64 protein-coding genes, 3 tRNA genes and 2 pseudogenes are annotated in these 57,671 nt (G+C 38.6%); 55 read left to right on the forward strand and 14 right to left on the reverse strand.

Annotated elements, in window-relative coordinates; translation table 11 throughout:
- Positions 1–17: 17 nt before the first annotated feature.
- A complete protein-coding gene (locus DW182_RS02830) occupies positions 18–560 on the reverse strand; it encodes an HU family DNA-binding protein (protein WP_118294601.1) in 543 nt (180 codons plus the stop codon).
- 235 nt (positions 561–795) lie between these two features.
- On the opposite strand from DW182_RS02830, the gene DW182_RS02835 reads away from it, so the two are divergent.
- Positions 796–1,059 carry a DUF4248 domain-containing protein gene (locus tag DW182_RS02835; protein WP_118294602.1) on the forward strand — a complete coding sequence of 88 codons (264 nt, stop codon included), beginning with the start codon at positions 796–798 and terminating at the stop codon, positions 1,057–1,059.
- Positions 1,060–1,201: 142 nt separating this feature from the next.
- Here DW182_RS02835 and DW182_RS02840 read toward each other — a convergent pair whose 3' ends face one another.
- A complete protein-coding gene (locus DW182_RS02840; RefSeq protein WP_370449794.1) occupies positions 1,202–2,818 on the reverse strand; it encodes a VapE domain-containing protein in 1,617 nt (538 codons plus the stop codon).
- Positions 2,819–3,307, reverse strand: a pseudogene (locus DW182_RS22755) (BT4734/BF3469 family protein); the annotation flags it as partial.
- Positions 3,308–3,478: 171 nt separating this feature from the next.
- Here DW182_RS22755 and DW182_RS22230 point away from each other — a divergent pair.
- The 14 genes from DW182_RS22230 to proS all read left to right on the forward strand — a co-directional run bounded on the left by DW182_RS22230 (position 3,479) and on the right by proS (position 19,289).
- Complete coding sequence (locus tag DW182_RS22230; protein ID WP_199678538.1) at positions 3,479–3,646, forward strand: hypothetical protein; 168 nt, start codon at positions 3,479–3,481, stop codon at positions 3,644–3,646.
- Positions 3,647–3,964: 318 nt separating this feature from the next.
- Positions 3,965–5,509, forward strand: a complete 1,545-nt coding sequence (locus DW182_RS02845) for an oligosaccharide flippase family protein (RefSeq protein WP_233564067.1) — start codon at positions 3,965–3,967, stop codon at positions 5,507–5,509.
- A gap of 9 nt (positions 5,510–5,518) precedes the next feature.
- Positions 5,519–6,589, forward strand: a complete 1,071-nt coding sequence (locus DW182_RS02850) for an NAD-dependent epimerase/dehydratase family protein (RefSeq protein ID WP_118294604.1) — start codon at positions 5,519–5,521, stop codon at positions 6,587–6,589.
- A gap of 1 nt (position 6,590) precedes the next feature.
- Positions 6,591–8,354, forward strand: coding sequence for a thiamine pyrophosphate-binding protein (locus tag DW182_RS02855; protein ID WP_118294605.1), 1,764 nt, complete (start codon positions 6,591–6,593; stop codon positions 8,352–8,354).
- A gap of 87 nt (positions 8,355–8,441) precedes the next feature.
- A complete protein-coding gene (locus tag DW182_RS02860; protein WP_118294606.1) occupies positions 8,442–9,560 on the forward strand; it encodes a polysaccharide pyruvyl transferase family protein in 1,119 nt (372 codons plus the stop codon).
- Positions 9,553–10,437 carry a glycosyltransferase family 2 protein gene (locus tag DW182_RS02865; protein ID WP_118294607.1) on the forward strand — a complete coding sequence of 295 codons (885 nt, stop codon included), beginning with the start codon at positions 9,553–9,555 and terminating at the stop codon, positions 10,435–10,437. The genes DW182_RS02860 and DW182_RS02865 overlap by 8 nt, the downstream gene beginning before the upstream one ends.
- Positions 10,434–11,432, forward strand: coding sequence for a glycosyltransferase family 2 protein (locus DW182_RS02870; protein ID WP_118294608.1), 999 nt, complete (start codon positions 10,434–10,436; stop codon positions 11,430–11,432). The genes DW182_RS02865 and DW182_RS02870 overlap by 4 nt, the downstream gene beginning before the upstream one ends.
- 24 nt (positions 11,433–11,456) lie before the next feature.
- Positions 11,457–12,431: a glycosyltransferase family 2 protein gene (locus DW182_RS02875; RefSeq protein WP_118294609.1), complete on the forward strand. Its 975-nt coding sequence runs from the start codon at positions 11,457–11,459 to the stop codon at positions 12,429–12,431.
- Positions 12,418–13,653, forward strand: a complete 1,236-nt coding sequence (locus DW182_RS02880) for an EpsG family protein (RefSeq protein WP_118294610.1) — start codon at positions 12,418–12,420, stop codon at positions 13,651–13,653. Before DW182_RS02875 ends, DW182_RS02880 begins: the two co-directional genes overlap by 14 nt.
- A gap of 1 nt (position 13,654) precedes the next feature.
- Positions 13,655–14,698, forward strand: a complete 1,044-nt coding sequence (locus DW182_RS02885) for a glycosyltransferase family 4 protein (protein ID WP_118294611.1) — start codon at positions 13,655–13,657, stop codon at positions 14,696–14,698.
- Positions 14,699–14,719: 21 nt separating this feature from the next.
- Positions 14,720–15,541 (forward strand): glycosyltransferase, encoded by an 822-nt coding sequence (locus DW182_RS02890; protein WP_118294612.1) that lies wholly within the window; start codon positions 14,720–14,722, stop codon positions 15,539–15,541.
- Positions 15,542–15,657: 116 nt separating this feature from the next.
- On the forward strand, positions 15,658–16,638 hold the full coding sequence (locus DW182_RS02895; protein ID WP_118294613.1) for an NAD-dependent epimerase/dehydratase family protein: 981 nt from the start codon (positions 15,658–15,660) through the stop codon (positions 16,636–16,638).
- 26 nt (positions 16,639–16,664) lie between these two features.
- Positions 16,665–17,630, forward strand: coding sequence for a glycosyltransferase family 4 protein (locus tag DW182_RS02900; RefSeq protein WP_118294614.1), 966 nt, complete (start codon positions 16,665–16,667; stop codon positions 17,628–17,630).
- Positions 17,631–17,795: 165 nt separating this feature from the next.
- A complete protein-coding gene (gene proS, locus DW182_RS02905) occupies positions 17,796–19,289 on the forward strand; it encodes a proline--tRNA ligase (RefSeq protein ID WP_007662924.1) in 1,494 nt (497 codons plus the stop codon).
- 66 nt (positions 19,290–19,355) lie between these two features.
- On the opposite strand, the gene DW182_RS02910 is transcribed toward proS, so the two are convergent.
- Both DW182_RS02910 and DW182_RS02915 read right to left on the reverse strand, forming a co-directional pair.
- A complete protein-coding gene (locus DW182_RS02910) occupies positions 19,356–20,126 on the reverse strand; it encodes a hypothetical protein (RefSeq protein ID WP_118294615.1) in 771 nt (256 codons plus the stop codon).
- On the reverse strand, positions 20,101–20,907 hold the full coding sequence (locus DW182_RS02915; protein ID WP_118294616.1) for a metallophosphoesterase: 807 nt from the start codon (positions 20,905–20,907) through the stop codon (positions 20,101–20,103). Before DW182_RS02915 ends, DW182_RS02910 begins: the two co-directional genes overlap by 26 nt.
- Before the next feature lie 286 nt (positions 20,908–21,193).
- On the opposite strand from DW182_RS02915, the gene DW182_RS02920 reads away from it, so the two are divergent.
- From DW182_RS02920 to DW182_RS02935, 4 genes are read left to right on the forward strand one after another with little or no spacing between them, the layout of a single operon-like run.
- Positions 21,194–23,494 (forward strand): ABC transporter permease, encoded by a 2,301-nt coding sequence (locus DW182_RS02920; protein WP_118294617.1) that lies wholly within the window; start codon positions 21,194–21,196, stop codon positions 23,492–23,494.
- A gap of 37 nt (positions 23,495–23,531) precedes the next feature.
- Complete coding sequence (locus tag DW182_RS02925; protein ID WP_118294618.1) at positions 23,532–24,215, forward strand: ABC transporter ATP-binding protein; 684 nt, start codon at positions 23,532–23,534, stop codon at positions 24,213–24,215.
- 25 nt (positions 24,216–24,240) lie between these two features.
- Complete coding sequence (locus DW182_RS02930; protein ID WP_118294619.1) at positions 24,241–26,550, forward strand: ABC transporter permease; 2,310 nt, start codon at positions 24,241–24,243, stop codon at positions 26,548–26,550.
- 15 nt (positions 26,551–26,565) lie between these two features.
- On the forward strand, positions 26,566–28,896 hold the full coding sequence (locus DW182_RS02935) for an ABC transporter permease (RefSeq protein WP_118294620.1): 2,331 nt from the start codon (positions 26,566–26,568) through the stop codon (positions 28,894–28,896).
- A 176-nt stretch (positions 28,897–29,072) separates the two neighbouring features.
- Here DW182_RS02935 and DW182_RS02940 read toward each other — a convergent pair whose 3' ends face one another.
- On the reverse strand, positions 29,073–30,422 hold the full coding sequence (locus DW182_RS02940) for an MATE family efflux transporter (RefSeq protein WP_118294621.1): 1,350 nt from the start codon (positions 30,420–30,422) through the stop codon (positions 29,073–29,075).
- A gap of 173 nt (positions 30,423–30,595) precedes the next feature.
- Between DW182_RS02940 and DW182_RS02945 the strand changes: the two genes are divergently transcribed.
- From DW182_RS02945 to DW182_RS02955, 3 genes are all read left to right on the forward strand, one after another.
- Positions 30,596–31,243, forward strand: coding sequence for an HAD family phosphatase (locus DW182_RS02945; RefSeq protein WP_117707426.1), 648 nt, complete (start codon positions 30,596–30,598; stop codon positions 31,241–31,243).
- A gap of 129 nt (positions 31,244–31,372) precedes the next feature.
- Entirely contained in the window at positions 31,373–32,194 is an 822-nt protein-coding gene (gene panB / locus DW182_RS02950) for a 3-methyl-2-oxobutanoate hydroxymethyltransferase (RefSeq protein WP_117707425.1), read from the forward strand.
- The gene (locus DW182_RS02955; RefSeq protein ID WP_118294622.1) at positions 32,175–33,218 is read left to right on the forward strand and encodes an MFS transporter; all 1,044 of its coding nucleotides are present in this window, start codon (positions 32,175–32,177) and stop codon (positions 33,216–33,218) included. Before panB ends, DW182_RS02955 begins: the two co-directional genes overlap by 20 nt.
- 7 nt (positions 33,219–33,225) lie before the next feature.
- Here DW182_RS02955 and DW182_RS02960 read toward each other — a convergent pair whose 3' ends face one another.
- Entirely contained in the window at positions 33,226–33,585 is a 360-nt protein-coding gene (locus DW182_RS02960) for a diacylglycerol kinase family protein (RefSeq protein ID WP_022391566.1), read from the reverse strand.
- A 91-nt stretch (positions 33,586–33,676) separates the two neighbouring features.
- The gene (locus DW182_RS02965) at positions 33,677–35,899 is read right to left on the reverse strand and encodes a bifunctional (p)ppGpp synthetase/guanosine-3',5'-bis(diphosphate) 3'-pyrophosphohydrolase (RefSeq protein ID WP_118294623.1); all 2,223 of its coding nucleotides are present in this window, start codon (positions 35,897–35,899) and stop codon (positions 33,677–33,679) included.
- A 237-nt stretch (positions 35,900–36,136) separates the two neighbouring features.
- Between DW182_RS02965 and DW182_RS02970 the strand changes: the two genes are divergently transcribed.
- Entirely contained in the window at positions 36,137–36,373 is a 237-nt protein-coding gene (locus DW182_RS02970) for a hypothetical protein (RefSeq protein ID WP_143851022.1), read from the forward strand.
- On the opposite strand, the gene DW182_RS02975 is transcribed toward DW182_RS02970, so the two are convergent.
- Genes DW182_RS02975 through DW182_RS03000 form a run of 6 tightly spaced genes read right to left on the reverse strand, consistent with a single transcriptional unit; the run spans position 36,365 to position 39,773 of the window.
- Positions 36,365–36,823, reverse strand: a complete 459-nt coding sequence (locus tag DW182_RS02975; RefSeq protein ID WP_118294624.1) for a hypothetical protein — start codon at positions 36,821–36,823, stop codon at positions 36,365–36,367. The genes DW182_RS02970 and DW182_RS02975 overlap by 9 nt on opposite strands.
- A gap of 45 nt (positions 36,824–36,868) precedes the next feature.
- Complete coding sequence (locus DW182_RS02980; RefSeq protein ID WP_118294625.1) at positions 36,869–37,195, reverse strand: hypothetical protein; 327 nt, start codon at positions 37,193–37,195, stop codon at positions 36,869–36,871.
- Positions 37,196–37,240: 45 nt separating this feature from the next.
- A complete protein-coding gene (locus DW182_RS02985) occupies positions 37,241–37,639 on the reverse strand; it encodes a hypothetical protein (RefSeq protein ID WP_118294626.1) in 399 nt (132 codons plus the stop codon).
- Positions 37,640–37,641: 2 nt separating this feature from the next.
- On the reverse strand, positions 37,642–38,589 hold the full coding sequence (locus DW182_RS02990; protein ID WP_118294627.1) for a hypothetical protein: 948 nt from the start codon (positions 38,587–38,589) through the stop codon (positions 37,642–37,644).
- A 42-nt stretch (positions 38,590–38,631) separates the two neighbouring features.
- Positions 38,632–39,387: a hypothetical protein gene (locus DW182_RS02995; protein WP_118294628.1), complete on the reverse strand. Its 756-nt coding sequence runs from the start codon at positions 39,385–39,387 to the stop codon at positions 38,632–38,634.
- A gap of 2 nt (positions 39,388–39,389) precedes the next feature.
- A complete protein-coding gene (locus DW182_RS03000; protein WP_118294804.1) occupies positions 39,390–39,773 on the reverse strand; it encodes an XRE family transcriptional regulator in 384 nt (127 codons plus the stop codon).
- A 166-nt stretch (positions 39,774–39,939) separates the two neighbouring features.
- Here DW182_RS03000 and DW182_RS03005 point away from each other — a divergent pair, with 166 nt between their 5' ends.
- From DW182_RS03005 to DW182_RS03155, 32 genes and pseudogenes are all read left to right on the forward strand, one after another.
- A complete protein-coding gene (locus DW182_RS03005; RefSeq protein WP_118294805.1) occupies positions 39,940–40,263 on the forward strand; it encodes a hypothetical protein in 324 nt (107 codons plus the stop codon).
- Positions 40,264–40,654: 391 nt separating this feature from the next.
- Positions 40,655–40,726: transfer RNA gene (locus DW182_RS03010), tRNA-Phe, on the forward strand.
- A gap of 22 nt (positions 40,727–40,748) precedes the next feature.
- On the forward strand, positions 40,749–40,946 hold the full coding sequence (locus DW182_RS03015; protein ID WP_118294629.1) for a hypothetical protein: 198 nt from the start codon (positions 40,749–40,751) through the stop codon (positions 40,944–40,946).
- A 468-nt stretch (positions 40,947–41,414) separates the two neighbouring features.
- Entirely contained in the window at positions 41,415–41,561 is a 147-nt protein-coding gene (locus tag DW182_RS22390) for a hypothetical protein (RefSeq protein ID WP_233564068.1), read from the forward strand.
- A gap of 152 nt (positions 41,562–41,713) precedes the next feature.
- Complete coding sequence (locus DW182_RS03025; RefSeq protein ID WP_118294631.1) at positions 41,714–41,911, forward strand: hypothetical protein; 198 nt, start codon at positions 41,714–41,716, stop codon at positions 41,909–41,911.
- 4 nt (positions 41,912–41,915) lie between these two features.
- A complete protein-coding gene (locus DW182_RS03030; protein ID WP_118294632.1) occupies positions 41,916–42,182 on the forward strand; it encodes a hypothetical protein in 267 nt (88 codons plus the stop codon).
- A gap of 49 nt (positions 42,183–42,231) precedes the next feature.
- Positions 42,232–42,378, forward strand: a complete 147-nt coding sequence (locus DW182_RS22090; protein ID WP_158580780.1) for a hypothetical protein — start codon at positions 42,232–42,234, stop codon at positions 42,376–42,378.
- 7 nt (positions 42,379–42,385) lie between these two features.
- A tRNA-OTHER gene (locus tag DW182_RS03040) sits at positions 42,386–42,469 on the forward strand.
- Between the two features lie 88 nt (positions 42,470–42,557).
- Positions 42,558–42,673 (forward strand) — tRNA-OTHER (locus DW182_RS22095).
- 657 nt (positions 42,674–43,330) lie between these two features.
- The gene (locus DW182_RS03045) at positions 43,331–44,044 is read left to right on the forward strand and encodes a hypothetical protein (protein ID WP_118294634.1); all 714 of its coding nucleotides are present in this window, start codon (positions 43,331–43,333) and stop codon (positions 44,042–44,044) included.
- A complete protein-coding gene (locus tag DW182_RS03050; RefSeq protein WP_118294635.1) occupies positions 44,041–44,946 on the forward strand; it encodes a hypothetical protein in 906 nt (301 codons plus the stop codon). Before DW182_RS03045 ends, DW182_RS03050 begins: the two co-directional genes overlap by 4 nt.
- Positions 44,939–45,358, forward strand: coding sequence for a single-stranded DNA-binding protein (locus DW182_RS03055; protein ID WP_118294636.1), 420 nt, complete (start codon positions 44,939–44,941; stop codon positions 45,356–45,358). Before DW182_RS03050 ends, DW182_RS03055 begins: the two co-directional genes overlap by 8 nt.
- A gap of 4 nt (positions 45,359–45,362) precedes the next feature.
- Complete coding sequence (locus tag DW182_RS03060) at positions 45,363–45,794, forward strand: DUF1367 family protein (RefSeq protein ID WP_118294637.1); 432 nt, start codon at positions 45,363–45,365, stop codon at positions 45,792–45,794.
- A gap of 152 nt (positions 45,795–45,946) precedes the next feature.
- Positions 45,947–46,612 (forward strand): DUF4494 domain-containing protein, encoded by a 666-nt coding sequence (locus DW182_RS03065; protein WP_118294806.1) that lies wholly within the window; start codon positions 45,947–45,949, stop codon positions 46,610–46,612.
- Positions 46,613–46,614: 2 nt separating this feature from the next.
- A complete protein-coding gene (locus tag DW182_RS03070; RefSeq protein ID WP_118294638.1) occupies positions 46,615–47,031 on the forward strand; it encodes a VRR-NUC domain-containing protein in 417 nt (138 codons plus the stop codon).
- Between the two features lie 3 nt (positions 47,032–47,034).
- Positions 47,035–47,700 carry a DUF6291 domain-containing protein gene (locus DW182_RS03075; protein ID WP_118294639.1) on the forward strand — a complete coding sequence of 222 codons (666 nt, stop codon included), beginning with the start codon at positions 47,035–47,037 and terminating at the stop codon, positions 47,698–47,700.
- Positions 47,687–47,944 (forward strand): hypothetical protein, encoded by a 258-nt coding sequence (locus tag DW182_RS03080; RefSeq protein WP_118294640.1) that lies wholly within the window; start codon positions 47,687–47,689, stop codon positions 47,942–47,944. The genes DW182_RS03075 and DW182_RS03080 overlap by 14 nt, the downstream gene beginning before the upstream one ends.
- Positions 47,945–48,205: 261 nt before the next feature.
- On the forward strand, positions 48,206–49,924 hold the full coding sequence (locus tag DW182_RS03090; RefSeq protein ID WP_118294642.1) for a ParB N-terminal domain-containing protein: 1,719 nt from the start codon (positions 48,206–48,208) through the stop codon (positions 49,922–49,924).
- 27 nt (positions 49,925–49,951) lie between these two features.
- Positions 49,952–50,701: an HNH endonuclease signature motif containing protein gene (locus DW182_RS03095; RefSeq protein WP_118294643.1), complete on the forward strand. Its 750-nt coding sequence runs from the start codon at positions 49,952–49,954 to the stop codon at positions 50,699–50,701.
- Entirely contained in the window at positions 50,691–50,966 is a 276-nt protein-coding gene (locus tag DW182_RS03100; protein WP_118294644.1) for a hypothetical protein, read from the forward strand. The genes DW182_RS03095 and DW182_RS03100 overlap by 11 nt, the downstream gene beginning before the upstream one ends.
- Before the next feature lie 10 nt (positions 50,967–50,976).
- Positions 50,977–51,408: a hypothetical protein gene (locus DW182_RS03105; protein ID WP_118294645.1), complete on the forward strand. Its 432-nt coding sequence runs from the start codon at positions 50,977–50,979 to the stop codon at positions 51,406–51,408.
- Positions 51,409–51,423: 15 nt separating this feature from the next.
- Positions 51,424–51,897 carry a hypothetical protein gene (locus tag DW182_RS03110; protein ID WP_118294646.1) on the forward strand — a complete coding sequence of 158 codons (474 nt, stop codon included), beginning with the start codon at positions 51,424–51,426 and terminating at the stop codon, positions 51,895–51,897.
- A gap of 9 nt (positions 51,898–51,906) precedes the next feature.
- Positions 51,907–52,137, forward strand: a complete 231-nt coding sequence (locus tag DW182_RS03115; RefSeq protein WP_118294647.1) for a hypothetical protein — start codon at positions 51,907–51,909, stop codon at positions 52,135–52,137.
- A gap of 258 nt (positions 52,138–52,395) precedes the next feature.
- The gene (locus DW182_RS22235) at positions 52,396–52,569 is read left to right on the forward strand and encodes a hypothetical protein (protein WP_199678539.1); all 174 of its coding nucleotides are present in this window, start codon (positions 52,396–52,398) and stop codon (positions 52,567–52,569) included.
- Between the two features lie 340 nt (positions 52,570–52,909).
- Positions 52,910–53,701: a hypothetical protein gene (locus tag DW182_RS03125; protein WP_118294649.1), complete on the forward strand. Its 792-nt coding sequence runs from the start codon at positions 52,910–52,912 to the stop codon at positions 53,699–53,701.
- Positions 53,702–53,723: 22 nt separating this feature from the next.
- Complete coding sequence (locus DW182_RS03130; protein WP_118294650.1) at positions 53,724–53,921, forward strand: hypothetical protein; 198 nt, start codon at positions 53,724–53,726, stop codon at positions 53,919–53,921.
- Positions 53,922–54,255: 334 nt separating this feature from the next.
- Positions 54,256–54,678: pseudogene (locus DW182_RS03135) on the forward strand (hypothetical protein); the annotation flags it as partial.
- Between the two features lie 398 nt (positions 54,679–55,076).
- Positions 55,077–55,241 carry a hypothetical protein gene (locus tag DW182_RS22100; protein WP_158580781.1) on the forward strand — a complete coding sequence of 55 codons (165 nt, stop codon included), beginning with the start codon at positions 55,077–55,079 and terminating at the stop codon, positions 55,239–55,241.
- Between the two features lie 16 nt (positions 55,242–55,257).
- Complete coding sequence (locus tag DW182_RS03140) at positions 55,258–55,551, forward strand: hypothetical protein (protein WP_118294651.1); 294 nt, start codon at positions 55,258–55,260, stop codon at positions 55,549–55,551.
- Positions 55,552–55,608: 57 nt separating this feature from the next.
- Positions 55,609–56,265, forward strand: a complete 657-nt coding sequence (locus DW182_RS03145) for a ParB N-terminal domain-containing protein (protein ID WP_118294652.1) — start codon at positions 55,609–55,611, stop codon at positions 56,263–56,265.
- Positions 56,234–56,986: a hypothetical protein gene (locus DW182_RS03150; RefSeq protein WP_118294653.1), complete on the forward strand. Its 753-nt coding sequence runs from the start codon at positions 56,234–56,236 to the stop codon at positions 56,984–56,986. The genes DW182_RS03145 and DW182_RS03150 overlap by 32 nt, the downstream gene beginning before the upstream one ends.
- 111 nt (positions 56,987–57,097) lie before the next feature.
- Entirely contained in the window at positions 57,098–57,637 is a 540-nt protein-coding gene (locus DW182_RS03155) for a hypothetical protein (RefSeq protein ID WP_118294654.1), read from the forward strand.
- The last annotated feature ends 34 nt before the right edge of the window (positions 57,638–57,671 follow it).

A 57,671-nucleotide genomic window follows, 5' to 3' on the forward strand; every position in this document is an offset into this window, starting at 1 on the left:
GACTGTCAATTGTCAATTTATCCCAGCGGGTCGTCCTCTATACCCCCGTCGCCTCCGGCATTTCCACCTCCTCCGGCATTTCCGCCTCCATTTCCTCCGGGAGTGGATGTTCCGGAAATATCCACGGTTGTCTGTCCGGCTTTTTGTGCTTTCAGCACAGCACGGGTGGCAGCGCGTGTAGGTACCGGTGAAAATTCCATACCGGCAAAGATGTCTTTTAAGTCTTCTCCGGGAATGAATTGAATATTGACGCCTGTGATATTGGCGGCGGTGAATTTTTCAGCCGTTTCCGCTCCACGGCTGGTGATTTGAAGACGGAATTTCCCCAGATCTCCGAAATCCACCTGTTCGCCTGCACGCAGGCCTTCGATCATGTTCTCTACGGTGGCGATGATGACGGCCGTCACGTCTGCCCGGCTGGCAGTGGTCTGCGCCGCCACTCTTTTGGAGAGGACTTTTAGCGATAACTCTTGCGAAACCTGCGCTTTCGCATACGCTTTTTTGGGATCGTCCTGATTCATGGGATTACCCATCATTGCAATACTGTAATTCAGTGGCATAAAATAAGAATTAATAATTAATAATTAAAAATGAAACCATGGAGAAGGCGATTCGAAATCATGCGTTCTCTGTGGTGAACAATACAAAGGTACAATAGGGTAGGAGATGTATTGTGAAAGATGTTGCTCCTTAATGAAAGTATATGAAAAAGGGTGGAAACTATTTATTGATAATAAAGAATATGTAAACTAAAATCGTTACCTTTATGCTTTAATAATCAATAAATGAACCCTTATGAAAACAAACTCCGAGAAAGAAAGTGATCAGGAAGACGATCAGGAAGAAAGATGGCCCGTCCGTCCTTATTATAAACGTGAACTGGCCGAAGCATACGCACCGGACATTTCGCCGGTTTCCGCCCTTAACCGTCTGGCACAATGGTTCAAGTATAACAGTCGGTTGAGTGACGCTTTGCAGCAAACGGGATACAAAACTCGTCAGCAAATATTTACTTCCATGCAGGTGGAACTGATATTCAAATATTTGGGAAGACCTTAAACCGACTTATTCATAGCAGGAGTCAGGGGGACGCTCTTATCTGCGTTGCCTGTCGGACTTATCTGCGTTGTCTGTCGGATCTATCTGCATCTGTCGCAGCACTTATCTGCGACGGATGATGCAGATATAACCGTCGGTATCCTTAAGGAATCCCTTCCGTATAGTGTGCTATGGCGCACTGGTTGCGGTAGATTTCATCGGTTTTCAGTTCCACCACCCGGTAGCCCCGTTGCCCGGCGCTTCTTATCAGCTCGAAGCCTGCCTGCTTCATTATGATGCCTATTTTGGTGGGGCTGAGTGGCTGTTTGATGGAACCGCTGATCCGGTTCAGGATATGGGCCGTGGTGACAAAAATACATTCTTCGCCCGGTATGGGACGGCGGTAATGGGTAAGGATCAGTTCCTTTTCCAGATTGGGGACTTCGAAGTGGGTGTTACGTTGGTTGACGGCCTTGACCTCTTTTTCGTTGAACCAATACCGGAACCCGCTTTTCCAAAGCGCGTATGCCTGTGCATATACACCCTCGTAGTTTGGGGTGTGCGTGTAGGGGTCGTCAATGGATACCACATTGAATGGAAGCCAGCGGCGGCTTCCACTCGGATCGGTCAGGAATTGCTCATTATTGGTGGTTCCGCAGAGACTGGCGATGTGCGGACGTCTTTCTTTGTAATGAGCGTATGCCATGCGTTCGTTCACTACCGGTGTGGTGGTCATGGCCTTGATCTGGTTTAGGGCGGAAGTGTTCAGTTCGTCGATTTCCTCCATACAAAGGAGGGCGAATTCCGTGAGAGTGAACTTGTCGTCCTTGGTGATTCGGTTATTATCTGTTTTAGTGTAGAAATAACGTTGCAATGCCGGTGGCAGCAGTTTGTTGAACCAAGTGGTCTTGAAGCAGCCTTGCGGACCGATGAGTATCAGTATCTCGTGGTTCACCACATGCTCGTCGAGCAGGGAGACCACGGTTCCGATAAGCCACTTCCGGAAGTATTCCGTGAAGGTCGCCTGATCTCCCCGTACATGTACGGTGGTTGCCAGTTCGCCGATGTAGTCGGTCACACCGTCCCAAGGGTGCAGGCTCTTGAAATATTCGGTGAAGGGGTTATACAGGGGCACATATTCCGAAGCCAGTATGTTGCGGATATCGTTGATGCGAACCGGTTTCACCTCTTTGCACATGCGGCTCCACAGGGAGTTGACGAAGCGGTCGTCCATTTCGGCATATTCGCTTGTATGGTGACTGCCGGGTTTTGCCGCTTCACATTTTCCGGTGATGACGTTGTGCCTGAACAAAGCCTGTGTTCCGAGGAAAGTCTCGATTTCTTCCACGCTGGCAAAGTTTTCATTGCCTGAGGTTGTTTTGGGGCTGTTGCATAGTGGTCGCGTACCGTGCTCACCGGTGTTCTGGTAGCACGAACTGAAGATGCCTGCGATGTCTCCGTCATAATCGGCAAATCGGGTGAGTGCCCATTCAGTGGCAATCTTTTGGGCTATGCCGTAGGAGTTGAGCAGATAGCCCATGCGCATGATATACTCGTTGTGGTGATGCTCTTCGTAGCATATCCCCTCGGCCTCCAGTTCCTGAATGGATGCTTTTACGGCTTTTTCCAGATGTTTGTTCCGGCCGGACTTTCTGGCGGAAATGGCGTTCTCCTTCTTGCTGTTCTTCAGTTCGATGTGGAAAGGCTGTGCTTCGGGATTGAAGAATACATCGGGATCGTGGGCCAGGCCGCTCAGCCGGGTGACATTTTTGCATTTCATGTCACATTCGCAGTCCAGCAGCCGGGCGTAGTGATTGTTGGTTTGCTCAAAGGCCCTGGGATAAAGCTTCAGATTCTTTTCATGATCCTCCGTTATGCAGTCTGTCAGGAAAAGAATGCGGATACCGGTGCCACTGATGGTGGTGTAGGCGAGGAGCGTGTGCGTATCTTTCCGGATGCGTTTCAACAGTTCTTGTAGCCGGTCGTCGGGAACATGGTCAATGTCTGCTAACCCAAGCCGGGTCCATCCGCAGATGTTTTCCTTTCGTTTGCCGCCCTCGAAGCGGACGGCTACGGCAAAACATGGACAGGACGATTTTTCTTGTGCGGCGGCCGCCTTTTGTTTTTGTGCAGTGTAATAGCGGTGCTTTTCGGTGCGGTCGCGTACCAGTGCGTCATTTTTGATGAGATTGACAACTTCCTGCAGAGTATTTTCTGTCGGTTGCATGTCCGAATAGCCTTTGAACAGGCTGATTTTGATTTCTGTCATAATTTGTTTTTTTAAATAACGGCCGCGAAGTTCGTGTTAAAAAGCGGATATAGATCAAAATGCATTTTCCATATATGGGAACGAATGCTAATGATTTTAACAATTATAACATTTTTATACACAGCTGTATGTTAGGATACGGCCATTAATTAATTATTCAAACAACTAAAAATGACTCAGAGAAGAAGTTCTGTTCCCAATCTGGAATTGGGTGATTTTCTGGCGACACTCCAGAAAACGGTTTTTGTCGGCAACAAGCATTTATCCATTTCGGATATTTGTCATTCGGCTTCGATGAGCTCCAAAACTTACATGAAAGTAAAAAGGGCGAAAGTATAAACTTGCATCAATATTACGATGTCTTCCGCATCTATCTGGAGGTCCTGAAGGACAGGCCTGAAGAGTGTGCCGCTGTTTTTGCGGAACTGCGCAGGTGTTTGGAGGCCGACCGTCAGCGTTTGATGGAGTAGACTCAGTAATGGGTATGTGGACACCTTTGACACCTGGCTTTCTGACTTTCCGGATAGGGGATGTAGGTAATAGGTATACAGGGTATTTGTATATGAATGTTAATTTCTCGTATACGTGTAAAAGTTGTAAAGATGGGTGGCGGAGGTGTCATAATGTTCTTATTGGGTACTTACGGAATTTTGTTTTATGATCGATACATCATCTAATAACAAAAGAATAGCAAAAAATACATTATTCCTTTACTTTCGCATGATTATTATCATGGTCGTGTCACTTTTTACCAGTCGTGTGGTACTTGATGCATTAGGTGAAGCAAACTATGGTATTTATAATGTGGTAGGTGGATTAGTCTTTATGTTTTCTGTTTTATCTGGTTCTTTGTCTGGAGCTATATCCCGTTTTATTACCTATGAATTAGGTACAAAAAATATAGAAAGACTCAAAACTATATTCAGTACATCGGTCAATATACAGATAATAATGTCATTAGTTGTATTAGTGGCATGTGAGATAATAGGTGTATGGTTTTTGAATGAGAAAATGAATATTCCTATCGATCGAATGCCGGCAGCTAATTTTGTCCTCCAATGTTCTATAGCTACTTTTGTGGTGAACTTCATTAACATTCCCTATAATGCTACGATTATAGCTCATGAGAGAATGACAGTTTTTGCGTATATTAGTATATTGGAAGTTGCATTGAAGCTGTTAGTTGCTTATCTTATTTATATGTCAGATTCCGATAAATTGATGGTTTATGCCATTCTTGTATTTTTAGTATCACTTTTATTATTTGCAATTTACAGTACATATTGTAGTCGGCATTTTGAAGAAGCAAAATATCGCTTTATTTTAGATAAATCTCTATTTAAAGAAATGGGTGGTTTTGCCGGATGGAATATGTTCGGAAATACGGCCTATATACTGAATACTCAAGGAGTAAATATGCTTATCAATATTTTCTTTGGTGTAACTACTAATACAGCAAGGGCTATTGCGGTGCAGGTAGATAGTGCGATAAATCAATTTGTAAATAACTTTATGACGGCACTGAATCCGCAAATCACTAAATCTTATGCGAGTAAAGAGTATAATTATTTATTTAAATTAGTATGCAGAGGTACTAAATTTTCATTTTTTATTATGTACTTCTTTATTGTTCCCATTGTATTGGAAGCAGAAACTATTTTAGGAATTTGGTTGAAGGAAGTCCCTAAAGATACTGTCATATTTGTGAGATTAGTAGTGTTCTCTTCCTTGGCTACAGTAATAGGAAATTCACTTTATACGACTATTCAGGCCACGGGGAAGATTCGTAGATATCAAGTGGTGATAACTTCTGTAGGTTGTCTTGTGTTTCCTTTAACGTGGATTGCTTATGAGTTAGGATGCCCTGCCTATATCACCTATATTATCTATACAATATTATATTTTTCTATGAATTTCATTCGGCTTTCTACCTTAAAAAGGTTGATGAATTTTCCTATACGTTATTTTGTGACTTCAGTTTTCGGCAGGATGGGTATTTGTTCTGTACTCTGTTTCATATTACCAGGAATACTTGTATATCTAATGACTCCCTCGTTTATTCGTTTAGTGTTGGTTGGTTTGTTAAGTTCCTGCTGGTCTATAGTTTGTTTTTATTTTATTGGATTTGATAAATATGAACGAGCTTTCTTTATGTCAAAAGTAAAAAACATTATGGTGAATAAACTGCATATAACGATTTAATACTGCTTTATGAAAATATTATTACTGGGAGGTACTGGTGCAATGGGTGAACATTTAGCCCATATATTGGCTCTAAAAGGGTGGGATATAACTGTTACTTCAAGGAAAATACATAAGAGTGAGCCAAATATAATGTATATACAAGGTAATGCACATGAGCTTGATTTTGTTGAATCGTTGTTTAGTTTATGCTTTGATGTGATTGTAGACTTTATGGTTTATAATACAGAGGAGTTTAAGCTACGCTATATCAAGATGCTTGATGCTTGCAAACAATATATTTATTTAAGTTCTTCACGTATATATGCAGATTCTCCATTGATTTCTGAGGATTCTCCTCGTTTATTGGAGAATTGTACAATTACAGAATACTTGAAAACAGATGAATATGCTTTGGCTAAGGCCCGTCAGGAAAATCTTTTGTATCTGTCTGGACGGAACAATTATACAATTATTCGTCCTTATATCACGTTCAGCGAAATGCGTCTTCAATTGGGTGTAATGGAAAAAGAAGCCTGGTTGTGGAGAGCTTTGCATGGTCGTACTATTGTCTTTTCAAAAGATATTGTTGATAAATATACTACACTAACTTATGGATTGAATGTGTCAGAAGGTATTGCCGCTATTATTGGAAAAAAGGAGGCGTTGGGTGAGAGCTTTCATATTACTGCATCCGAGTCGTATAAGTGGAGTGAGTTACTGAATACCTATTTGTCTGTGTTAGAAGAAACGATGGGATATTGTCCAAAAGTGTATTATACTGATAAATGTATTAATCTGCATGACAAAGTATCGCAATGGCAAGTACGAGTAGATCGTTATTATAATCGCTGTTTTGATAATAATAAAATTGCGGCTTTTATTGATGTGAGCAAGTTTTTGCCAACTAAGGATGGACTCGCATTTTGTTTGCGTGAATTTATCAAGCATCCTGAATTTATTAGTATTAATGTACGTCGTGAAGCATTAAAAGATAGATTGACTGGTGAATTAGCCTATCCTTCAGATTTTCCTCATTTAAAGACATGGGTAAAATATATAATTTTCCGATTCATTTATCCTATTAAGAAATTATATTAATATGGAAGCAAAGTATTACACCGTAGAGCGTGGACAGCAAATTTTAATATCTTTACTAAAGCAGCATGGTATTCGTAAGGTGATAGCTTCTCCGGGTACAACAAATATTACATTTGTAGCCAGTGTGATGAATGATCCTTTTTTTCAGGTTTTTTCATCTGTTGATGAACGTTCCGCCGCCTATCTTGCTGTAGGTATGGCAGAAGAGACAGGAGAGGTTATAGTATTGTCCTGTACAGGTGCTACAGCCTCACGTAATTATATTTCTGGTCTGACAGAAGCATATTATCGTAAACTGCCTATACTTGCGGTTACCTCTACTCAGAATGAGAATCGTATCGGGCATATGATACCACAGATGATGGATCGTTCGCAACAACAGAGGGATATTTGTGTACATAGTGAACACGTAGCTGTGCCTCGTGACGAAAATGACATTTGGGATGCGACTATCCGGTTGAATAGAGCTGTACTCGCTCTTAGGCATCGTGGTGGCGGTCCTGTCCACATAAATCTTTCAACTAACTATAATCCGGACTTTTCAGTAAAAGAGTTACCAGTAGCTCGCTGTATTCATCGTTATATGCCGTATGATGAGTTGCCTGTTTTGCCTGAAGGGCGTATTGCTATCGTAGTTGGCAACCATTTACCTTGGTCTGTAGCTCTTACGAATGCAGTGAATCGTTTTTGTGCTGCTTATGGAGCTGTTGTGTTTTGTGAGCATGCTAGCAATTATGTAGGTAAGTATCGTGTTTACAATTCGATTGTTAATCAGCAAGAAGCATTTAAAAAAGATTCTTATAGAAATGATGTGCTGATACATATTGGTGAGGTGACAGGTTATGGAAATGAGGCTGTAGGAAATACAAAGGAAGTGTGGAGAGTAAATGAAGATGGTGAACTTCGTGATTTGTACCGTAAGCTCTGTAATGTCTTTGAAATGCCCGAAGAATTGTTCTTCAGCCATTATGCCGAAGTGGCTGGCAATCGTAGTTTGCAGCAAAAGGAGGGAGAAATGTGGCTTATGTCGTGTCATTCGGATTATGAAAAGCTTCATTCAGCCATAGGTGAGCTTCCTTTCTCTAATTTATGGATTGCTCGGCAAACTGTTCACCGTTTGCCGGAAGGTTGTTATTTCCATTTAAGTATATTAAACTCTTTACGTGCGTGGGGAATGTTTGAATTACCGGAATCGGTGCAAAGTCGCAGTTTTGTAAATACAGGAGGATTTGGTATTGATGGCTGTATGTCCTCTATGATTGGTGGTGCGATAGCATATCAGAATAAACTTCATTACCTCGTTATTGGGGACTTGGCTTTTTTTTATGACTTAAATGTAGTTGGCAATCGTCATATAAGTAACAACATTCGTATTTTGCTGGTTAATAATGGCAAAGGTACTGAATTCCGTAATTACAATCACCTTGCTGCCCGATTTGGAGATGAAGCGGATCGTTTTATGGCTGCTGCTGGTCATTATGGTAATAAATCTCATGTATTAATTCGCCATTATGCCGAAGATCTGGGTTATGAATATTTGCAAGCATCCACTAAAGAAGAATATTTAGATAACATAGATAGGTTTCTAATCCCATCAATTACAGATAAACCAATATTATTTGAGGTTTTTACTAATAGTGAAGACGAAAGTAATGCTCTTAGATTGATGAATACATTGATTGATAATTTAAATTCTTCACTCAAGCAGGCTATTAAAAAAGTTGTTCCAAAATCTGTAATATCGATTGTTAGGAAATATTGTTAAGATATAGGGCGTTATGATGTGGAAAGAGAACTTTAGTTTTTTCTGCATTGACATTAGTCTAAATTCTAGTAAAATAAAGGTTAATAAATGAAAATAGGCATATTAACTCTCCCGCTCCATGTAAATTATGGTGGTATTCTTCAAGCTTATGCTTTACAAACTGTATTGGAAAGAATGGGGCATCAAGTATGGATTATTGAAGAAAAACTTAATAGACATCCCTGTTATCAAATGCCTTTGGTCTATGCTTACCGTTTGTTTAAAAAGGTAATTAAAAGAGAAAAAATCGATGTGTTTTATGAATTGCATAAAAAGCAAATTCGTAAAATTGCTTGGCAGCATATACGACCTTTTACAAAAAAGTATATCAATTCGTTTTTTGTGCGTGATTTAAAGAAATTGCAGGCTACTGATTTTGATGCTATTATTGTTGGCAGTGACCAAATTTGGCGTCCTTTATACTATCCGGAAATTGCACATGCTTTCTTGGATTTTGCTGTTGGATGGAATATAAAAAAGATATCGTATGCTGCATCTTTTGGGACGGATGATTGGGAATATACTATTAGCCAAACGCAGATTTGTGCTGCTTTACTGAAACATTTTGATACTGTTACAGTTCGTGAAGATTCTGGTGTGGAATTTTGTTCTCAATTTCTGGGAATTAATGCTTGTCAAGTGTTGGATCCTACGATGTTACTAGAATTGGAGGATTACGTTACTTTCTTTAATGATATTAAGATCCTTAAAAGTCCAGGAAATTTGTTGTGTCATATTTTAGATAACACAGATGAGAAACAGCAGCTAGTGGATAAAATAGCATTCCAGCATTCTCTACAACCTTTTGCAGTAAATTCAAAAGCAGAATGGGCAGAAAATTTGTCTGAAGAATGTATACAACCACCGGTAGAACAGTTTATTCGAGGCTTTTATGATGCGGAATTTGTTGTGACAGATTCTTTTCATGCATGCGTATTCTCTATTCTTTTCAATAGACCGTTCGTTGTTTATGTTAATAAGGAGAGGGGACAGGCGAGATTTCTTTCCCTTTTAAAATTGTTTGGTTTGGAAAAGCTATTGATTTATTCTTTAGATGAATATTATGACAGTATTATGGATAATATTGATTGGGGTAATGTGAATGCTATACTCCATCGACAGAAAGAATATTCTATGAACTTGTTAATTAAAGCATTGTATGTATAATCCAAAGATATCCGTTATAGTTCCTGTGTATAAGGCAGAAGGATTCTTATCTCGATGTGTTGAAAGTATTCTAGGACAATCTTATCATAATATAGAGTTGCTTTTGATTGATGATGGAAGTCCGGATAATTCAGGCATAATATGTGATGATTATGCTTCTATTGATAATAGGGTTAGGGTGTTTCATAAAAAAAACGGTGGAGTAAGTTCCGCTCGTAACTGTGGACTTGATAATGCGAGTGGGGATTTAATTTTCTTCTGTGATAGTGACGATTGGATAGATGAAGATACTTTTGAAGTATGTATTCATAGTAAGGCGAATGATATTGTACAGATACCGAGGGATGGAGGAAGTAATTTGAAATATTATGAAGAGGATATTTACTGCACAAAGAAACGGCATCTCATTCATTTTATTTGTGATAATTTTACGTATGAAATTTGGGGCAAATTATATAAAAAAGAGGTGATTGGTGATGTCAGGTTTCCTTTAGAAATTTCTGTTGGTGAGGATGTTATATTTTTGTTGGCTGTATATTGCAATGTGAGTAGTTATTATATTTCTTCGTCAGTGGGGATGTATCACTATAACGATGCGAATTCTGATTCTATAATGACTACTCTTCTGCAAAAAGAAAAAAATGACGAACTAATGATTAAAAAATTGCTTGTTCTGAAACAAGTGCATTGGACGCTGACTTATTTTTTTATATCTACTTATTATTGGAGGTTATGTTTAAAAAGAGATGATTTACTTATAAACTTTTGGAAATCGTTTCCGTTGTTTGGTATTTCATATCATTCCTTATCATTAAAAAGTATGATAAAAATATTATTATTGTGTATCTGTGGAGGATATAAATCTGTAGTGAAATGAAAAAACAAGTATTGGTTTCTATTATAATTCCGGTTTATAAAGTTGAAAATTGGATAGAGGGTTGTTTGTTATCTGTTTGTAATCAGACTTATGAAAATATAGAATGTATCATTGTGAATGATGCGACTCCTGATAAATCAATGGATATTGTTGAATCTATTTTAAAGAATTATACAGGCTCAATTAGATTTAAGATAATTACTCACGAATTAAATAGAGGATTGTCGGCAGCACGTAATAGTGGAGTGAAAGCTGCTACAGGAGATTATTTGTTTTTTTTGGACAGCGATGATAAATTATATTCTGCTGATGTTGTGAGTATTTTCGAAGTATATCTTCAAAAATATGGGAATGTTGATTTTTTGGTTGGTGGTTTTGATCTAATAGGCAATACTACTTCCTTTAAAGTTCCTACATTGCAAGAAAAAGTATATAACTCAAAAGAAGATATACTGATTAGTTATTTAGATTGCCAGTGGTATGTAATGGCATGTGGAAAAATGATAAGCCGTTCTTTTTTTATTGAAAAGAACATGTGGTTTGGGGAAGGACTTTTACATGAAGATGAACTTTTTTCTTTTCGCCTAGCAGTATTTGCTTCTACAATGGTAATAATATCGGAAAAAGTATATAGCTATTATATTAATGAATGTTCAATTACAGGAAATAAGAAATATCGAAATTATCTGGATTATTTATCTGTTATTTTACAGAATTATAATCTAATAAAAGAGAATAAAATTATTTTAAATAACAGACGTGTCGTTAATAATTATTTTATTTCTGTTTTATATGGATTTGTATACCATGTTGTTAAAAATAAGAAATTGAACGCTCAAGAACAAAAAAAGTTGATAATAAAATGTAAAGTATTAGCTAAAAAAATGGACTTGGATATTCCTCGTGGGATAAAATCATATATTGAATATGTATTACTTAATAGTCCTTATTACATGCTAACTATTTTCTTGAAAATTCATGTTTCAATAGGATAGTAAATGTTTTTTGAAATCTAGAAAATGGATATATCTGTAATAATACCTGTCTATAATGTGGGAAAATTTATAGACTGTGCCTTGCTGTCAATGTTTTCTCAAACTAAAACGGAGAATGTTGAATATATAGTCGTAAATGATTGTTCTACTGATGATTCAAGACTGAAGATTGAAAAGCTGGTCGTACAATACGCTCATTTAAATATTAAGTTAATAAATAATGAAAAAAATTTAGGGGTTGCAGCAGTTAGACAAATAGGTTTAATGAATTCTACTGGTGACTATATTACACATTTTGATAGTGATGACTGGGTTGAACCTGATATGCTGGAGGATATGTATAATGAAATAAAAAGAAGTGGGGCAGATATTGTTGTATGTGATTATTATGTGAATTATGAGAAAAAAGAATTGTATATAAAGCAACCAGCCAATTCGAATAGTTTAGATTGTGTGAAAATGCTATTAAAAGGGGAATTGCACGGCTCATTATGCAATAAACTTGTAAGTCGAAAACTATACGAAGAACATCAATTGAATTTTCTGGATGGTGTAAATTACATGGAAGATTTTACTGTTTGTATAAAGTTGTTTTATTATGCAAATTGTGTGGCTTATCTTCCCAAAGCATTTTTGCATTATGTACAATTCAATACTTCATCTTATACAAAATTGTTTTCTGTAGAGAAAGCTTTAAATGTAGAAGAATCTATTCATCATATTTTGTCTTTTTTAGATGAAAACCAATTGGGATTGTTATGCAAAAATGAAATAATCAGTTATAAACTTAATATGAAAAAGGAACTTGTCATAAATACCCGGGGAGCATTACAGAGAAAATATTCTTTATTTTATCCCGAAGCAAATAATCTTATATTTACTAATTCTGTTTTGCCTCTACATTACAAATGTGCTTTATGGTTCATTTCTTATAAGATGCGTTTTATTGGTAATATGATATTCAATATTGTAAATTTCTTGAAAAATGTTAGAAATTAGAGGGCTAATAAAACGCGTTCCTGTTTCTTTTTTTGTATGCGCTCTTTTATTTATATATCCATTAGGAGCGCTACTTCCTATTCTATGTGAAATCTATAATAGAAAGAAATATGCTTTTGTCTTATTGTCTGTTTTTATGGGGTTATGCGCTATTTTATTTCCTCCATTTGCTGATTTATATAGACATAATTTAAATTATTTTAATTTCTCTCATGAGTATTCAACTTTTGAGATTGTTACTTCCAATGGGCTTGACTTTCTATTACATACAATTAGTAATACTTTTTCTGATTTGAACATAAATTTTGAATTAATTCGCTTTCTTTTTGCCTTTACGTCTTATCAGATTAGTTTTTATCTTTTCAGGAATATAGTGTCTAAAAATAGAGAACTATCAGAAAATCAGAAAATTTATTTTATATCTTTTTTATGTGTATTTCTTTCAGTGCCTTTCATCTGGATTGTAAATGGGCTTCGTTATACGTTAGCTGCTAGTTTTTTATTAATGGCTTTGTATCGGATGTTTTTTATTCGAAAATATAATTGGTGGATTTGGATGGTATTGGCTGCTATTTCTCATTTTGGCATTCTACCAATAGTTTTTGTTGCTCTTTTATTATATTATCTCCGATCTTTCAGGATAAATCCAATATTCGCTTTTTTGTTTTCCGCTATATTTGCTGTAATAGGCATGAATCTTTTGTTAAGCATAATAGATATTTTGCCATTGGAAGGCAGTGTTAAGATAATAGTTAACGTATATATAAAAGGTAACGAAGGATTTACTGATAGTAGATCATTTATGGGACTTCTTGCAAATATTATAGAAAGAACCCCTTTAATCCCTTTTCTGCTCTTTTATAGAAGGGAGGATAATCCTAAAATAGATAATATTTATTTGGCATTTGTGGTACTAATAGGAGTGAGTTTCCCGGTTATGGTTTTATATGATCGCGTAACTCTGGTTGCAATGCAGTTTTTCTTGTTCTGTTTTCTGTATTTATACCGCAATACAAGATTAAAAAAGAATATGTGTCAGTTGCTATTATTATGCTATTTAATATCTAATATTGCATACTTATATGGGTATAGAGAGCCTTTGTTTTATGGTAGGACATATAAACTAATGTATTCGTCAATGCCTGCAATTTTGTGTAATAACTATGATATAAATTGGATTCGTAAAAATTTAGATTCGGACGGAGAATTTAAAAAATACTAATATGAAAATTGCTTATATCGTTCCTTCGTTGGCCAATAAAGGACCTGTGATAGTTGTTAAAGAGTTGGTGGAACAGATGGTACAACATAATCATGAATGCATTGTCTTGTATTTTGATGAAATAAAACAATTGAATTTTAGTTGTCCTACACAGAGAATAAAAGGCTCAATTATAGATTTTAGCTCTTTTGATGTAGTGCATAGTCACGGCATTCGACCTGATATATATGTATATATGCATCGGAAAAAGTTGGGAAGAACATGTTATATATCTACTTTGCATAATTATATGTTTCAGGATTTAAAGTATCAATATAATTCGATTGTAGCATGCGTTTTTGGGAAGATATGGATTCGGTGTCTTAATAGACATGATAAAATTGTTGTTTTGAGTAAAGATGCTGTGCAGTATTATAGTAAATGGATTAAATCGGATAAATTGACATTTGCTTATAATACCCGCAATCCGAATATCGAGAATAAATTGAATCAAGAGGAAATACGACAAATTTTAGATTTTAAGGAGGACAATGTTTTGATTGGTGTCAATGCCGTGCTTACAGAAAGAAAAGGCCTTGATATTTTGATAAAGGCGTTAAATAAACTGCCTGCTTGTAAAGTGTATATTGTAGGGGATGGACCCGCACGTGAATCTTTAGAGAAATTGGCATGCAATTGTGGGGTTGTAGATAGATGTCGTTTTGTTGGCTATAAACAAGATGCGTATAGGTATTTAGAATATTATGATATTTTTGCTATGCCAAGCCATAGTGAAGGATTTCCATTGGCTTTATTGGAAGCTGCCGTATATAAGAGGACTTCTGTCGTATCGGATATACCTATTATAAGAGAAGCTTTTTCTCCTAATGAGGTTTCTTTTTTCAATCTGATAAATCCTGATACTATTGTACAAGCCGTATTGAGAGCTATTGACGGAAAACAATTCGGTATCAATATGAATAAAAGGTATTTAGCAGACTATTCTCCTGCTGTAATGTATAATAGGTATATAAGTATCTATTTGAATACTCTCCATTTTCTTTAACTCCTATTCTGATTTTTTAGTATGCAAGTTACAGTTTTAATTTCGGTATACGCAAAAGAAAAGCCGGAATATCTTAAATCTGCATTAGATAGTGTCTATGAACAGACATTGTGTCCTGATGAAGTTGTTTTGGTAGAAGATGGTCCGATTGGTGAGGAATTGGAAAGTGTAATATCTGCTTTCCCTCATTTGAAAATTGTAAAGATTGAGAAAAACCAAGGACTTAGTAATGCTCTTAATATTGGCTTGAAATATTGTACTAATGATATTGTTGCCCGAATGGATACAGATGATATTTGTTTTCCAACGAGATTTGAGAAACAAATAAAATACTTTCAATTACATCCAGAAGTTGATATCGTCGGGACGTTTGCTTCTAAAATTGATGAAACAGGGTATGATTTGAATGATATTATTAGTGTACCTGTTGTGCATAAAGATATAATACGACTTATCTGGACTTGTCCTATGAATCACCCTACTGTAATGTTTCGAAAGGATAAAATATTATCTATTGGTGGCTATAATTCAGATGCAGGACCTCGGCAAGATGATTATGATTTATGGTTCAGATGTGCAGCAAAAGGATTACGCTTTGCCAACATTCCAGAATCTTTATTGTATTATCGTTTTTTCTCGGATAGCGTAAAGAAAAATAATATAAAAGTAGGTTGGTATAGAATGAAAGTTGGATTACGTGGATGTCGGTATCTTCATTTACCAATAATGGCTCATATTGGGGTTTGTGTACCTTTTATTCGTTCTTTGCTGCCATATCCAATAAATGTATATTTTCAGTATTTGATGAATCATATTAATCCACGTAATAGAAAATATGGATAGGGAATATTTAGTATGGTTTCTTTTAAGAGCAATTTTCTGAATAAAGAGTATCATTTGAAGTGGAAATTAGTGAGGATTATTACAAATTTATAGAAAACTATAAATAATATTTTCTGATGAACATACTTATTACCGGAATCCATGGCTTCGTGGGTTCCAATCTTGTTGTTGCCTTAAAGGAGCGTCATAACCTTTATGGTTTGGATATTGTTGCACCTGAAAAAGAGGGGGTGATAAATACTTTCTCTTGGTGTGATATTGAACCGACTTCTTTTCCGATGCAGCGATTGCCAAAATTTGATGCTATCATACATTTGGCAGGTAAGGCGCATGATACGAAGAATCAATCTACTGCACAGATGTATTTTGATATCAATACAGGGTTGACACAAAAGGTTTTTGATTTCTTTCTGGAATCTACATCGAAGAAGTTCATATTCTTCAGTTCCGTGAAGGCGGCTGCCGATAGTGTAGTAGGAGATGCTTTGAGGGAGGATGTGATACCTACACCGGTAGGACCTTATGGAGAGAGTAAGATAGCAGCTGAGAATTACATTCTCGACAAATTAAATAATAAAAATGAAGAATTAAAGTTGTGCCATGATGGGAAACAGGTATATATATTGAGGCCCTGCATGATTCATGGCCCGGGTAATAAAGGAAATTTGAATCTGCTTTATAATATTGTTAAAAAAGGTATTCCTTGGCCTTTGGGTGATTTTGAGAATAGAAGATCATTTACTTCTGTAGATAATCTTTGCTATGTGGTGGAAGGTTTGTTGACGGAAAATGTTGAAAGTGGTATTTATCACATGGGAGATGATGAAGCTTTGTCTACGAATGAGCTGATTAATTTGATGTGTGAGGCGATGGGTAAGAAAGCTCATATCTGGAGAATGAACCGGAAGATGATGGAAGCTTGTGCAGGTGTGGGAACACTGTTTCATTTGCCGCTGAATGCAGAACGTTTGCGGAAGTTGACAGAGAATTATGTAGTGAGCAATGAGAAGATTAAAGCTGCGCTTGGCATTGAGAAAATGCCTGTTCGTGCTGTTGATGGGATAGTGAAAACGGTAAAATCGTTTTCAAATGAATAATTAAAAGTTAAAGGGAAAGTGCGGTTATGTATTACCTGATTATATTGGTTCTGCTTTTTACAGCAGAACTTTTTTATTTTAAGATAGCCGATAAGTGCAACATCATTGATAAGCCCAATGAGAGGAGTTCTCATTCGCGCATCACGCTAAGGGGTGGGGGGATTATTTTCTACTTTGGTGTTTTGGCTTATTTTGTGAGTAATGAATGGGAATACCCGTGGTTTATGCTGGCGTTGACTCTGATAACGTTTATCAGTTTTGTAGATGATATCCGTTCTACTTCTCAAGGATTGAGGCTGGTATTTCATTTCTCGGCAATGGCTTTGCTGTTCTATCAGTGGGGACTGTTTTCTCTTTCTTGGTGGTGGATAATCATTGCTTTAATAGTTTGTACCGGCATCATCAATGCTTATAACTTTATGGATGGCATCAATGGGATTACAGGCGGTTATTCATTGGTGGTTTTGGGAGGGTTAGCTTACATCAATGCTTCAATCGTTCCTTTTGTTGAGCCTGTTTTCATTTATACAGTTCTTTGTGGGGTATTAGTGTTTTGTTTCTTCAACTTCCGTAAGAAGGCGAAATGCTTTGCCGGTGATGTAGGTTCTGTGAGTATTGCTTTCATTCTTCTTTTCCTGATAGGGAAGCTTATAATTCAGACCGGTGATTTTAGTTGGATTATCCTGTTGTCCGTCTATGGCGTTGACAGTGTCTTGACCATCATTCACCGTCTGATGCTTCATGAGAATATCGGTTTACCCCATCGGAAGCACATGTATCAGTTGATGGCAAATGAATTGAAGATGCCGCACGTAGTGGTTTCAGGGATTTATATGGCTGTACAAGTGATTGTGATAATGGGATATATGTACTTCTTGAATCATGGCTATATATATTTATCGTGTACTATTTTATTGCTTAGTGTTATTTATATTGTATTTATGAAGAAATTCTTCTGCTTGCATATTTCTAATAGCAGGAGTGAAAAATAAAAAAGCAGAAATCAATGGATACTATCAGAGCCGCTATCCCGAAATCATTCGGATTGCGGCTTTTTTAAAATAGTACGTTTATCAAACGCACTATTCACGCAATTTTTTGTACTTTTGCCGACTGTTTAATAGACACATCCGAAAAACTTTAAAAAACGAAATAAAATGGCAGTAGAATTAAAAGACCTGACCAAACGCAGCGAGAATTATTCGCAGTGGTATAATGAGTTGGTGGTGAAGGCCGATCTGGCAGAACAATCGGCTGTGCGTGGCTGTATGGTGATCAAACCTTACGGATACGCTATCTGGGAGAAAATGCAGCGTCAGCTGGACGATATGTTTAAGGAAACGGGACACGTGAATGCCTATTTTCCTTTGCTGATTCCGAAGTCTTTCCTCAGCCGTGAAGCGGAACATGTGGAAGGTTTTGCAAAGGAGTGTGCAGTAGTAACACACCATCGTCTGAAAAATGCTCCTGACGGTAGTGGGGTAATCGTAGACCCGGAAGCTAAACTGGAAGAAGAACTGATTATTCGCCCTACTTCTGAAACCATCATCTGGAATACTTATAAGAACTGGATTAATTCTTACCGCGATCTGCCTATTTTGTGTAATCAATGGGCGAACGTGATGCGTTGGGAAATGCGTACCCGCCTCTTCCTGCGTACTGCAGAATTCCTGTGGCAGGAGGGACATACAGCTCACGCCACTCGCGAAGAAGCTGAAGAAGAAGCAGTGCGTATGCTGAACGTATATGCTGAATTTGCTGAGAAGTATATGGCTGTTCCTGTTGTGAAAGGTGTGAAATCTGCCAATGAACGTTTTGCCGGTGCGCTGGATACTTATACTATTGAAGCTATGATGCAGGACGGAAAAGCTCTGCAAAGTGGTACGTCTCACTTCCTCGGACAGAATTTTGCCAAGGCATTCGACGTGCAGTTCGTGAACAAGGAAAATAAAATGGAATATGTTTGGGCTACTTCATGGGGGGTATCTACCCGTTTGATGGGAGCACTGATCATGACTCACTCTGATGATAACGGACTTGTACTGCCTCCTCATCTGGCTCCGATACAGGTGGTTATCGTGCCTATCTATAAGAATGCCGAGATGCTGCAGAAGATTGATGAGAAGGTAGCTGGTATCGTCGCTAAACTGAAATCTATGGGTGTTTCGGTGAAATATGATAATGCCGATAACAAACGTCCAGGTTTCAAGTTTGCAGACTATGAATTGAAAGGTGTACCTGTACGACTTGTGATGGGGGGGCGTGATCTGGAAAACAATACAATGGAAGTAATGCGTCGCGATACGCTGGAAAAAGAAACCCGTTCTTGTGATGGTATCGAGGAATACGTAAAAGATCTGTTGGAAGAAATTCAAGCAAATATTTACCAGAAGGCTCTCAACTATCGTAACTCTCACATCACGAAAGTAGATAGTTACGACGAATTCAAGGAAAAGATTGAAGAAGGTGGCTTTATCCTTGCCCACTGGGATGGTACTACTGAAACTGAGGAGAAGATCAAGGAAGATACAAAGGCTACTATCCGCTGTATTCCTTTCGAAACTTTCCTGGATGATGATAAAGAACCGGGTATCTGTATGGTGACCGGTAAACCATCGGCTTGCCGCGCTTTGTTTGCTCGTTCTTATTAATAGAATTTCAGTAAGATTATAGGAGAGGGCTGCACTTCCGTATAGGAGGATGCAGCCCTTTTGAGTTTAGAACAACTGTGTTTTCAGGCCGAATGACAAACTGAGGTAATCTTTAGGTTTCAGGTATTTATTGACAAATGCACTTACTACATACAGGTCGCAGGTACTGATCTCATAGTAAAAAGTGACGGCTCTTGCTCCCAAGCGCCAACGTGGAGGAATATTGTACGTCAGCCGTTGCCCAAGGAAAATATGGATACGTATCCTGGACGAAAAACCATAATATCCTTTGGGGTATCGCTCGGGTTCATTGGTCCAGAACTCGTCACCAAATACTGTATTGAAATACATTCCACAGGCAAGTGGTTCTATAGAAAATTCCTTTCCTAAATCAATACTCCAAGGCATGTAATTTTGCTTTAGAGTCATAGTGATTTTGGTACGCTTGGAATGATATTTGGGTAGGAAACCGAGAAATATATCTGTTTCCCATTGGTTACGTTTTCCGTAATCCCATCCTGTACCTAAAGACAATAATCCCATATTACCGGCAAATTGCAGTTTTGTATGTGTGGGAATCAGGCTTTCCCAATGTTTCCGGTAACGATGGATTCGTTTATCGTAGCGGCTGTAATGCTTATTGCTAATGTCGGCACTGTCTATTTTAGTTTTTCCTTTCTCTATCCATACAGTGTCATATTTAGTAATGATAACGGTATCTCTGCATATCTGTTGCGGCTCTATGGCAATTGTTTTTGCTTCCTGGGCACAGACAGATGGCGAACATACGAGAAAGAAACACGACAGTATTTTAAAAATAGACCACTTCACGCTCATATCCGTCGGGTGTTACAGTGAATATATAGTAGGTGCGGTTTTTCATGCAGTCATTCATGTAATACATCACACCATCTTCGAAAAGATCTTCTTCAAATAAATGATGTTCATGACCCGCTGTACAGAATAGTAAGTTGGGAAATTGTGTGATGGCATACTGAAAAACATAAGCTACGTTATTGTTGAATTCGTAGCAGAAGGGGCGGATGTGCATCGCGAATATAGTACGATCGTACTCCTCGCGGCGCTCTTCAAGCTGACTGGAGATAAAATCAAAGTCCGGAATAGGGCGTGAATAGTCATACTCAATAGCATTGGTATTCAGACAGACAAACTTGATACGTCCGGCAATAAAAGAGAAATTAGGTTCACCAAAAATGGCACGATAAGTATCTTCGCCTGTGCCGATGCAGTCATGATTGCCAAGCAGACCGACATAAGGAACTTTCAGTTTATTCATGATGTCTCGTTGCCACAGGAATTCATCGGTGACTCCGAAGTCGCTGAAGTCTCCGGTGTGAACAACGAAGTCAATATCATTCCGCTTATTGAGGTGATTAACAAAGTCTAAGGTCTCATCATACCAGCGTTGTGAATCACTTATGGTAGCAAAACGAAGGGTGGTTTTATCCTTACAATTAGCTTCTATCTTTTGGATATTATAGTTGTTAATATTTGTCTGACCGCTAATACGTACGTCGTAGGGGTGATAGTCTATCATATCGCAGCCACTCACGCATAAGCCTATAAGCGGTAAGAGTAAAAGTTTAGATAGCTTCATGTGTTATGAAATTAATGTTATTAATACCTATTATAGAGAAAACTGGCTGCAAATATAGAGTTTTCTTTTTGATAAATGCTTGTCTCATCTTCTTTTTTTCTGTTCTCTTTATGCTGAACGGCTTTCGGGTGGTTGTCTATTTTTTAGACGGAGCTGTCTAATTATTAGACACTTGATGATTGGATTTGGAAAGCTAATTTCTTGATAATAAACGGTTTTTAAGTTTTGGCACGCTTTCTGCATTTATATAGAGAGAATATCATATAATTAAAATCTTGCATGATCTATGAAGTCACTTTATTATGTCACTCAAACTTTACTGCATAGTCGCAGTTCCAATCTGATAAAGATTATCTCTCTCACTTTGGGAGTTACGGTCAGTATTCTCATTTTTGCCCGTCAGGCATTCGAACTCAATTATGATACATGCTATGAAGATTACGAGCGGCTATATATAATAAAGAACATCTACTCGCTGAATGAAAAGATTACGGAGTCACACAATACTTATGGTCCTGTTGCTGCTGCTATTGCCGACGCTTTTCCTGAAGAGGTGGAAAGTGTCACTGTCACCCAGCAATGGTTTGCCAATACCGGTTGGTATAAGGATGACAGCCGCTTTGCCTGTAACGCAATGACGGGTGATTCTTGTTTCTTCTCTACCCTGGGTATTCGCCTGCTGGCAGGCAATCCGAATGAACTGACTAATCCGGATGTTATCTTTATCAGTCGAGATATGGTGCGTGAAGTGTTTGCTGATCAGAATCCAATAGGACAAACGCTGAAAATGAACAGGGAGTTGCCTATGACTGTGAAAGGAGTATTTGAAGATTTCCCTGAGAATTCTTCACTATATGGTACGCAGATAGTGATTTCCCTTGCCAGTTCCTTTAAGCATGACTGGGGATATTGGGGATGGGATGGTGGTGACGGCTATACTTCCTTTGTGCGCTTGCGGCATGCTGAAGATGCCGAACGGATTATTGCACGTTCACCTGAACTTGTGAAACGCTTCTTTGGCGATTATCCGGATTTTAAACTTGCTATAGGGCTTACTCCGGTAAAGAATTTTCGTATGGATGATGGAGTCAGTTCTATGCGTATTGTATGGATACTGCTTACACTGGCCACTACTATTCTTTTTATAGTGACACTGAATTATATCCTGATATCTATTTCATCCATGAGTCGGCGTGCTAAATCCATTGGCGTGCACAAATGCAATGGGGCGGATGGAAGTACTATTTTCAGTATGTTTATTCTGGAGACAGCTATTATTCTGCTGGTTTCACTGGGATGCATGGCGTTATTATTGGTTAACTTCCAAGAACCGATAGAAGATTTGCTCAACGTTACGCTTGCCGGACTCTTTGGCTGGGAGAATATATGGGCATCACTTTGTGTGATCGGTTTTCTGTTTGTTGTAGGTGGCGTACTGCCGGGGCATGTGTTCTCACGTATTCCTGTTACGCAGGTTTTCCGCCGGTATACTGAAGGCAAGAAAGGGTGGAAGCATCCGTTGCTTTTCGTACAATTTTGCGGTGTGGCTTTCATCTTTGGATTGTTGGGGGTGGTTTTGTTGCAAAGTCGTCACGTCACTACACGCGACAGAGGTTTTGATCCGGCAGGTATTGCTGTTGCCTATACATCGTTTGCAAACAGCGAAAATGCTCGTAGTACATTAGTAAATTTGCCTTATGTGGAAAGTGCAGCCAGTGGCAGCGATATGATTCTGGGAGGGCTGTCTGGTGAGTTCGTGACTACAGATGCAGGAAAAGATTACAGTATGCGCTGGCTGAGGGTAGATAAAGACTATGTCCCCTTCCTGGGATTGAAGTTTAAAGAAGGCCGAAACTTGACTAAAGCTAACGAGGTGTTGGTGAATGAAAAATTTCTGGAAGTGATGCGTTGGGAGGAGAACCCTATAGGCAGGCAAGTACGCAATCAGGAAGAAATATATGGTACTATTGTAGGTGTATTGAAAGATTTTCCTACTGCCGATCCTGCCTATGTAGCAACTCAACCTCTGTTTATTACCTATACTCCCCATTTTAACTATACAGTGATGCTTCGTCTGAAAGAACCGTTTGATGATAACCTTCACCGTTTGAATGAAGACTCACGTGAGGTATTCCCACAAAATGACTTGATTTTCACTTCATATAAGGATAAGGTGGATTTCCAGAAGCGAAGTGTTACGGACTTTCGCAATGCTACGATATTGGCAGCTATTACCATTTTATTCATTACCCTAATGGGACTGATAGGATACATCAATGATGAAATGCAACACCGGAGCAAAGAAATTGCCATCCGTAAAGTGAACGGGGCTGATGCGATATCTATCCTTATGCTTCTTTCTAAAGATGTGTTCAGGATTTCTATGCCTGCTGTTATCATCGGTATAATAGGAGCGTGGTATGTAGGTAATATGTGGCGAGAGCAGTTTATTGACACGGCAGCATTTCCGCTGATATACTATATATTGATAGCACTTGGAGTATTGGGTATTATTATCGGTTGTGTTATTTGGCGTTCCTGGCAAATAGCCGATGAAAATCCGGTGAAGAGTATTAAGAGTGAATAATAAAGAGATAATTAATAACATATAATTAAAAAACATCATGATTGAAATTAATGACATCAGCAAAGTATTCCGTACATCGGAAGTGGAAACAGTAGCGTTGAACCACGTGAATCTCAAAGTGAAAGAGGGGGAGTTTGCAGCTATTATGGGACCGTCAGGTTGCGGAAAATCAACCCTGTTGAATATTCTGGGATTACTAGATAATCCGACGGAAGGTTCATATAAACTTCTGGGACAGGAAGTAGGGAATCTGAAAGAAAAAGAGCGTACACGCGTTCGTAAAGGTAAACTGGGTTTTGTATTCCAAAGCTTCAATCTGATAGACGAACTGAATGTGTATGAAAATGTGGAATTGCCTTTGACTTATCTGGGAATCAAAGCTTCTGAACGTCGCCGGATGGTGGAAGATATACTGAAACGAATGAATATCAGTCATCGTGCAAAACACTTCCCGCAACAGCTTTCCGGTGGTCAGCAGCAACGTGTAGCCATTGCTCGTGCTGTAGTTACTAATCCTAAGCTAATACTTGCCGATGAACCGACCGGTAACCTGGATTCTAAGAATGGTGCAGAAGTAATGAATCTGCTGACAGAGTTGAACCGGGAAGGGACTACCATTATCATGGTGACACACTCTCAGCACGATGCTTCTTTCGCCCATCGTACGATTCATTTGTTCGATGGCAGTATAGTGGCAAGTGTTGCAGCACAGGAAATGTAAGTTACGATTATTACAATATTAAAGTATGAAACAAATCTATTATGTCATAAGGACTTTATTACGTGGACGCGGTTCGAATATTATCAAAGTCATTTCCCTTGGATTGGGATTGACGATGAGTATTTTGCTGTTTTCTCGTGTGGCTTTTGAACAAAGTTACGACACCTTCTACAAAGACTATGACAATTTATATCAGATATTCTCTATTTTTTCAGCTGATGGTGAACAGTTTGAGCCTCAAAAGCAAAACTGTGGCCCCGTGGCAGGTGCCATATTGGAAAACTTCCCGAAAGAAGTGGAAGCAGCCACCAGTATCGCCTATTTTCTCGGTGGTCCGTTGTATAATGGCAGTGTTCGTTTCGATGATGAGATCCTGTTGGCTGACTCACTTTTTTTCCGAACTATGGGTATTGAGGTACTGAGCGGAAATCCGGAGGATGAACTGGTACAACCGGATGTTATTTTTCTGAGCGACCGCTTGGCACAGAAAATCTTCGGCGGCGAAAATCCTATTGGAAAAGTGCTGAGCTACAATAAAGAAATAACATTTACAGTGAAGGGGACTTATGCTGCTTTACCGGAAAACACTACGATGCGTCCCGAGGGAGTTGTATCTATGCCTACAGCCTGGAGTCGCAGTTGGGGTAACTATTCCTGGCGTGGGGGAGACAGTTACTACGAATATATCCGTTTCCGTCCGGGAGCTGACAAAGAGATTATCAATGCTCGACTGGATGACATGATACAGAAATATCGACCGGAAGAGGATAAGAAAGCTTATGGCTATACAGCTTTTGTGAAACCTATCCGTGATGTATATCGAAACGAAGACCAAGTGAAACGGATGGATAGCATTATGAGTATCCTAGCTCTTGCAATTCTTTTTATTGCAGCACTAAACTATGTATTGATATCCATCTCCTCGCTTACTTACCGAGCAAAAGCGGTGGGAGTACATAAGTGTAGTGGTGCAAGCGGAGGTACTGTATTCTCAATGTTTCTTCTGGAGACAGGTATTATCATTGTACTGGCTCTGGTGTTAATGGGACTGATATTGCTTAACTTTCAGGAGTTTATAGAAGATACTACCGCAGCCAAGCTGAGTGTACTTTTTGCACCCGATCGTATTTGGGTACCGCTTGCTGTAGTGTTGGTTCTTTTTGTTGTGGGGGGAGTATTGCCTGGTAGATTATTTGCGCGGATACCGGTGTCGCAGGTTTTTCGTCGCTATACGGAAGGTAAGAAGGGGTGGAAACGTCCATTACTTTTTATCCAGTTCGCAGGTGTGGCCTTTATCTGTGGACTGATGTATGTAGTGATGGCGCAGTACAATTATGTGAAAGATAAAGATATGGGATATAATCCGCAGCGTGTAGCTGTGGGGAATGCTTATTTTGGTAGTGAGGAGGAGAGTGGACCGGCATTGCAGTTTTTCCGTGGTCTGCCTTATGTAGAAGAAGTTTCTTCCGCGGTCAGTACCCCTATCTGGAGCTATAGTGGCTCAATGATTGAAGGAGAAAGTGGACAGTCCCTCTTCTCAACACGCTACAGTTTTGCTCTTGAAGATTACTTTAAAATGATGGGTATGACAATGAAGGAAGGTCGTGCTCCGCGTGCAGCAGATGAAATAGTAGTGAATGAGGCTTTTGCGGAGAGGATGCGTTGGGGAGACAAGGCTTTGAACCACCCGTTACGTACAGAAGGCAAGAATTTTAAAGTCGTAGGTATATTGAAAAATTTTCATATAGGTTCCTATTACCAGCCACAGGATGTCATAATGTTCGGATATACCCGTACTTTCGGTAATACTGTCCATGTGCGTCTCAAAGAACCTTTTGCTGAGAATTTACGGCGTCTGAACAAAGACGTAAACGAAGCTTATCCGGACAAAACGATTGACTTTGCCGGATTGGAACAACGAATATTGGAACGGTATAATCCGGTTCGTGTCTTTAGCAATGCTACGATATTGGCTGCGGTAACCATGTTCTTTGTCATGCTGATGGGCCTGATAGGTTATACTACGGATGAAGTGCGCCGTCGTTCCAAAGAAATTGCCATTCGTAAAGTGAATGGGGCGGAATCTTCGGGGATATTGGAGTTACTTTCAAAGGATGTCCTTTATGTAGCGGGACCGGCTGTCATTATCGGTATTATTGCCTCTGCGTACGTCAACGAGATGTGGATGGATCAGTTTGCTGCACAGGTGCCGCTTTCGTGGCCGGTATATGTGCTGATAGCATTGGTTATCCTGCTACTTATTGTAGCTTGCGTCATCTGGAAGTCATGGCGGATAGCGAATGAGAATCCGGTGAATAGTATTAAGAGCGAATAAAGAAGTTTTTAGGGTATGAAGCAAATCTATTATGTCATTCAAACGTTGCTGCGCGGGCGTGGTTCTAATGTAATCAAGGTTATTTCTCTTGGACTGGCTTTGACGATGAGTATTCTGCTTTTCGCTCGTGTAGCATTTGAGAAGAGTTGTAATACCTGCTACAAGGACTATGACCAGCTTTATCAGGTTTTCTCTATTTGGACTATAAATGGAGAACGTGACAAAGAACCAAGCGAGATGAACTTACCGGTGGTTGCGGGGACTATCCTTGAGAGCTTCCCGGATGAAGTGGAAGCTGCTGTCACCATTTGTAAGTATATGGTTACTGGTCCGTTATACAATGGTAGTGTACGTTTCAGTGATAATAAGATTATGGCTGATTCTCTCTTTTTCCGTACCATGGGTATTGAGGTGCTGACGGGAGATGCCGTACGAGAACTGCAACAGAAAGATGTTGTCTTTCTCAGTGATCGTCTGGCTCGGAAAATATTTGGTAATGAAAATCCTATCGGGAAGGTGATAAGTTACGACAAACAAATACAGTTGACTGTGAAGGGGACGTATGTCGCTGTGCCTGAAAATTCCACGATGAATCCGGAAGCTGTAATTTCTCTTGCTACAGCATGGAGCCGGGGATGGGATGATAATAATTGGAAAGGAGGAGATTCATATTATCAATACATTCGTTTTCGTCCGGGCGTAAAGGTAGATATTGACAAGTTTAGTGCCCGTTTGGATATCATGGTTCAAAACCACGTTCCTCGAGATATGATGCGGGGAGTAGGTTGTACACTTTTTGTAAAATCTATTTATGATGTATATCAGGATAGTGATATAACGAAACGTATGGTTTATATTATGAGTATTTTGGGATGTGCCATTCTGTTTATTACTGCACTGAACTATGTACTTATTTCCATTTCTTCTTTGGTGTATCGTGCTAAGGTAGTCGGGGTACATAAGTGTAGTGGCGCTTCTGGAAGTGCTATTTTCGGTATGTTTTTGCTGGAAACAGGCATTATGTTATTTATGGCAATGGGAGTAATGGTGGTACTGCTGTACAATTTCCGTGAACTTATAGAAAATACGATGGAAGTACGTATCAGATCACTCTTTATGCCGGAACGTCTTTGGATCCCGGTACTGGTGTTGTTAATATTGTTTGTGGTTGGTGCTGTACTACCGGGACAATTGTTTGCCCGGATACCTGTGTCGCAGGTTTTCCGTCGCTATACAGAAGGTAAGAAAGGTTGGAAACGACCGTTACTTTTTATTCAATTTGCAGGTGTAGCTTTTATTTGTGGATTAATGTGCGTGGTAATGGCTCAATATCACTATGTGCTGAACAAAGATATGGGATATAATGCCCGGAATATAGTTACTGGTCGTCAGCTTTATTTTGGCAATGAGGCAGAACGTGGTGTAGCTCGTCGGTTTTTGGGTAGTTTATCTTATGTAGAATCGGTAGAGTCTGCTTCTTGTCCGCCGTGTGTGGCAATGAGTGGCATGATGGTATTTAATGAAAGTGGGCAGGCTCAACTTTCTTCACGTTATTGTACAGCAACAGAGGGATATTTGAAAATGATGGGAATGGTTCTTAAAGAAGGACGTATGGCACGTGAGCGAAATGAAGCAGTGGTAAATGAAACTTTTGTCAAGATGCTATGTTGGGGAGATGATGTCTTAGGGCGTACAATACACAATGGGCACACTAGTCTGGGTGATCTTAAAGTTGTGGGAATACTGAAGGATTTTCAGATGAATTCTTATTATGTTCCACAACAACCACTTATCGTTCGGCACAATGAGTTTGGTGGTTGCATCCATATTCGTCTCAAAGAACCTTTTACAGCGAATCTTCGCAAACTGAACAGCGATGCATCTGCTGCTTTCCCCGACAAAACTGTGGATTTTACTTCTTTGGAACAAGAAATCCGGGAATTGTACAATGTTGTCCATGTCTTCCGTAATGCAACGGTGTTGGCAACTATCGTAATGTTTTTCGTTATGATAATGGGGTTGATAGGCTACGTTACTGACGAGGTACGCCGCCGTTCCAAAGATATTGCCATCCGTAAGGTGAATGGTGCTGAAGCATCGACAATCCTGGACTTATTGTCGCGCGATGTATTTTATGTAGCAGCTCCGGCAGTTACTATTGGTACGGTAGGAGCGTGGTACGTTAACGGGATGTGGATGGATCTTTTTGCTGTGCAAGTACCCTTGGGGTGGCCTGTATATGTATTGGTAGCGATTGCTAATCTGGCGATAATTACAGCATGTGTCATCTGGAAGTCATGGCGGATAGCCAACGAAAATCCCGTACAGAGCATAAAGAGCGAATAAGTTCATTTATATGTTTTCGTCTTGCTTACAGGTATCTGTAGGGCGGAATAAAAAGGGTGTAGCCTTCTGGACCGGATGGCTACACCCTTTGATATGGATGGTGTAGCCCTTTTGGGGGTAGGGTTACACCCTTTGGGGGTGAAGGTTATACCCTCTGTAGTAGTGGTGTAAATTACTCACAAAACACCCTCTTTGTTTTTCTTTCGTATATATACTCCCAGCACAATCAGGGCTGTAATAAAAGCAAAAAAATCGGCAACGGGCATACTGGTCCAGATACCATCCAATCCTATAAAACGGGGGAAGAAGATCAGACCGGGAAGCAGATATAAAAGTTGCCGGGTGAGCGAAAGGAATATACTGATTTTAGCTTTTCCGATACTCTGGAAAAAGTTACCGATCACAATCTGGGCACCCACCAATGGGAACATCAGCACACAAATGCGGACACCGCGGGAAGCAATATCAATCAGTTCCTGATCATTTGTGAAGATAGCGGATACTGCATGTGGGAAAAGTTCGCAAATAAGGAAACCGCTGCTTGTGATACACACACCGGTCAGAATGCTCAGTTTCAGTGTTTGTTTCACACGGTCGTGCTTTTGTGCACCGAAGTTATATCCTACGATGGGCTGCATACCCATAGTCAATCCTAACACAATCATTATATAGAGGGTGAGCAGGCGATTGATGATACCATAAGCTCCGATAGCCATATCACCCCCGTGACGTTGCAACGAGTTATTAATGATAATCACAATAGCACAGGCACATACATTCATCAGGAAAGGAGACATACCAATTGAAAAGATGCTACTGATGATGCGCTTTTTCAGTTTCCAAAAGTCCGGGCGGAAACGAACGAAACTGTCCTTATTAAGAAAATGTTTCACCACCCATACCATACCGATGAACTGTGAAATAACGGTTGCCGTAGCTGCTCCGCGAATTCCCCAGTCAAAATGGAAAATAAAGATAGGAGCAAGGATGATGTTACAGATCACTGTTACCATGGAAGTCAACATTGCCTTTTTAGGATATCCTGTGGCACGCATAATATTGTTTAGCCCGATCATTGTATAAGTAATTGGGGTTCCTGCCAGGATAATTTGCATGAAGTCACGTGCATAGGGTAATGTTTCGGAACTGGCACCGAAGAATCTCAATATATCATCCAGAAACAGAAAAGCAAGTCCGCCGAATACTACTGCATTGATTAGGCAAAACATCAGTGTGTTTCCCAATACCTCAGTTGCTCCGTCTAAATCTTTCTGCCCCAGACGGATGGAGGAAATGGTAGAACCACCTGCCGATACCAGCGTACAGAATGCTACCACAAGGTTCATCAAAGGGAATGTAATAGCTAATCCGGCAATACCCATTGCACCTACACCATGACCTATGAAAATGCTGTCGATAATGTTGTACAGAGAAGTTATCGTCATACCGATAATAGCGGGTATTGAATACTGTAACAGCAGTTTTCCGATGCTCTCGGTACCTAATATGTGAGGGTTATTATCCATAACTATTTATCTAAAGAAAGTGATGAGTCCGCGTTCGTCCGCTCCGGTCCGTGTCGTCCGCGTATCTGCATTCGCAGCAAAGTTACTCATTTATTTGCTCGGTTCAAGGATTATTATGACCTTTGTGTCGTAATAGATAAGGTATTAACATTATAAGGTAAAAGAAAGTTTATATGGCTGAAACTAAAAACATCGCCGTTCTCTTCGATTTCGACGGTGTCGTTGTCGACACAGAGACGCAGTACAGCGTTTTTTGGCATAAAATGGGAGTAGACTACTTAGGTATGGAAGATCTGGAAAGTCGTGTAAAGGGGCAGACCCTGATGTATATCTACGATACCTTCTTTCCCGGTATGACAAAAGAGAGAGAGGAAATCACTGTAGGTCTCGACCGCTTCGAACAGGATATGTCATACGATTTTATTCCTGGAGTGGAGGAATTTATTGCCGATCTTCACCGTAATGGTGTGAAAATGGCTGTAGTTACCAGTTCCAATGATAAGAAAATGGAAGCTGTATACCGTGCTAAACCTGAAATCAAAAGTATGTTCGACCGTATTCTCACGGCAGAAATGTTCACTGCTTCTAAACCTGCACCCGATTGTTTTCTGCTTGGTATGGAAGTATTTGACACTACGCCTGAAACAACTTATGTTTTTGAGGATTCCTTTAATGGGCTGAAAGCCGGAATGGCTTCCGGAGCTACAGTTATTGGTCTGGCTACCACTAACTCACGGGAAGAAATTACCCCGTTGTGCCACTATGTTCTGGATGATTTCCAGGGATTCACTTACGATAAATTAACTGAATTGCACAAGTAAAGGGAAAAAGGATTACCTTTGCGGCGATAAATAAAAGTACGAACTACAATTTACGATATATGATTTGCAACGTGTATCTGTACACAGTCAAAATTGTACATTGTAAATGATTAAATTGTAAATGAAACTATGGCTGGATATATTTCAGATGACACTCGTAAAGTGACTACTCATCGCCTTGTTGAAATGAAGCAAAGAGGCGAAAAAATTTCTATGTTGACATCCTATGATTACACTATGGCACAGATTGTGGATGGTGCAGGTATGGATGTAATCCTTGTGGGTGATTCTGCCAGTAATGTAATGGCTGGTAATGTGACGACACTTCCGATCACCCTTGATCAGATGATCTATCATGCTAAGTCTGTAGTTCGCGGAGTAAAACGTGCTATGGTTGTAGTGGATATGCCTTTCGGTTCTTACCAGGGCAATGAGATGGAAGGTCTTGCTTCTGCCATCCGCATTATGAAAGAGAGTCATGCAGATGCCTTGAAACTGGAAGGTGGCGAAGAAATAATAGGTACTGTAAAGCGTATTTTGAGCGCAGGTATTCCTATTATGGGGCATCTGGGACTGATGCCGCAATCTATCAATAAGTATGGTACTTACACTGTTCGTGCTAAGGATGATGCCGAAGCTGAGAAACTGGTACGTGATGCCCATCTGCTGGAAGAGGCAGGATGCTTTGCCATTGTGTTAGAGAAAATTCCGGCGGAATTGGCAGAACGTGTAGCAAGTGAACTTACTATTCCTATTATTGGTATTGGTGCCGGTAGTGGAGTAGACGGACAGGTGCTGGTAATTCAGGATATGCTGGGTATGAATAATGGTTTCCGTCCTCGTTTTTTACGTCGTTATGCCGATTTGCATACGATAATGACTGATGCTATAAGCCGTTATATATCTGATGTGAAGAACTTAGACTTCCCGAATGAGAAAGAGCAATATTGATAATCTTTGGTCGCTGGGATTTATGCGAATATGCATGGCTAATTTCCTGTTGTTTGCATCCCTATATATGCTATTTCCGGTACTACCTGCGGTGATGGTGTCACGCTTAGGCGTTTCTACTGCACAGATGGGTAGTATGTTTTTGGTGTTTGCGGTGGGTATGTTCCTTGTAGGGCCATTTCACGCATATCTGGGAGATGCATATAAGCGAAAGCACGTGCTTGTCTACTCTACATTTATAATGTTGGCAGCGACGGTGGGTTATCTATTTGCTGATACTTTTACGAAATTGCTGTTACTTGCCGTTGTGCAGGGAGGAACTTTCGGATTAGCAGCCACAGCGGGAATTACAGTTGCTATTGATATTACAAATTCTCCGCGCCGTAGCGCAGGGAATATGACGTATGCTTTGGCGGCTCGTCTGGGTATGCTGGTGGGAGTGGGAGTAGGAGTATGGATGTTCCAGCTCAAAGGCTTCAGTATGGTAGTGTATCTTTCCGCATTGTGCGGTATATTTAGTATACTGTTTGCATTGCGGGTGTATGTTGCTTTCCGTGCCCCTATAGGTATAGGACGTTGTAATATCGACCGTTTTTTACTGTCACGGGCTTGGCTGCCTGCCCTCAATGTAGTGCTGATAGCTTTTGTGTCGGGGATAGTAATACCTATAATAAAGGATGGGGATTACAGTGCGACTTTCTTCCTGCTTGTTTTGGTGATACTTACAATACCTCTTACGAAGATATTCGTCAAGCTTTCGCAGCATTGCCAGCGTGGAACAGCCAATACAACTTGCCATTTGGCTATGGAAACGGGGATTTTAATAGGTATTGCAGTATGTTGCTTCCTGTCAAACAACATAGAACTGTATTCTATGTATGAAGACGGTTCCTGTGTTGGGCAGCCACACTTTTATGTAGATTTTCAATTGATCTATAAAATCATAGGTGTGGGAATCATTGTAGCACTACTGTTTTATTTTCTACTGACACGTCCCTATTATAAGAGAAGACGAGTGAGATAAACCCGTGTCAAAACAAATATGGGATAAAAATAATCCCTCCAATGATTGCCGCCGCAACAGCGCATACCAGCACTGCACCGGCGGCAATATCTTTTACTTGTCCTGCAATGGGATGACGCTCCGGCGATACCAGATCCACCAATCTTTCAATTGCTGTATTGAAAAGTTCCGCAGCTACGACCACACCAATACAAAGGATAATGATCATCCATTCCGTACGTGTAATGTCAAAAAGAAACCCTGCACCTATCACGATTATTGTAGTAATCAGATGGAAACTAAGGTTCTGTTCTTTCCCAATACATTGTCGGATGCCTTTCCAAGCGTATCCAAAGCTTCGGATTTGTTTCTTAAAATCGTATTTCATATTCAATAGTTACATGTTACAAGCTACAAGTTACAAGTAGATTTGTGAAGGCATACTGAAAAGTACTAGTCACTTGTAGCTCGTAGCTTACTCAGTTTCTTGAAACTTGTTTCACTCCTTTTACTGTTCTCAACTTTTTTATAAGTGTTTCCAAACGTCCCGTATCGCCTACCATAATTGTCATAGTGCCGGAGAATAGTCCGTCATGAGAGTCTATGCCGATGGAGCGTAGAGAAATATCATTTTCTTTAGATATGATCGAGGTGATGTTAGTTACAATACCAATGTCATCATGGCCTACTACACGAAGCGTTATAGGATATTGTGTACCTTGCGATTTACCTGCCCAACGTGCTTTTACAATCCGGTATCCGAATCGTTCGCGTAGTTGAGTGGCATTGGGACAATCGCTACGATGTATCTTAATACCACCGGTCACATTCACAAAGCCAAATACATCATCTCCATAAATCGGGTTACAGCAACGTGCTAACTTGAAGTCCAACCCTTTCAGATTCTGATCGATTACCAGTACATCTTCTTTTGAACGAGTGATTTCATCATTCTGCGTTTGTTGTAGGTTATATCCTTCAGCACTACGGTATATAATGTCGTCATGCGTATCATTTTCCCGTCTCTGTTGTTCCAGATATTTGTCGATAATTTCGTTTACATCCAATGTCTCATCGGCAATGTTTTGATAGAAGTCAGTCACAGTCTTGAAACCGAGGCGTTTAATGAGGCGCATCATGACAGCTTCATCATATTCTATTTTCCGGTTTTTGAATTTCCTTTCAATAGTTTCTTTGGCAAAGGCATGCTGGCGGGCAACCATCTCTTTCAAAGCTTGGCGTATCTTGGTACGTGCTTTGGAGGTAGTCACGATGTTCAGCCAGTCCTGCTTCGGTGTCTGGGTATTCGAAGTCATAATCTCCACTTGGTCACCACTGTTCAGTACCTGACGAAGTTGCGCATTCTTGCCATTAACTTTTGCACCGATACATTTGCATCCCAATTTACTATGGATATGAAAAGCAAAATCCAGCACTGTTGCACCTTTACCTAACTTAAACAGATCACCTTTCGGGGTGAACACAAAGACTTCATCCTCATACAAATCCAGTTTGAACTGGTCCATAGCTTCCAATCCATTGCTATCTGAATTTTCCAAAGCCTCACGTACCGTAGTCAGCCATTCATCCAATCCTGTTTCACCCTTCACACCTTTATAGCGCCAGTGGGCGGCCAAGCCTCGTTCGGCAATATCGTCCATGCGTTCAGTACGTATCTGTACTTCTACCCATTTACCTTCAGGGCCCATCACGGTGATGTGCAATGATTCGTAGCCATTACTTTTGGGCACGGATAACCAGTCGCGCAGACGTTTAGGATTGGGTTGATACATATCTGTTACAATGGAATAGGCTTGCCAGCATTCCTGTTTCTCCTTCTCCACAGGTGAGTCCAGAATGATACGTATGGCAAAAAGGTCATACACTCCTTCGAAAGGGCATTTCTGCTTCTTCATTTTTTGATAGATGGAGTGGATGGACTTTGTACGTCCTTTGATGTGGAAATGTAGTCCGGCCTCTTCTAGCTTTTTCTGCATCGGGGTGATAAAAGCTGCAATATACTTATCGCGGGATGCTTTTGTTTCGTTCAGTTTATCTTTAATATGGTAATAGACCTCTTTTTCCGTATATTTCAGGGAGAGGTCTTCCAGTTCCGATTTCAACTTATACAACCCTAATTTATGAGCGAGGGGAGCATAGAGATATGCAGCCTCATTGGCTACTTGGCGGCGGGCTTCGTCGTTCTTGCTATCTTTAATCTGCCGCATGATATTCACGCGGTCAGCAATCATTATCAGGATTACGCGCATATCTTCCGCAAAAGAGAGTAATAGATTGCGAAAGTTTTCCGATTCGATAGTCGGGCTCTTGGAATAAAGTTCATTTACGCGTATCAGTCCACGGATAATACCGGCAACGTCTTCACCGAAAGCAGCCTGCACCTCTTCCGGAGTACAAGCTCCGTTTCTCACGCTTTCGTGCAACATAATGCCCAGAATCGACGCCCGCTTCATTCCGATTTCTTCGGCAACGATAACGGCAGTCTGCATATCCTTAACCAGTGGATTTAATCCGAAAGTGTCGCGTTGAACCCGGTTATCCTTTATAGAGTTGATAAGATGTGTTTTCAGTTTTCTGCAGTCGCCCTTCTGTAATGTCTCACCGGTCAACTGTAATAATTTTCGGTAGAGAGAGAAGAGCAATTTCTTCTCTTCAGTAGTGAAAAATTCATCTCTTTCCATAATCGTCCATTTTTGTGGTGTAAAGGTAGTTTTTTTCTTCTTTTCTATCGTAAGGTTTTGATAATTAAATTTCTATAAAGACTATGTAAATACCTTCGACAATAAAAAGGAAATCTAACTTCACAGATGATATCATGGTCTCATTAACAGATGATTATGTACTATCAAGATTTATAATTTTCATACATTATATATTTAAAATTCTTATATTTGTGCATCACTAAAATGCTTATAATTATGATATCCGAGACTAAAGTAAATTTAGGAGCTAAGTCCTCTATTAAACAAAACTATGTAAAAGACATCCAAGGCTCTATTGAAAAGTTACGGCAAATGGCGGAACTTATGCTTGATGGACGTGTGATCATGTCAGTTTCTGCTAAAAAAGATATTCAGAAAGCAGATACCACTCTTTACGCTGCATATTTAATTCAGGTTATTTCTATACTTGAATATCTATTCCCGTCAGAGTAATAGAGATGATACGCTAAAGATAGCTTTCGCAATTTCTACTACATTCGATGCACTCTCAAGCGCTGGGTTGGCTTTTTTGAAGAATTCTTGAAGCTTGCTTTTTTCTTCTTCATCTAAATTTTGGTAGATGAGTTCAATATTTCTTTTGAATAAGTCCAGCTCAGCACTGAAACCACCTTTCTCTTTTAGTATGTGTAATCCGTCTTTTATCAGATAATCGTCATAACCAATTTTCTTTAATAAGCCTCTCTCAACAAGACCTTCTATTATAATCTCAAATTGTTGTTCGCTGATCGGCGGATTAGGTATATCTTCATATTCAAAATGAACTTCTTTATTTCCTTTTGAGGCTTTAAGAATACTATTGATTATATCATCCCTATGTTCTGACGTGATGAATTCGGGATATTCTCTTTCATACTCTGGGTCTGCTGTTCTGAATGTTCTCATAGGCTTAGTTGTTATGGATTATATTCTGTTACGTGCTATCATATCTTATTTCCCAGTAACCGTGAATTTTGTACTGTCTCCTAATTCTTTTAGAATATTTCTTTTTTCTTCTCCTAATTTATTGTCATTTACTGGTGCATTGCTTTCATCTGCGATTTTTCTTAGTAATCGTATGATTTCTTCTTGGTTAGAAACCATTTTATTGATTTTCCAGTACCAGCATAGGAGTTCCCGGCATACAATGAATATAACTAAGAAGATTATCAAAAAGAATAAGACGTCGCTATAGTCTCCACCGTTTGTGCTAGCTGGAGCTTGTGCGAATAGTGATGTTGGCAATAATGCAAGTAATGATAATGTAATTTTCTTCATAATTGTATGTTTTTATGTTCAGAGTTAATTATTGGTTATTGGTTTTTATCTTAGATATCTAAAGTATGAAGTGAAAAAACGTGATAGGTTAACGAATAGGTAAATTACTAAAATACCATCCATCATTAATATAATTCGTTCAAAAATAATATTTTCTGATAAACAATGTATGTAGAGTTGGCACAGTACATAGATAAATAGAGAAGCTACTGAAATAGAAGCAATTGCTTTGTTGGCTTTCTTTTGCTTTTGGACGTAGTTTTCTGCTATTCTATATTTAGCTTTTGTTTCTGGACAAGCTTTTCCTGAGGTAATAAAATCTGCTATTTCATTCATATATTCCTTTTTATTGGCAATAAAAGAATAAATAACTGTGAATATAGTTATACCTATTCCAAATATAGCTAAATTAAAACTGCTAATGTCATTAATTAAAGTATTCATATTTAACTCATATAGTTTGTAACAACACTTTCTAATTTATCTATTACAAATTTATCATCATAAAGTTTAGTATTATATTCATCTTCTGTTATGGAAATGCTCTCATTGAATAAACTTTCAATCAATAAAGCATATTTCGTTTTAGCTTTTTGATAATCCTTTCTTATAGTTTGGCTAACTTTATATTCTTTTTTTCCCAGTGGAATATTGAAGATTTTCTTTTTAATTGTGATGTCTCCATCATCATTTATTATATCTATGATTTTGCTTGATGGTATTTTAGCTAAATTAAATTCTTTTTTACTGTAAATTTTACCCGCAACAATATAGTCATTAAAATTTGCATCATGTATATTGTTAGTAAATTCAACAGTTTGAAAATTTGCAGTTACATTATTAATAATGGAATATTCTTTTAGTTCTTCTTCAAAATCCTTAGCTTTGAGATTACAAATTCTTAGACTTAATACACGTTTTATCATTTCTTTAACCATGCGAATAAATTCTTGACTATCTTTGTTTGGATCGTCGTATATAAAAATATTCCAGTGTCTTTTAAATTTTGTTCTTCCTTTTATAGTCATAGGGTACATTACTATATAGTGATGATCACTACCTATTTTAACATCCTTTGTCATAGGTATTTTCTCTGACGTCTCAATATATCCATCACTTAAATTAGTTTTATGTGCACTCATTTTAATGAATACAACTGGACTTCCATGCATATCTTTTCTTTGAGCATCAAGCTTTACGATCTCATGGGTGTAGTTCTTACTTCCATTTTCTAATACAATTTTATTTGTGCTTGAGCATTTGAATTTTTTAATTTTTTCGCATACAATTCTGACCATTTCTTCTCTATCGATATCGAATAGAGAAATTTCCTCTTCCTCTATTTTTGTCGTAAATACAGGAATTCGTATTGTCATTAATTTAAGTCCTTTCATAGTATATATTGTACTTAATTGTGTTATTTATAATTGGATATATTATTTGATATTACGTTCATTCTTCAGCATTGCCAACTCGCCGTTTAACTTTCTCTCTTTCTCTTCAAGTAACTGTATAGTATTTGACTGCTCATTGATTGTTTTTTGAAGAGTAGTTATGGCATTTACTAACATTGGAATACTACTAGAACTAATTACCGTTTGTTCTGCTGGTGCCATAATTTCTTGTTGTTTCTTCTTTTTCAATAGATTGATAGACCATTTTCTTTTTTTATTATTCCAGATTATTAGTTTTGTTTCTTCAAAAGCATTATCTAATAATTTATTTACATCTTTTTCAAAAGTAGTAAACTCTTTATTGTATGTATTTGGATATTCTTTCTCGTTTTTTTTATCACTTAATATTATATGTAGCTTATCCTTTAAATACATAGCTTTTTTTGTTATTTCATTATATTGAGAATACAGTTTTTTATCTAAATAGAGAGATAGTGCAAAGTCACAACATTTTAACCTGTTGAATGGTGTAGTTACTATTCTATCTATTTCATTTTCTGGATAATTAGGTTTTAAAAATTCTATTGGGAAATTTTTCATTGATGTTCGATAATTAAAGTACGCCTCGATATAATTATTTATAGATTTTAATACTTCATTATGGCTTACAGAAAACGCAATTTCTTTTTTCTTTAGTGCTGATTTAAACATTTCATTAATAAAGAAACATAATACGCTGATTAAAAGCATTATTTTATCCCAGTGATTAAGGATAATGTTTATTATATCATTATTCATAATTATCTGATATTGCGTTCGTTTTTCAGCATTGTTAGCTCGCCGTTTAGTTTGCGAACCTTGTCTTCATATACTTGAATTGTTTTCGATTGTTCATTGATTGTGCCTTGGAGTGTGGCGATAGTATCTACTAATCGAGAAATACGTTCTGTATTCTCGTCTTTTGATTGATTTGCTGAAATTAGCATCTCACCCTTTCCGCGAAGTAACCAATCTGAAGAAATTTCCTCAAACGAAGATGAAATTGCGACTATTGTTGCAAGACTGACCTCTCTTTTTCCTATTAGCTGATTGTTGATAGTTGTTGGCTTTAATCCGCACTTAAGAGAAAATGCTCTCTCAGACAATCCTGTGTAGGCAATAACTTCTTTAATTCTGTTTATCATAACCAATCAATTGTTAAATATCCACAAATGAGGATATTATTCAAAGTTTATATTTTATTATATCCTCATTTGTGGATATATTTGCATCATCAATCAATCAATACTCCAAATATAGAGATAAAGATTGATTTTTCAAAGTAATGTTTCACTTAAAATAAACGCTAAAATGAAAAAGTACAATTTATCAGAAATTATGAAAACGGCTCACAATCTTTATAAGACTGGTAAATATACTTGGGCTGAGTCTTTGAAAAAGTCTTGGAAAATGGCAAAGTTTAGAATCTCTACAAGGATAGGAGCTTTGCAAATTAAACAAGAGATGGAAGCCGATAAGGATGCTGAGAGAAAGCGATTGCAAGAGATAAATTCTCAATATATAAATGTCATTCCTGCAAAGAGAAGTCGCTATGACAGTTTAGACATTCCTGCATCTGCGTATTACAATCCAAACAGTACCGGAAGGTTTGGAGCCCACTACGTAGGTGACTAAATAAGAGTAATTCGCAAGAAGGTATTTCTCTTACCGGGCAAAAGAAGCTGGGGCATTGCATAGAAACGCGTATATGCGAAGCCAACCGTCCGGGCGAATACTCTCCATTTGAAAGTCAAACCAAAAACTATAAAGCTGGGACTTCCCGGCACCCAGTCCGGTCTTTGAGCCTACCCTTTAATGGGAGACTGGGAACTATAAGAGAAGAGTTCTATGACTTATTGGTGAATGGAGGTTGTAAGTTTCCTCTGCTGAAAACCAAATCGAGGTGAATAGGCACAACTTACCAACGACATAATGCTGTGAGGAAGGGTCAAACTCATGTCGTTGTAAAAATAATCAGTTAGACAATTTCTTGTCGGTAAATCGTGGAATTTACTTTATGTATATAGGTGCCATAGCTCAGTCGGTAGAGCGGAGGACTGAAAATCCTTGTGCCCTGGTTCGATCCCAGGTGGCACCACTAAATTTTAAAACTGGAGCTTATGCACGCTTATAAAGACATTGAAACAAGGGATTTATTGAAATTGATCCCTATTGAAGACGTGGTTGAATACCACGGCAAGGGCAAACTCGTTTCAGAGATTGGCATTGAGGAAACACTCGACTGGATAGGCGAGGAAGAGATTCTAAAGTATATTGAGGCGACAGGACTGCTTGCCGCAATTAGGGGGAAAAAGTAAGAAAAGAACCTAATGCTGTACAGGTAAGCGTAGTAAATTATGAAAAAGAATAAAAAAGCAACCACCCCCAATGAGAGCAGTTGCTAATCAAAAACTTTTCTTACGAAAAGACAAAGAAGAGACTACTACTTATGTTGTTCAGATAGCTTCTTCTCGATCTATTGTTAGATAAACAATTTAATGATATGCAAATGGTTGTTTTACATGAGTAAGAATTTATGTAAGGCGTATATCGTTAACGCACAAATGAATATAAAGAATGAAATATAAGACCATTTTTCACAAAATAAAAAGAGCTTACCTCTCTCGCTACCTTTATGTAATGAGAGAATATCTAAAGACACATCCTCGTGGATATATTGTTCTATTCTATGATAGCAGGTGTGAGCAGTCTTGTCGTTCTCTACTTTATTCTCGTATAGGGAAATACTTGAGAAAAGGATACATAATATATCCAATAAAACAGCAATGGCAAGGAGAATCCTGCTGCAAGTGCTGTCCGTGGAAGAACTGTTTAAAGATACGATTACCGCGAACATAGCGGATGCTACGGCTAAAAAAGTGCTTTGGACTCTAAAAGTCCATTCGTTTCTTTTTTCAAGAACGTTCTGGTAGTGTTCTACCAAATCTAAATAACCATTCATATAAGCTTAATTTTAATTTGTTCACTTCAAAGTTAAGCAATCCTCCGGTTCAATTTACATTAGCGAATAATCTTGAATCGGAGGTCTTTTTATAATCATATAATAATCAGTTAAATAACTAATATGGAAGAAAATAAGAAAAGTGTAATGTGTATCATCCGTGAGATGGAGAAGGATGCAAAAGAGGTTTTTCCTATTTCCAAGAGGGCATATGTCCTTAATCTGATATCTTATCGGCTTAAGGAAAAGGAACCTGAGAAGAAATGGGAGATAAAATCCGATAATGAGAAGGGTATTTTTACTGTTACCCGTACCACTTAGAATTATGGACGTGGCGTATGCAAATGGCACCGCTGAGATATTGCTTGACAGTATTCTTGATGTGATGTCTACTGAGGCATTTAGTAAGGATAAAGCTGCGTATATAGTCGGTGGTGAGAAGAAGTTGTTGAGGCTAATTGAAGCTGGGGAGATTGATAGCGATAAGCCGTCTAATAGCCAAAATGGTAAATGGCGATGCAATGCCGCTCAGGTTCTGAGACATTGCAGGTGTATGAGAAAGAAGAAGTATAAACGAAAACGTAAAAGTTAAAAAAATGAGACAAATTAGAGTGGTTCAAACGTTGGTCGTTATCTGCGCAATGTGGGCGGCAGTTTGGCTGTCTGATGGCGATGGAGCCAGTGCAAAGGAACGTGCTGCTGGTGCGATTATTATGGTACTGGTATTGGTGATGTTGACAATCCAACATCTAATCGAAGAGCAGTCGAAAAAGAAAGCCGATAACTAATCGGTTCTCTGGTGTAGCTCAGTTGGTAGAGCGTATGATTTTTTTTTGAAGGTTTATCATAATGTCGGCGGTTCGAGTCCGTCCACCGGAGCAAGTAACTTGTGAAAGCGAACATGTATCATAACAATGGTGCATCATTAATCAATCAAAAGTCCACCGACTGTGGTCGGTGGCATTACGGGCAATTAGCTCAGTTAGGCAGAGCGGTACATGAAAATTGTTGGTAGTTTGTCATGGTATCTTTTTAATGGTTTCATCATGTACAGGTCGCGGTGTTCAAGTCCCGCATTGTCCACGAGGATAGTCCTCATATTATTAACCAATAATGCCGGTGAAAAGGACACCGTCGGGATAGCCCCGGTATTTATTTGATTTATAATTATTCCTAAAGTAGTTTGTTTACATCCCGGTGTAGCGTGATTGCTTATCCGGGAGCAAGTAACCCGCGAGGGGGAATGCATTTAATGAAATTTAGTAGTTTTGTCGTGTTTTATTTTGTGTTAGTATTGGGTGTATCGTCTGTGAAGATAGTACACCTTTTTTATTTCGGAGAAGTGGCGGAATTGGTAGACGTTAGAAAGCTATGCAGATACTCGTTGCACTTCACACTGTAAGTGGCCAATCGGTTGGAACGCTGCAATCCCGGTTCAAATCCGTTACCGTCCACAAGCCTTTAGGATGGAAGAAGCGAAATAGAAGCAAAAAGGCTCATGTAGTTTACGGGCTGCTGGTATAGATTCTGGCTGACACGACGGAAAGACGCCGAAAGACTGCATGGGTGTTTCTATTAGAGCTGAAGTTGTTATCATGTGAATGCCCCGGAGAATACTCTTCGGGGTTTTTAAATGGTGAAAATGGCGTTAAAATGGCGAAGTTTCTGTTTGCTTATCTTGTCAATAAAGGATAACTTTATAGATGTAATAAACTATAAGTCAAACCAATAAATTAAATTATGAACGCGAATACTTATCCAAGTGTTGAAGAACAGGAAATGAATCTCAGTATTTTCAACGGTGTTAAAAGTGTACCAGCAGAAGCTCTTAGAGAAATTCAGGCAGGACGTCTCAGAGGTAAAAGTGACATTAGCCCAATGTGGCGCATCCAGAAGATGACAGAAGTGTTTGGAACTTGTGGCATTGGATGGAAATATGAGATTGTCAAACAATGGCTTGAATCGTTTGAACAACAGATTCGTGCTTTCTGCAACATCAATCTTTATGTGAAGATTGGTAATGAATGGTCTGCCGCTATTCCTGGCACTGGTGGTTCATCTTTTGTAGATCAAGAGAAAAATGGCCCTTACGTTAGTGATGAATGCTATAAGATGGCATTAACTGATGCATTGTCAGTGTCCATGAAAGCGCTTGGAGTTGCTGCTGATGTCTATTTCGGGTATGATGGTAAATCCAACAATACTAAATATAATGCAACTCCACCTTTTCAGGATAATCAGGGCGGAATTACACCTGTTCCGGCTGCACAGCCTGCTAATTCTACATTTAAGGTATCTGATTTGGAAAAGGCTCTTAAAAATATGAGAGAGGTTAAAAGTAGGGAAGAGCTTGAAAAGGTCTGGTATGCAAATAAGCCTTTGACGAACAACAAGGAGTTTCTTGATGTGACAAAGCAAATGAGTATTATTTACCCCAAAAAAGAAAGTGTATGATAGATTTGATAAAATCAAATGTGGTCTTCAATGAGGAAGACCACACTTATTTCCTTGGAGACAAGGAACTGTTCGGAATTACCGGTATGATTGGCAGGCAATTGTTTCCAGGAAAATATGGTAAGATTCCTAAACATATTTTAGAAAAAGCGGCGGCCAAAGGACGTTTTATTCATTCGCAATGCCAATTTGTTGATGAAACAGGTTTGTGCACTGACTGCATCGAGGCTTCTAATTATTTGAAAGAACGTACTTCTGCCGGTTATGTTCCTCTAGCCAATGAATATCTGGTATCAGACAATGAGTATTTCGCTACTCAAATTGATAATGTTTGGTTGAAAGTTGATAAGATTGCTCTATGCGATATAAAGACAACTTATTCTCTTGATAAAGAGTATTTGTCATGGCAACTCTCTATTTGCGCCTATCTTTTTGAACTTCAAAATCCTTTGCTTAAAGTAGATCAACTCTTTGGCATCTGGCTCCGTGACGAAAAGTCTGAGGTAGTAGTGATCGAGAGAAAACCAGATTCTGAGGTGATACGGCTTCTTGAATCCGAAAAGAGAGGCCAACAGTTTGTAGCTTCTGCTCTTGTACCAGCAAATGATAATCAAATAATTGCTGTTCAAAATCTAAATTCAATAATCGAAGTTGAAGAAGCTATTGAAGCATTAGAGAAAGTGAGGGATGGGTATAGGGCTGATTTGAAAAAAATAATGAAGGAAAAGGGTATCAAATCCTGTGAAGTTGGGAGGTTAAAAGTTAGCTATACTGTAGCTTCCAAACAAAAGAAATTTGATTCAAAGAAGTTTCAGGCAGATCACCCCGATTTGTACTCTAAATATCTGACAATTACAAATAAGTCTGACAGTATTCAAATTAAACTAAAATCGGATGAATAGAATAACACTTATCGGGAATGTTGGCAAGGAACCCGAAATTAGAACATTGGAAAGCGGTGCTAAGGTGGCCGTTTTCACTCTTGCTACAAAAGACAGAGCGTTCACTTTACCTAATGGTACGCAAGTTCCAGAACGGACCGAATGGCATAACTTAGTATTATGGAAAGGATATGCTGAGGTAGCGGAGAGTTATATCCATAAGGGAGATAAACTCTATATTGAGGGTAAATCGAGAACAAGATCTTATGATGGAAAGAAAGGTGAGAAACATTATATAACTGAAGTGCATGTTGAGGGGATGGAAATGCTGACATCTAAACAACAAACACCTTCAGTTCCCGTATCACCTTCCCCATCTCAGGAGCATATTTTACCTTGGGAACGAGAAGATATAGTGTTACCAAATCCGTAAAGTTATGGAAATCCTGCTATTGAATACTCCTGAAGGTCTTAAGCCTTGCTATGATAGAGACTATGACGAAAAAAAGAAATTAGTACTCGGTAAAATGTATAAGGCAAAGATTACAGAGCCTCGTAACGTTGGATTTAATAACAAGTATTTTAAAATGATAGATCTCGCCTGGGAGTATCAGAATGAAAAGGTGTGCGAGCATTTTAAGAATGATGTGAAACGCTTTCGTAAAACTGTTGAGGTTGCTGCTGGCCATTGTGATACAGTCTTTAATCTAAGGACGAAAGAGTGGGTGGATGTTCCCAAATCCATATCTTTTGAAGAAATGGATGAGTTTCAATTTCGGGAGCTTTACGACAAAGTGAAAAATGTACTCTTTACAGTTTTTTTACGTGATATCAAGGTGGAAGAGTTTGAACGCTTTCTGAATTTCTAATGAATATCTCTAGAACTGACATCCGGGCAATAGAGCATTTGCTAAGGCAGTGCTCCATTTTTATTGAACGTACTGCACCAAAGGTTTTGCCTGATCAGGACCTGGCTCGTCGATGTAAACAGATGATTAAGAAGTTGAACAAAAAAGGATATATGATGCATACATGGTTTGAATGTAAAATCCGTTACGAGAAAGTGATGGAAAATGGTATGAACAAGAAGGTCACGGAACCTTATCTTGTGGATGCTCTCAGCTTCACAGAAGCCGAAGCGCGTATAATTGAAGAAATGACACCGTTTATTTCAGGCGAATTTACAGTATCAGACATCAAACGTGCCAACTATAGCGAATTATTCCCCAGTGAAGAAGAGGCCGCCGACCGCTGGTTCAAATGCAAACTGGTCTTTATTACTCTGGATGAAAAAAGTTGTGCCGAAAAGAAAACATCCACTCAGGTGTTGGTACAAGCTGCCGACCTGCGTGACGCTGTTAAGAAGCTGGACGAAGGCATGAAAGGTACGATGGCTGATTATATCATTGCATCAGTGTCTGAAACACCTCTTATGGATGTATATCCATATGCAGAACGTCCGGAACATCTTGATAGTATAGCTGAAGCTGCAAATTCTCCTGTTGTAAGCCATTTCATCACCTCTTTGTCTGATAATTGCAGGACTTCAATCACAGTAGCCGGCAAAGCTGTTATCATTGATAAAACCGGGCGTAATACCCGTGTTATTCCTGATAATTCGGAAGAGATTCCCAAAGGAAAGAAAAAGCCGAGTGCTAAAGGTTCAGGTAAGGTTAAAGAGAAATAACCATGACCTATGATGAGTTTTTAGAGCAAGAACGTAACCAGCCCTCTCGTAAGAAGCCAGTTGATCTTGAGCATCAAATTCAATGCGCCTGTATAGACTGGTTTCGTTTGGCCTACCCTAAGCTGCAAAGTCTTCTTTTTGCTGTTCCTAATGGTGGCAGACGTGATAAGGTGACTGGTGGTAAGCTGAAAGCTGAAGGTGCCCTTGCAGGTGTTGCTGATTTGATACTGCTTATACCCAAGAATGGGTATGCTTCACTTTGTATCGAGATGAAAACACCTAACGGCACCCAGCGTGATTCTCAGAAGCTCTGGCAGAAGGAAGTTGAGGCTGTAGGTAATAAATATGTGTTATGTCGTTCATTGGATGATTTTATCCGTGAAGTAACGAGTTATCTGAAAGAGACTGTAATGTGCTGATGTATGGAACGTAAATCATTTGTGTTTTATAAAGAGTGGAGAGAGGCTATTAAGGATTTGCCGGATGATGTCAGGCTGGAAATTTACGAAAGCATTGTCGAGTATGCTACAACGGGAAATATTCAGGGGTTGAAACCATTGGCAAAGATTGCTTTCAACTTTATAAAACCGACAATTGATAAGGATGCCAAGAAGTATTTAGCTATTACAGAGAGAAATAGGACTAACGGTAATAAGGGTGGAAGACCAAGAAACGAAACTCGTGAAAACCCAAATAACCCAATAAAACCCAGTGGGTTTTCTGGCAACCCAAATAACCTTGATAATGATAATGATTATGAAAATGAGGATAATAAATTATCCTCCCCCTTACCCCCATTGGGGAATAGAGGAGGAAATTATCTTTCATCTCCTTTATCTCAAAAAGATGGTAAGCCCCGAAATTTTGAAGGTTTATGTGAAAGTCTTAAACACTTGAATCTTTCTGAAAAAGAACAGAATCAAATCTATGTCCTGTCCAATTACGGTGAGATAGGCAATCCAGTCTGGAAGTATATTCAACAGTGCATTGATAGCATTGGAAAGTCTACCTCTGATAAAACCAGAATTAAAACGCCTGGTAGGTATATAATTTATAAAATGAAAAACGAAGAAAATGCTGGAACCTAAGTATTATATAATCAAGATACAAGACACTTATTTGGCTGAATTATTGTATTGGTGGATACAATTTGATAAACCATGTAAGCTGCTATTTCAAAAGCCTAAGTTTGCGGAGAACGTTAATTTAACTGGTGTTCGGGTTACTGTAACTACGGATGAAGCTGCTGAATTTATTCTCAAAGCGAAATCAGCGACTGGATTTAAACTATTAAGAGAAGATGAAAATCACAATCTATTGGAAAACGAATGAGATTGAGTGCATAAGACTGATTAGAGAATTATGCAATCTTCCTTCTGGCATAACTGTAAATGGTGAAACGACAGCCAATGTATGCGAAAAAGATATTGAGTTACTTCGTAAATACGAGAGGCTAGATTTCATCCAGTTACGTAATAAGCCTTGATGAAAATGGCGCTAAAATGGCGAAGTTTCTGTTTGCATAACTTGTCAATTTACGATAACTTTACTGATGTAAGGAACTAAAAGTCAAACCAATATAAAAAAAGAATTATGGAAATTCAGAAAATTAAAATCGAGAAAATTAGTGCTTCACCCCTTAATCCGAGAAAGACTTTCGATGAAGTTGCTATTGAAGAACTTGCAGCCAATATTGAGAAACAAGGTCTACTACAGCCTATTACGGTCAGACCTACATCTGAGGCACCATATTTGGATGAAGATACCGGTGAGGTTATTAATGTGAAAGACACTTACGAGATTGTTTGCGGTGAACGCCGTTTCCGTGCTCTTCAACGGTTGAAAGCAAAGGAAGACGAAGCGAACATTGCCAAAATCAAGGCCCATCGTAAAAAAACAGAGTTGTATCAAACAATCTCCTGCATTGTCAGAGAGATGACAGATGATGAGGCTTTTGACGCTATGATTACCGAGAACCTGCAACGCAAAGACGTTGATCCCATCGAAGAGGCATTTGCTTTCTCTCAGTTAATGGAGAAGGGACGTACATTGGAAGATATAGCATTGAGGTTTGGGAAATCTACCCGCTTTGTTTTCGATCGTGTAAAATTGAACAGCCTAATACCGGAATTGAAAGCTCGTGTTAGGGATGGGGAAATTCCAATTTCCGGCGCAATGATCCTCTCTAAACTTGATGATACCGAACAGGCAAGGTTTCATAATGATAATGAAGGACAGTGTAATGTGATCATGATAAGAAGATTTGTGAGTAATTCCTTTATGGAGCTGGATAGGGCTGATTGGATTAAGGATAATGTAGATATCTGGGATGATGGTACATTCAAACCGTGTGCTGAATGCGAGTTTAGTACAGCAAATCACGGTTGCCTATTCTATGAAATGAATAGCGAAAAAGCTAATTGCACCAATCCTATATGCTACAAGAAGAAACAACTTGCTTATGTCCTGCGTAGAATACAAGCAGAAAATGGTATTCTCGTCAAAAATGGTGAGCCTCTGGTATTCGGGAAAACTGTTATTGTTGATGATGGCCCGCAATCATACTGGAGTGAAGAAAAGAAAACTATGCATGATAATACATTAGAGGCTATTAAGCAGTTAGGCTATTGCATTGTTAATCCGAATGAAGCCTTTAGAAGTAAATGTTGGTACGATGAAGAAGATGAACGTCTTCAAAAGATGCTTGATGATTCTGAAATTTACCGCTGTATATCTTGCTTTGATTACTGTGGGCCAGAGTTTAAAGTTCAATACTATTACATTAGAAAAGATGTTGCTTCTACTACATCAGCACTTGCAGATCCTAAAGAAATTGAAAAAGAAAAGGTAAGGGTCCAATTGAAGAGGGCAAAAGAGATCGTAGTGGAAAAGACTGCTGAAACCCTGCGTACCTGGGCACAAGAGAAACCTTACCATGAGCGAAAAGTTGAGTTAACAACCAATGAACAGCTTGTATTTGATGTGATGGTTCTCAGCCACTGCAAGAGTTCTTTTCTTAAATCACTCGGCTTGGATAAATATGATAAAAAGAGTGATTTTATGAAGTATGTTGAGAATAACCAAGCTGATAGGGCACAATGGTATCGAGCTTTCATCGCTGAATCTTTGTCAGATAACAATGTGAATTTCTATCCTTATTTGCAAAAGTGCCAGAATCTTTTGTTCTCTGAACAGTATCCGGATGAATATCTTGAATTAGGCAAAAAACTTGGTGCATCATTTGAGAAGAAACAAAAGAAGCTCAATGCTCAACTGAAAGCACTTGATAATACTAACACAGAGGAAGCCTAACGGTTTCCTCTTTTTTCAAGGTACACCATGAATAAGACTTGGAGTAATGAACAGTTAGCTATTCTTGATAGAGAATATCCAACTGCTGATCTAAAAGAATTAGCCCAGTCTCTGGGTAAGACGAAAAGTGCTGTTAGGGCAAAGGCTAAATGTCGTAGATTGAAGCGCTCATCTGATGTAAAGGTATGGAACCCTAAAAAACAGGAAAAACTGATTGCCTTATATCCGAATCATACTAATCAGGAAATAGCTTCACTCCTTGGTTCAACCGAAAGTGCTGTTGGAGGAAGGGCTTTTAAACTGAAACTTAGGAAGTCACCGGAATTCATGTTAGAACATTCTTCAAAGGGGTTCTTTCCAAAAGGACATCAACCGGTCAACAAAGGACGTAAACAAACAGAATATATGTCTATTGCTCAGATCGAGAAAACGAAGAAGACGCGTTTTAAAAAGGGGGATATTCCAAAGAATCATAAACCGATTGGGTATGAACGTATTACCAGAGACGGATATATTGAGGTAAAGACTACTGAGCCCAATGTATTTGAATTGAAGCACAGATTAATCTGGACTAAACACAATGGGGCGATTCCCGCTGATTGCGTTATTAGATTTAGGGACGGCAATAAACTGAATGTGGATATATCCAATCTTTATCTTGTGAGTAAGTCTGAGAATATGATATCTAATACAATTCACCGCTATCCTCCTGAATTGAAGAAAGCTATCAGGGCGTACGGAAAACTTAAAAAAACGATTAAAAAGTATGAAGAATAATATTAGTATAGATAGTTTGAATACACACTTGTTTGAAGCTATCGAAATGCTGAAAAACAATAGTGATCCTAATGCATCTGCCAATGAAAAGATAGATGTCAATACCGCAAAAACCATTGCTGATTTGGGAAAGGTAGTCATAGAAGGCTATAAAGTCAAAGCACAGGTTTTAAACATTATGGCCAAAACTGACAATCCCAATAGTACTAAACAACTTTTGGGAGGTGCTGGAATAATATCACAGGAACTTCAAATTGAACAATAAAGAAGAAACTATGATAGAGAAAACTATATATATTGCTGATGACAACAGTCGATTCGACAGTAAAAATGATTGTATTCACTATGAACATCTATGTGCTGAGGTTGGCGCAGCCATGTCTTTATTGAAACCGCGTCCCAATGAAGGGTGTGATTTTGAAAATGGGGGTGGTTATATTCAACAGCACATTCAAACTTGTGAACTTGTAAGGAAGCAGATATTAGACATATGTGCTCTTGAAATGCCTTATTGGGAAAGAATAATAAAAGAATGTGGAGATGGTCTACGTCATATATCACATGCAAGTAGAATTATATATGATTATAATAATAAATGCTTTTCTTATGCTTTAAGTAGGTTACAGTGTATTGATTTTACTAATGGCAAAGAGTTCGGACAACCGTACTATGTTTCCCATCAAGATGAAGTAACTAATGAAATCTAACTTATAACTAAGTATATGAGTAAAATAAAGTTTAGATATAAATTTGATTCAACAGCCTATGTCGTAGATGAGAAATATTTTCTTGAAATAGAGCGTATAGCAAAAATGAATAGCGAGAAAATAGAGAAACTGGCTGAAAAGAAATTCAGGACTTATCTTAATGATGGTATGAATCCTATCAAATTGGAATTTAGGATAAGAGGAGTGGAAGAACTTGTAGGTCATTCTGTCATAACTGAAGGGAATTATAGTGAAAGGGGCTATCCGATGTCTGTTCCAGAAAAGATAAAGTATGCCATTGTTGATGACATTACAGGTTATGTTGAAAAGAAATTTGAGCATTACAAAGATGATTGTCAAAAGCTATTTGACAAAATTTACAAGAAATCAGAAGAAAGAAATAAAAAGAAAATAAGGTTCTGGAAATCTCTTTTTACTGTTACTTTTTTCATGCTGCTAATTGAATGTATTTGTAGAATAATTCAATAAAAGTCAGATATGGACAAAATCAAATGTATAACCCTCGATAAAGCAGCACAGGATGCTTTGCCAGAACACATCAAAGTTAATATGAAAGCTGACAGAGAAAAAGCTAAACAATGGGCATACAAGAAGCTATGTTATAACTTCGAGTATCAATTTGGCTCTAATATTCCTCATTGTGCGAAGAAAGGAGTATGTGATGAAAATTGTGAATACATGAGAAATTTCAAAACAAGAAAGAAATAAATTATGGCACATTACACATTTGAGATTTTTAAATATAAGTTGCTAACTGATAAGGACGGAGATACTTATAAAGATTATATTGACGAATTGCCAGATCTCACAATCAAGGCAAATAATTATATAGAGGTAACCTTAAAGGCACAAAAATGCTATCCGTCTGATAAATACACACATCGACTTATAGATACGAACGAGGAACATTGGCCCGCTGATACATCAGTATTTTAGTTTAAATCAAATCAAGAAAGGAACATTTGTATGGATGATAAACAAATATGTGGCGAATGCAAGCTATTCACCAATGAAGATTCATTCGGTAACGGATGGTGTGAATTTCATAAGAAATATTCTTTTTGTGAGAATGTAGCTTGTGAAGATGGAATTGAAATAAAGGGAGACAAATCCTCTGATACGGGTAATAATAATCAATAAAAATAAAACATGAATAAAAAGAGGGTGTTTTTACGTACACCCTCCAAAACGTTTAGAATAAACCAAGAGTATGAGCAGCCAATAAGATTTGAGCCAGCTTACTCAATCGGTCTAAGATTTTATCAATCTTTGCCATATTCAATCAAATTAATGATTATGAGATTGAGATTAATTTAATCAAGCAATCTCTAAATAAATGGCGGTTTTGATAACAAAAAAGCACTTCTGCTCCGGAAGCTACTTCTTCTGCCTAGAGTTTGATACTCATTGGTAGTTCTCGCAAGGCAATCAAGCCGGAATCAAAAAGGAATTGCAAATATAAGAATAAAAAACAATAATTATGATAATAGCATGGTTTTCTTGCGGTGTAACATCCGCAGTAGCTTGTAAGATAGCGTTGAGTCTGTACAAAGATGTACAGCTATATTATATTGAAACTGGCTCCTGCCATCCGGACAACGCTCGTTTTCTGTCTGATTGTGAAAAGTGGTACGGGCAACCTATCCACGCTATCCGAAGCGACAAATATACTTGCGTAGCCGATGTTCTACGGAAAGGATTTATCAATGGTGCGCATGGTGCTGCTTGTACTCTTGAACTGAAAAAGAAAGTTCGGTATAAGTTGGAAAAGGAGATTGGTTCTTGGGGCGGGCAAGTTTGGGGATTCGATTACGACCCGAAAGAGATTAACCGGGCTATCCGGCTAAAACAACAATATCCAGACACAAAGCCGCTATTTCCGCTTATTGAAAAGCAGATTACGAAACCGGATGCTATGGGTATGCTTTGGAAAGCCGGTATTAAAATCCCCGCTATGTACAAGATGGGCTACAATAACAACAACTGCATCGGTTGTGTGAAAGGTGGCATGGGCTACTGGAACAAAATCCGGAAGGACTTCCCGGAGATATTTGCTCAAATGGCACAGATTGAACGTGATGTAGGCGCAACGTGTCTAAAGGATAAAGACGGGCGAATTTTCCTTGATGAACTACCAACATGGCGAGGTGACACAATAGAAGAAATTATACCGGATTGTTCTCTTATCTGCCAAATTGAGTTTCAAGAGATAATCGACAGACAGGTAGAACGAGTTTTGAAAGGAGAAATTAGTATTAACGATGTAGCCTAACAAGGCTCAAAACAGAATAGATATGAAGAAAGAAGAAATTATAGAAATGGCGGAGAAATATTCAAGTAAACGCCATATCCAAGATGGGTATTTAGCTGGATTTCAGGCAGCGTGCAATATCATAAGGCAGAAATACCAAACATGCTATAACGAGGATTTTTGCGATGAGATGGAAGAGCTTGCACAAGTTGCATATATGGATTTAGATATTGATGATTAACGTAAAACAGTACAGTAATGAATAAAATGAGAACACTAAAACGGAAGAAGCCGCCCGGAGGCAGCTTCTTGTGTCGGTGACACTGCATTTTGATAACGCATCTTTTCTTTGATAGAATCATATATCCAAGCGGATACAATACCAGTTACTATTGGTAGGACTATATTTAATACAATAAATGTAATCATGATTCTTTTTCTTTTAGAAATTTTGCGGTAATAGCACCTAACATTTATCTGGGATTCGAACCCATAAACGCCAACAGGCATTTTTACCCTATTGTTTGTAAATGCTATTACAAAGATATAAAAGTGATATTATAATTAAAAATATTATGGCAAAAATTTATGTAGCAAGTAGTTGGAGAAATTCCTATCAACAAGACGTTGTATCATTTCTCAGAAATGAAGGTCACGAAGTGTATGACTTTACCCATCCCAATGGTGATATGAGTTATGGCTTTTCGTGGTCGAGTATTGACCCCAATTGGCAGAATTGGAGTACCCAACAGTATCGGGAAGCTCTCAACCATCCGATTGCGCAAAAAGGATTTGATTTAGATTTCAATGCAATGCAGTGGGCGGATGTCTGTGTTATGGTTCTCCCTTGTGGTCGGTCAGCTAATACAGAAGCCGGATGGATGAAAGGTGTAGGTAAAAGAGTTATGGTTTATTCTCCAAAGGAGCAAGAGCCGGAACTTATGTATAAGATATATGACTTTATCAGTGATAGCATGTTTCGAATCAATGATGAAATAAATAAGGTGTATTCTGAAAATCAAGATGCAGATACTTCGGGCAATTTAGAGGAAATGGAAGAACGTTTTTGCCTTGTACTGGAACACGCTACATTGGGAAGTATGAGTCGTTCTAACTATGATTTAGAAACAATGAAATCTGTCATTGATGATGCACAGCAAAATCATTATTATGGGGTTGTTAAGTCTGATTTAGAACTGCTAATCAAAGATGGTGGTACAATTGAAGATTTGAAGGACTATATCAAACGATTAGAGTAAATCAATAAAAAAATGAATATGAATTGGAGAGGGATTAGTTGTGCGCTTATCTGTGCGATACCTATTGTGGCCATTATTTGTGATACAGTAAAGAAAGTGTTTGAGATGAAATATAAAAAAGAAAATGATAATGAATTATGAAATACATTGTGAATCGGGCTGAATTGTTTGACTCTTCTGATAAGAAGACAGTTATAAAGAATATGAATGAGCCGACTAATGACGTAGAGGTCTTTAGGGAAGAAATTTGTAAAAAGTATGGTTGTGAGCGTGCGTTGTTAATGTACACTCAGGTGAAGTAATATAAAAAGTATAGCTATGATAACCTTAAACAAGCTTGCAGTTAAATGTTTGAGAACTGCGATCAAAAGAGGAAAAATCGGCAAGCATAGTTCAGCAAAAGCGATAATTGTCGCTATATCTGCTGAGTGGCGTGAGTTGTGTAATGCCTCTGAGTATCGTAGTATGCATATTCCTAAATACTCAGAACAAGAGGAAGAAGCTGCCGATGTCATAATCGCTTCGTTGACATATCTTCAAAAAATAGGTTGTAAAGACATAGAACAGCTTATAAAGGACAAGATAAATTTTAACGCCAAGCGAGAGGATTAAGGTTGTTATACTGACTATGGTGATGTTGATTTTGTGTTGTTGAAAAAATAGTTAGTTATGACAGAGATTATTTCCGTTGCCCTCCTGGACTTTAACAAGGGGCAACTTGCCGGGCTTCCAAAGAACCCGCGCTTTTTCCGGGATTATCGCTATGAAGCGATGAAGAAAAGTATTTCTGATTGTCCGGAAATGCTTGAACTACGTGAGTTGATTGTCTTTCCGTATTCGGATGGCAGGTACATTGTTGTTTGTGGTAATTTACGGCTCCGGGCCTGTAAGGAACTTGGCTATACCGAGCTTCCTTGTAAAGTCTTGGAACCGATTACTCCAGTCAGCAAATTACGCGAATATTCCGCCAAAGACAATATCAATTTTGGTGAGAATGATTTGGATATTCTGCAAAATGAGTGGGACAGGGCAGAGTTACAGGACTGGGGTATGGAGTTTGCACCGGAAAAGACTGAGGATGAATTCAAGGAACGCTTTGAAGCCATTACAGATGATACCGCTGTTTATCCTCTTATCCCTAAGTACGATGAAAAACATGAGCTCTTCATTATTATATCAAGTAATGAGGTTGATAGTAATTGGCTGCGTGAAAGGTTGAACATGCAGCGCATGAAATCGTATAAGACCGGGAAAGTGAGTAAGAGTAATGTTATTGATATTAAAGATGTCCGTCATGTCCTGCAAGATAGTAATACCAAGTCATAAGCGCCATGACCGGGTGTTCGCTAAAAAACTGGTGAACGATCCAATAATCTGTGTTGCTGAGAGCCAGGCAGATTTGTACCGGCAGTTTAATCCGGATTGTGAAATAGTAACTCATCCTGATGATGTGATAGGTCTTATTCCCAAACGTAATTGGATGGCAAAGCATTTCAGAGAGTTATTCATGCTCGATGATGATGTACATGCTTGTAAAGCAATATATGCCGAAAAGGGTGAGCCTTGCCGTGTAAAGGATAGGGACTTAATAACTCATATCATATTGTCTTTACATGATATAGCCAAGCTAATGGATGTGCATCTGTTTGGTTTTACTTCCCGTATATCTCCTGTGATGTATGATGAGACTGGATTCCTTTCTCTCTCAAAAATGATAACCGGTTGTTCCTATGGTGCTATCTACAACAAAAATACATGGTGGAATGAGGAGATAAGGCTTAAGGAAGACTTTTGGATAAGCTGCTATATGAAGTATAAGGAGCGCCGGATATTGACGGACCTGCGCTATAATTTTGAGCAGAAGAACACATTTGTCAATGCCGGTGGTTTGGCTTCCATTCGCAATCAGGAAGAAGAGCGTAGATCTATCCTTTTCATCAAAAAGAATTTTGGTGATAGTATCTTGTTGAAGAGTGCTACTAATAACGGGAAGGATAAGACAAAGCAGCTTGTAGAGTACAATATTTCCTGCAAATTCAAATTCTAACAGTCTGTAAAAAAGGCGTTTAAATGGCGCTCATTCTGATTGCTATTTCCGTCAATTATGATTAATTTTACTGATGTAATAAACTAAAAGTCAAATAATTAAATTGAAATTATGATTATTAGAACAGTTGGAGGATATGATTTCTATGAGGTGAGTTCTGCCATGCAAAAAGCCATCAGGCGAGCTGATACCGGTGTTGCCGGCTTTTTTGCCTTGGAGCTGTGGGCGAGTGGATATAGGGATTATGTTTGGAAGAGATTATTCACCATCAGTGCTGAGGATTGCTTCGGTATCATAACCAAAGAGATTGAGGCTTTATGGCAAGGGCATGAGCTCGTCAATAAAAAGGCTCCTCAGCCGAAAGGACGCATCTTTGTCAGTAAAGCTGTGATTATCCTCTGTGAGTGTAGGAAGTGCCGGGATGCAGATCACCTGCAAAACTTCATTTACGATAGGAGAGAAGTTGACATTGAAAAGTGGATAGAAGACGTGAGGCGATATCCCATTTCTATTCCTGCCTATACCTATGATGTACATACAAGGGTAGGGAAGAAGCAAGGTCGGACAAAGGCAGAGTTTTTCCAACAGGAATTTAATGCTTTAACTCCCCGGGAGCCTGGATTATTTGATGATTTTCCGTCAAAGAAATAGTTGCGAGCCCACAGTGTAATAGCTGTGGGCTTTT

The sequence above is a fragment of the Bacteroides sp. AM16-24 genome (assembly GCF_003471885.1).
Classification (GTDB): domain Bacteria; phylum Bacteroidota; class Bacteroidia; order Bacteroidales; family Bacteroidaceae; genus Bacteroides.

Coding starts and splice junctions, on each gene's coding strand:
- panB (WP_117707425.1), top strand. CDS start 31,373: ATGGCTGGATATATTTCAGATGACACTCGTAAAGTGACTACTCATCGC.
- DW182_RS02990 (WP_118294627.1), bottom strand. CDS start 38,589: ATGAAAGGACTTAAATTAATGACAATACGAATTCCTGTATTTACGACA.
- DW182_RS02920 (WP_118294617.1), top strand. CDS start 21,194: ATGAAGTCACTTTATTATGTCACTCAAACTTTACTGCATAGTCGCAGT.
- DW182_RS03025 (WP_118294631.1), top strand. CDS start 41,714: ATGGAAGAAAATAAGAAAAGTGTAATGTGTATCATCCGTGAGATGGAG.
- DW182_RS02865 (WP_118294607.1), top strand. CDS start 9,553: ATGTATAATCCAAAGATATCCGTTATAGTTCCTGTGTATAAGGCAGAA.
- DW182_RS02845 (WP_233564067.1), top strand. CDS start 3,965: ATGATCGATACATCATCTAATAACAAAAGAATAGCAAAAAATACATTA.
- DW182_RS02960 (WP_022391566.1), bottom strand. CDS start 33,585: ATGAAATACGATTTTAAGAAACAAATCCGAAGCTTTGGATACGCTTGG.
- DW182_RS02855 (WP_118294605.1), top strand. CDS start 6,591: ATGGAAGCAAAGTATTACACCGTAGAGCGTGGACAGCAAATTTTAATA.
- DW182_RS03090 (WP_118294642.1), top strand. CDS start 48,206: ATGGAAATTCAGAAAATTAAAATCGAGAAAATTAGTGCTTCACCCCTT.
- DW182_RS03155 (WP_118294654.1), top strand. CDS start 57,098: ATGATTATTAGAACAGTTGGAGGATATGATTTCTATGAGGTGAGTTCT.
- DW182_RS02940 (WP_118294621.1), bottom strand. CDS start 30,422: ATGGATAATAACCCTCACATATTAGGTACCGAGAGCATCGGAAAACTG.
- DW182_RS02930 (WP_118294619.1), top strand. CDS start 24,241: ATGAAACAAATCTATTATGTCATAAGGACTTTATTACGTGGACGCGGT.
- DW182_RS03075 (WP_118294639.1), top strand. CDS start 47,035: ATGGAACGTAAATCATTTGTGTTTTATAAAGAGTGGAGAGAGGCTATT.
- DW182_RS02850 (WP_118294604.1), top strand. CDS start 5,519: ATGAAAATATTATTACTGGGAGGTACTGGTGCAATGGGTGAACATTTA.
- DW182_RS03055 (WP_118294636.1), top strand. CDS start 44,939: ATGAATAGAATAACACTTATCGGGAATGTTGGCAAGGAACCCGAAATT.
- DW182_RS02910 (WP_118294615.1), bottom strand. CDS start 20,126: ATGAGCGTGAAGTGGTCTATTTTTAAAATACTGTCGTGTTTCTTTCTC.
- DW182_RS02965 (WP_118294623.1), bottom strand. CDS start 35,899: ATGGAAAGAGATGAATTTTTCACTACTGAAGAGAAGAAATTGCTCTTC.
- DW182_RS02830 (WP_118294601.1), bottom strand. CDS start 560: ATGCCACTGAATTACAGTATTGCAATGATGGGTAATCCCATGAATCAG.
- DW182_RS03045 (WP_118294634.1), top strand. CDS start 43,331: ATGAACGCGAATACTTATCCAAGTGTTGAAGAACAGGAAATGAATCTC.
- DW182_RS22235 (WP_199678539.1), top strand. CDS start 52,396: ATGGATGATAAACAAATATGTGGCGAATGCAAGCTATTCACCAATGAA.
- DW182_RS22090 (WP_158580780.1), top strand. CDS start 42,232: ATGTGGGCGGCAGTTTGGCTGTCTGATGGCGATGGAGCCAGTGCAAAG.
- DW182_RS03105 (WP_118294645.1), top strand. CDS start 50,977: ATGATAGAGAAAACTATATATATTGCTGATGACAACAGTCGATTCGAC.
- DW182_RS02900 (WP_118294614.1), top strand. CDS start 16,665: ATGTATTACCTGATTATATTGGTTCTGCTTTTTACAGCAGAACTTTTT.
- DW182_RS02995 (WP_118294628.1), bottom strand. CDS start 39,387: ATGAATAATGATATAATAAACATTATCCTTAATCACTGGGATAAAATA.
- DW182_RS03030 (WP_118294632.1), top strand. CDS start 41,916: ATGGACGTGGCGTATGCAAATGGCACCGCTGAGATATTGCTTGACAGT.
- DW182_RS02975 (WP_118294624.1), bottom strand. CDS start 36,823: ATGAGAACATTCAGAACAGCAGACCCAGAGTATGAAAGAGAATATCCC.
- DW182_RS03000 (WP_118294804.1), bottom strand. CDS start 39,773: ATGATAAACAGAATTAAAGAAGTTATTGCCTACACAGGATTGTCTGAG.
- DW182_RS02895 (WP_118294613.1), top strand. CDS start 15,658: ATGAACATACTTATTACCGGAATCCATGGCTTCGTGGGTTCCAATCTT.
- DW182_RS03070 (WP_118294638.1), top strand. CDS start 46,615: ATGACCTATGATGAGTTTTTAGAGCAAGAACGTAACCAGCCCTCTCGT.
- DW182_RS03115 (WP_118294647.1), top strand. CDS start 51,907: ATGGACAAAATCAAATGTATAACCCTCGATAAAGCAGCACAGGATGCT.
- DW182_RS03080 (WP_118294640.1), top strand. CDS start 47,687: ATGCTGGAACCTAAGTATTATATAATCAAGATACAAGACACTTATTTG.
- DW182_RS22100 (WP_158580781.1), top strand. CDS start 55,077: ATGAAATACATTGTGAATCGGGCTGAATTGTTTGACTCTTCTGATAAG.
- DW182_RS02970 (WP_143851022.1), top strand. CDS start 36,137: ATGATATCCGAGACTAAAGTAAATTTAGGAGCTAAGTCCTCTATTAAA.
- DW182_RS02955 (WP_118294622.1), top strand. CDS start 32,175: ATGAGAAAGAGCAATATTGATAATCTTTGGTCGCTGGGATTTATGCGA.
- DW182_RS03150 (WP_118294653.1), top strand. CDS start 56,234: ATGTCCTGCAAGATAGTAATACCAAGTCATAAGCGCCATGACCGGGTG.
- DW182_RS03095 (WP_118294643.1), top strand. CDS start 49,952: ATGAATAAGACTTGGAGTAATGAACAGTTAGCTATTCTTGATAGAGAA.
- DW182_RS03125 (WP_118294649.1), top strand. CDS start 52,910: ATGATAATAGCATGGTTTTCTTGCGGTGTAACATCCGCAGTAGCTTGT.
- DW182_RS03005 (WP_118294805.1), top strand. CDS start 39,940: ATGAAAAAGTACAATTTATCAGAAATTATGAAAACGGCTCACAATCTT.
- DW182_RS03060 (WP_118294637.1), top strand. CDS start 45,363: ATGGAAATCCTGCTATTGAATACTCCTGAAGGTCTTAAGCCTTGCTAT.
- DW182_RS02880 (WP_118294610.1), top strand. CDS start 12,418: ATGTTAGAAATTAGAGGGCTAATAAAACGCGTTCCTGTTTCTTTTTTT.
- DW182_RS03065 (WP_118294806.1), top strand. CDS start 45,947: ATGATGCATACATGGTTTGAATGTAAAATCCGTTACGAGAAAGTGATG.
- DW182_RS02875 (WP_118294609.1), top strand. CDS start 11,457: ATGGATATATCTGTAATAATACCTGTCTATAATGTGGGAAAATTTATA.
- DW182_RS02985 (WP_118294626.1), bottom strand. CDS start 37,639: ATGAATACTTTAATTAATGACATTAGCAGTTTTAATTTAGCTATATTT.
- DW182_RS03130 (WP_118294650.1), top strand. CDS start 53,724: ATGAAGAAAGAAGAAATTATAGAAATGGCGGAGAAATATTCAAGTAAA.
- DW182_RS02840 (WP_370449794.1), bottom strand. CDS start 2,818: ATGAAATGCAAAAATGTCACCCGGCTGAGCGGCCTGGCCCACGATCCC.
- proS (WP_007662924.1), top strand. CDS start 17,796: ATGGCAGTAGAATTAAAAGACCTGACCAAACGCAGCGAGAATTATTCG.
- DW182_RS02890 (WP_118294612.1), top strand. CDS start 14,720: ATGCAAGTTACAGTTTTAATTTCGGTATACGCAAAAGAAAAGCCGGAA.
- DW182_RS02915 (WP_118294616.1), bottom strand. CDS start 20,907: ATGAAGCTATCTAAACTTTTACTCTTACCGCTTATAGGCTTATGCGTG.
- DW182_RS03145 (WP_118294652.1), top strand. CDS start 55,609: ATGACAGAGATTATTTCCGTTGCCCTCCTGGACTTTAACAAGGGGCAA.
- DW182_RS02835 (WP_118294602.1), top strand. CDS start 796: ATGAAAACAAACTCCGAGAAAGAAAGTGATCAGGAAGACGATCAGGAA.
- DW182_RS03100 (WP_118294644.1), top strand. CDS start 50,691: ATGAAGAATAATATTAGTATAGATAGTTTGAATACACACTTGTTTGAA.
- DW182_RS03110 (WP_118294646.1), top strand. CDS start 51,424: ATGAGTAAAATAAAGTTTAGATATAAATTTGATTCAACAGCCTATGTC.
- DW182_RS02925 (WP_118294618.1), top strand. CDS start 23,532: ATGATTGAAATTAATGACATCAGCAAAGTATTCCGTACATCGGAAGTG.
- DW182_RS02945 (WP_117707426.1), top strand. CDS start 30,596: ATGGCTGAAACTAAAAACATCGCCGTTCTCTTCGATTTCGACGGTGTC.
- DW182_RS02885 (WP_118294611.1), top strand. CDS start 13,655: ATGAAAATTGCTTATATCGTTCCTTCGTTGGCCAATAAAGGACCTGTG.
- DW182_RS03050 (WP_118294635.1), top strand. CDS start 44,041: ATGATAGATTTGATAAAATCAAATGTGGTCTTCAATGAGGAAGACCAC.
- DW182_RS02870 (WP_118294608.1), top strand. CDS start 10,434: ATGAAAAAACAAGTATTGGTTTCTATTATAATTCCGGTTTATAAAGTT.
- DW182_RS22390 (WP_233564068.1), top strand. CDS start 41,415: ATGGCAAGGAGAATCCTGCTGCAAGTGCTGTCCGTGGAAGAACTGTTT.
- DW182_RS02980 (WP_118294625.1), bottom strand. CDS start 37,195: ATGAAGAAAATTACATTATCATTACTTGCATTATTGCCAACATCACTA.
- DW182_RS02935 (WP_118294620.1), top strand. CDS start 26,566: ATGAAGCAAATCTATTATGTCATTCAAACGTTGCTGCGCGGGCGTGGT.
- DW182_RS22230 (WP_199678538.1), top strand. CDS start 3,479: ATGACTCAGAGAAGAAGTTCTGTTCCCAATCTGGAATTGGGTGATTTT.
- DW182_RS03140 (WP_118294651.1), top strand. CDS start 55,258: ATGATAACCTTAAACAAGCTTGCAGTTAAATGTTTGAGAACTGCGATC.
- DW182_RS02860 (WP_118294606.1), top strand. CDS start 8,442: ATGAAAATAGGCATATTAACTCTCCCGCTCCATGTAAATTATGGTGGT.
- DW182_RS03015 (WP_118294629.1), top strand. CDS start 40,749: ATGCACGCTTATAAAGACATTGAAACAAGGGATTTATTGAAATTGATC.